The following is a 57,671-nucleotide window of genomic DNA, read 5'->3' as shown; positions in this document are numbered from 1 at the left end:
GTGAGAATGTATTCCTAATCAAGGATGGCGTGTTACATACGCCTGATTTGGCTGGTGGGGCACTTGAGGGAATTACCCGTCAAACCGTGATTACCATTGCCAAAGACCTTGGCTATGAAGTGATCGAGCGCCGTATCACCCGTGATGAGTTCTACATTGCTGATGAAGCATTCTTTACAGGTACAGCAGCGGAAGTGACACCAATTCGTGAATATGATGACCGTGAAATCGGTTGTGGTTCACGTGGTCCGATCACCACTGTGATTCAGAAGACTTTCTTTGATGCGGTTCAAGGTCGTAATGAGAAATATGCAGATTGGCTGACTTATGTGAAGTAAGTCCAAATGTTTGAAAGAGCGAGGCTTAGGCTTCGCTTTTTTATTGCCAAATTGTCAATAGACTGCAATCAAAGCATCATCAATCTTTCATTTAACTGAACTAAGTTGTCTCTAAACTGAATTAAAAAATAGAGCAATAATGAAAATTACGGTGGTTGGAGCAGGCTATGTGGGCCTATCAAATGCATTATTATTTTCAAGACAACACGATGTCACTGTGCTTGATATTGACCAGGCTAGAGTGAAAAATATCAACCAGCGAATTTCACCGATCAGTGATTCCTGTATTCAAAACTATCTATCCGAATCTAACCTTGATGCAACTTGTGATAAAGCGCTGGCTTATCAACATGCCAAGCTGATCATTATCGCAACACCAACCAACTATAATCCTGAAACCAATTATTTTGACACCTCAAGCATAGAAAACGTGATTACTGATATTCAGGCAATTAACCCCAAAGCCTTGATTGTTTTAAAATCGACCATTCCAGTTGGCTATACGGCTGAGCTGTCCAAACGTTTAGGTCTTAAAAACCTGATCTTTTCTCCTGAGTTTCTGAGGGAGGGGCAGGCGCTACAGGATAATTTATATCCATCAAGAATTGTTGTGGGGGAAAAGTCAAAGCGGGCTGAAAAAATAGCCAAGCTTTATCTTAAGGCAAGCATTAAAAAAGATGCGGTGATTCTATGTGTGGATTCGACAGAAGCCGAGGCGATTAAACTATTTTCCAATACTTACTTAGCCATGCGTGTGGCTTTCTTCAATGAACTGGATACCTATTGCTTAAAAAACAGATTAAGTACTTTGGACATTGTTACGGGCGTGGGTTTAGATCAACGTATTGGTGATCACTATAACAATCCATCTTTCGGCTATGGTGGTTATTGTCTGCCAAAAGATACCAAGCAGTTGCTCGCCAATTATCATGAAACACCACAAGAGTTGATTTCAGCCATTATCCGATCCAACCAAACCCGTAAGCAGGCGATTGTGGATGATATTTTAAGACGAGATGTATCCTGTGTTGGCATCTACAGACTCACCATGAAAGCTGATTCCGATAATTTTAGGGAATCTGCGGTACATGATGTTTTGCAGGGACTGGCTGATCAGGGAGTGAAAATTGTTATTTATGAACCAACTCTGGATGTAAGTGAGTATCTAGGTCATCCTGTTGAGTCCAGCCTGCAAAAGTTTAAATCACTGTCTGATCTCATCATTGTCAATCGGATGGTGCCCATGTTCAGTGATGTGATGGAAAAGATTTATACCAGAGACTTGTTTGGGGTGAATTAGCCTAATTTTGTATAAAGATTAAGTTTAGAATTGTCTTTACTTGACGAATTAATAATAAAAAAGTTGATGAGGTCTATGCTAAGATAACTCAACATTCAGTGCATATGATTGAACACTTAATTGCATGTTAAGACGGCAAAGTGGCACATCATATCTCAAGCATTAAGGTTATCAAATGGCAGATATTCAACAAGATTCGGCAACTCATGAAGACAATATTATTTTGTGCATGAAATGGGGAACCAAGTATGGTGCAGAATATGTCAACCGTTTGTATAACATGGTTAAACGCCATGTGACCTTGCCGTTTAAAATGGTCTGTTTGACTGATCGTACTGAGGGAATTGACCCCAATGTACAATGCTTCCCAATCCCGCCTCTAGACTTGCCAGCAGGTGCGCCTGAACGTGGCTGGAACAAGCTTTCAACCTTTGAACCTGATTTATATGGTTTAAAGGGGAATGCACTTTTTCTCGACCTTGATGTTGTGATTATTGATAATATTGACTGCTTCTTTCAAGAAAAAGGCGAGTTCCTGATTATTCATGACTGGAAACGTCCTTGGCGCATTACAGGCAATAGCTCAGTCTATCGTTTTAAATTGGGTGCCTTTCCTGAAATTTTGCCTTATTTTCGTGAGCATTTTGATGAAATCCGTCAAAAGTTCCGTAATGAGCAGGCCTATTTATCATGGTTTGTGCATAAAGAGGGGAAATTAAGCTATTGGAATGATGCTTGGTGTAAGAGCTATAAATATCATTGTCTGCAAAAAATTCCATTGGCGTATTTTAAGCCGCCAGTAAAACCTAAAGATGCCAAAATTATTATTTTCCATGGCGAAATTAATCCACCTGATGCTGTGAATGGCGGTGGTGGTAAGTGGTATCGCTATGTATTGCCTTCTGATTGGATCAAAGAGTCTTGGCAGTAAGTAAGACGACATCATTACAAGAGTTTGATTTATGAAAGATACAATACAACCTATTGATATCGTAATTGCTTGGGTGGATGGAAATGATCCTAAGTTAAAAAACAAGCGTCAACAATTTATAAATCAAACTGCACCGTCAAATGCTTTAGATGCAACGCGTTTTGCGAGTAATGATGAAATTTATTTCTGTATTGCCTCCATACTCAAATTTGTACCGTATTGCGGGAAAATTTATGTAGTCACTGATCAACAAACACCACAATGGCTGGATCAGTTTGAGCAGCAGAATCTCTGTGAGAAAGGCAAGATTAGAGTGGTCGACCACACGGAGTTGTTTAGAGGATACGAATTTGCATTGCCGACGTTTAATTCTTTAAGTATTGAAACGATGCTTTGGAATATACCGAGTATTTCAGATTATTTTATTTATTTAAATGATGATTTCTTCTTTAATCAACCCTCTGATCTACAAGACTTTTTAATTGATAGTCAAATGGTGATGTATGGGCATTGGGAAAGTAATCTAGTAAAAAAAATCAAATATATTGTTAGAAAGTTTGTGCAAAATAAATTTGGAAAACTGGCACAACCCTCATATACAATGGCGCAAATGTTAAGTGCAGATTGTGTTGGCATGTCTCAATATTTTGAGATTCACCATCGTCCGCATATCTTGAGTCGGATACTTCTATGCAATTATTTTGAAAAAAATATGCAACAATTACAGAAGCAAATTAGCTTTAAATTTAGGAATATCGATCAGATATTACCTGTAGGTTTATCTAATCACCTAGCGATTAAAAATGACCAAGCAATTCTCAACGATGATGTTGAAATCGCTTATTTAAAAGATCATCGTGATTTAGAGTCGTTTACTCAGGCTCTATCAAATCCTGATATTAAATTTGGTTGTATCCAAAGTTTGGACCAACTGCAACAGAATGATGAACAGCATATACGCCATGCACTTATTCATAAATTTAAAGATGTTTTGCCTAGTCAGATCCAAGCGACGATAGCAGGATAAGCAAAGGAAGATCGGATGAAAGTTGTTACTTATCTCATAAATCTAGAGGGTAGTGATCAGCGTTTAGCAAATGCGACAGCTCAGTTGCAACAAGCGGGTTGGGCATTTTCTCGTTTCCCTGCTTATGATGGGCGTGGTAAAGCATTATCCGAATTTGAAAATTATGATGATGCAGCAGCCCAAAAAATATTAGGTCGTAGTTTAATTAGTTCTGAGTTGGGGTGCTATCTCAGCCATTATGGTTGTGCTAAAAAATTTTTAGAAACGGATGCGGATTATCTTGTTGTCCTTGAAGATGATATTCAAGTATTACCAAACTTTAAACAAAAGCTTAATTCATTAATCAGCTATCTTGATCAGCATAAAGAACTCGAATGGTATGTGGTGAATCTTGCTGCAAAAAAGAAGAAATTGGCAAAAGACATCGTTCAGATTGATGGTTATACAATCTGGCATGCTTATTACTTTCCCATCCGTGGTGTAGGATTAGTATGGTCAAGAGCAGGTGCTGAGGCATTTGTTGAGCTTGGTAAAACCATGCAAGTGCCAGTCGATATCTTTTTTCAAAGCTGGTTAAGTAAAAATGGCAAAGGATTGGGGGTGTGGCAGCCTTTTGTTCAGCCTGCTGGGATTGATAGTGATATTTTAGGCACTGTGGCAACACAGGGTATTAAGCGCAAAGCACTGGAAAATAGAAGTGCTTCACATGGTTTTAAGAAGCAGAAAAGAATGTGGCGTGACCGTTTTTATGCGATTAGGAATTTACTCTCTTAAACGCTGTAATTATGCGAGTAAAAAGTCCTTTAATGTATTCATTTTATAGCTGAGTATTTAAATGAAAATCTTTAAGAAATTGTTTTATCTAGTGAAATTTCATTTGATGTATTCGTATAAAATTAGGCATAAAAACAAAAAAATTGATAACTATGCTGGGTTACTCACATTTAATCAAACAGAGGAAACTATAGTTTTACCAAAAAAGTTATGGATGTATTGGGAAAACGATATTCCTGAGTTTGTTGAGAAATGCATTGATCGGATGCGTGAGAAGAATCCTGAATATGAGGTTTTTGTACTTAATCCAGAGAATGTTAATCAATATAGTCATATTGATTTTAGCCAACTTAAAGATGCAACGGCCCAGCAAAAAGCTGATTTACTTAGATTTGATCTAATGTACAATCATGGAGGGATTTGGCTGGATGCAAGTATCATCCTATATGACCGTCTCGACTGGATTTCGGAGCTTATGGTTGAAAAAAAGACCGCGAATTTTGCTTATTACCGTCGTAAAAATACTACTAATTTGAATTTCCCTGTGTTAGAAAATTGGTTATTAGCAAGCGTGGGTCATAATATTTTCTTTAAACAATGGTATGAAGAATTATATTTAGCAATTCAACAAACACCTAAAAAGTATATTCAGAATATTAAGGCAACTGAATCAAATACAAAGGACATTTTTCAACAGATCAGTAATTTAGAATATTTGGTGGCATATGTTGCTTGCCAAAAGATTATGAGAAAAAATTTTCCGAGTATTAGCTTGATTGATTGTGATGAAAATGCATTCTATTACCAAGTCAAAAACAGATGGGTTAAAGAAAAAATATTAATTAACATGGCGATTAATTATCCAGCCGATGAACATCCTAAATTGATAAAACTGGCAGGGAAAGAGCGTAACTATTTATGCCAGTTCTATAATAAAGGGATGTATTTTGAAGGGTCTTTAATTGATATTTAATTTAGTTTTATAAGGGCTACTCCCAAATAAATTGTTTTAAGGTCTCGTATTTTGCTTGTTGCTCGAAGTATTCGGCAGAAGCAAGTGAGCCTATGATCGAGATATGTCTACCATCCAGAGAATATGGGATTGTATCTGTAGCCATTTGATCTGATCTAAATAGTTCTTGTTGGGTGAGTAATATTGTATTTGGGTGCTTGCTTACGATCTCGTTAATGATTTTTGTTGCTCGTTTTTGTTCAGTGGCTTTCGGGTTATTCATATAACTTTGTAAGTTCAGATCTCGATGCAACCACATGGCTCTTTTAAAAAGTAGGCTGATGTTTTTATTAAAAGCATAAGGTTCAGACATTACGATGACCTTTTTATGATGTTTTTCAGCGACCTTAAGTAATTCAGAAAAACCATTTTGCTGGTTTTGCTGTACGATGTCAGACCAACGGCCTGCGAATATCAACACATCGTATTGATCTATATGTTTAGATAAATACTCACGATTTAATAAGCACTGTTGATACGCTGTAGATTGTTTGTTCCCTGTAAACTCTTTATTAAGACTTGGATAACACCAGTTTGTCGTAATGGCTTGTATATTTAAGTTCAGCTTCTTTCCAATCTGATCCCAAAACGGGCTATTGTGACCTGCAAATGAATCTCCAAATAACAGTGCCGATTTTGCATTTTTCTGTTCTGAAGCAATTGAGCATTCAAATCCTTGTGAGCCTACTTTGAGATTATGGTTATCTTTAATATTATAAAAACACCACCCATTTTCAACACTTGGCATTTGCATTTTGTCTAGATTAGAGGGAGTGTTAGATTTTTCTCGACTTGCAAGACCATTTTCTTCTATATGTTTATAGATTGGATAAAGTAAGAGTAGGGTGGAAATAAACAATAAATATATATGCCCTTTTTTGAGCTTTTGTAGGGATTTTCGACTACCTTCGATGTATTTATAACTTAACCACCCCAAGAGTAAAGAGAGTCCGAGGGAGAGACTTAAGCTAATAAAATTTAATTTAATAAAAAAATAATTCAATAAGAAAAATACAGGCCAGTGCCATAAATAAATAGAATACGATGCACTACCAATGTTTTGGATGAATTTTGCTTGAGTGAAAATTGAATTTTGACGATTAGCAATTAAGATGAGCATTGTACCCATCACTGGTAATAAGGCTAAAAAGCTTGGCCAAGGTGTATTCTGATCGTATAAAACTAGACTAAGAAGAATAAAGGTAAAACCCAAACCTTCACTGAGTTTTTGTAGTGGGGCAGTGAGTTGTTTATTATTAAAGTAGTAATATACCAAACCTCCAGCAACTAGTTCCCACGTACGCGTTGTCAGCTTAAAGAACCCATACATGGTATCTTTAGCTGTCATTAATGTTGAAAATGATAGGGAAGCAATAAGTATAAGACTTAAAAAAATACCAATATATTTTAATTTTTTATCAAATTTTGCATAAATAAAGAGCAAGAGAGGAAATAAAAGATAAAACTGCCATTCAACCGAAAGAGACCAAGTGTGAAGTAGGGCTTTATCATGTGTATCGGCAGCAAAATAATCACCAGCTTGGCGATAATAAAGATCGTTTGATAGAAAAGTCAGACTGTATCGTGCATCTTTAGCAAAATTCTTAAAGTCTTCTGGAATAAAAATAAACCAACCCAGTATGGTAAGAAATACAATAAGGAATAAAAGTGCTGGAAATATTCGTACAATTCGAGCGAGATAAAAATCTGTAAAAGAAAGCTGCTGCTTATACAGTTTTTCAATGATAATTTTTGTCATCAGATAACCTGAAATGACGAAAAAAATATCAACGCCAAGATAACCAGCCGAAAACCCAAATATTTGGAAATGGAAAAGTACAACTAAAATTACAGCATAAGCTCTTAATCCATTAATATCATTCCTAAAAGTATTGATGCTCATGCAATAAGTTTTCTAAAAAAAGAGTAATTGTATGATTTATTTCATAATGACTGGATAATTAGATTGTATTGATTTTTTTAAAAGATTCTATGGCACTTGTGGGGGAAAGATTATAAACCTGAACTTGGTGCTCTATAAAGAATTCAGCCGCAGCATCAAAAGCGGGAAAAATTAAATGTAGGTATTGATCTAACATTGTTGGCTGTTTGTTTTCTATACTCTCATAAAAACGTGGCTGAGAAAAATTATTCATATCTAATCCAGCGATATAAATTTCTTTAAAACCAATTGCATATGCGACTTGTAATGCCACATATGGTACAGTTAAATAATCAAATACTGCATTGAATATATTCGTTGAAAAGCCAAATTCGCCATATAAGTGAAAATAAGGTTTTTCTAAATCTAGTTTGTGCTTTTTACCCATGAATGGTTCAACAGTTTTATCTTGGAAAATAGTCTCGATGATTTTGATTTCGCACTTAATTTGACTTGGGTCAATTCTTTTTAAAATGATGTCTAAACAACGAGGCGTTGTGAAAAATATACAATCACTGTTAAGAACTTTTAATATTAGATCGAAACGCTTAGTCGTAAAATTAAAATCAATAATTACGTAATATTTAAAGTGAATGTGATCTAGTGAAATAGCACCATTCACACCAATATAGTCATAGTCAGGATTGGTCAGAAAACGTTGATCTATATCTTTGACAGAAGGCCCAGTTGCAACCAATACACAGGTATTTTTTTGACTTTTAAATGGTTTTGTATGATCGGCAATTAATTTTTTATTAAAAAATAATTGCTCTAAGTCGCCTTCGCTATTGCGAACAGTCTTGTAGTATGGCCAATAGCGGCGATTATGTTTATATGCTTTGGAATGGAAAGACTTATAAAGGAACTTGAAAATATTTTGTGTAATACGATTGAAAATCTGTTGCATCGAGTTTACTCAGGTATAAGTTTACCACCATAGGATGGAGGATAGACTAAAATTAATCTCTTAATTATATGATATTTTTTATTATTAGCGCGATTGTGGGAGAGTGAATCTGTATTGAATATTTTAACACTACCTCCCCCATCGTATATTGTTTAAAAGAAGTAGTGTTATTGTAGCTGCGAAAGCATTAATCATCTAAAGAAAATTTCTTTTTTCCTTTAAATACAGACTTAAGCGATTGAACTGAGCGATTAAACCAGTTCGCCTCTGTATCTGGACGGGTTACTTTGTTGCCATGATAGTTGATCTGTGTTGCTTTTGAAAAATTACCGAAAGGAGTGATCGTATAGTTTTCAGGGCGATACCCATTTTCAAGAGCCTCTTGGTAGTATTGATCAAATAATGCGACAAGGTCTTCACGTGGGTGCGGCATGATTTTCCCATCAAACCAATGCTTTTGCCCAGATGCTTCAAGGCGCGGTAAGGCATATTTATGACTAAACTGTGTACCCATATCAGAGTAATGCAAAATTTTAATTTGCTCAATTGGAAGACCTTCACCATCAATATTGTTGTATGAATCTTGATAAGGTTGAACAAGTTCAGGCTTTTCTTTGATGAGCTGCATCAGTTTTTTATGTCCCTCAGGATCTGCTTGTAGTTCTTTTAATGTAGGCAAATGTTGTTTAGCTTTTTCACAGTCCCATACACAGGTGCATAAACGAGCAGTACTCTTTCCACCCTTTGCGATCACGATCGCATCATTACTCAGTGGATGTGACCATAGCTCAGCAATGTCACATAAAACAACGACATCCGCATCCATATAGATGGCACGACCTTGAAAGTTGCATGACTCAGGGATTGCCCAACGGAAACCTGAGAATGGAGTTGCCCATTTTTCTGTATGCCAACCTTCTCGAGTTTCTTGATTACTGTACCATGGACTTTTAGGGTCATGGCTTAATTGCATCCAAACAATTTCAACAGGGTGTTGGGTGTGTTTTCGAATGCTGTAATCTAAAACCATCATTTGTTCTAAATCACAGTTGTTGGGATCACAACCCACAAATACTTTAATTACTTCATTGTTCATATCTGCAATCACTTCATTATTTATAAAATCAATGCAGTAAGTAGAAGATAACATCTAAAAGAACTGCATGATAAATTAAAAACTAACATTGTAAGTCTATCTTTTCAACATGACTAGCATTGATGTGTATTGATGAACAAATCAACGCAGGATTTCGATATTGGTACAAATGTGTTTTACTTTGTTGTTGTATTTACAAGATAGAATATGAATAATACTTAGATTTTAATATCTTAATGCATTGTGGCACGTTGTTGCTAGTGAAGATTATACTATGAAGAATTATGTGATCAGCCTTACTTATGCGGATCAGCGTCGCGATCATATTTTATCGATTTTTCAGAAACAGGCGATAGATTTTTGTTTCTTTGATGCTGTCACGCCTGCCACGATGGAGCAGATTGCAAATGCTTTAGGACTTGATATAACAAAAACAGATCTTGCTAAAAGTGAAGTGGCTTGTCTATTAAGTCATGCTGCATTATGGCAAAAGGCAATCGATGAAAATTTGAGTCATATCGCAATTTTTGAAGACGATATTCATTTAGGAGAAGAAGCTACTATTTTCTTAACTAAAAGTGATTGGATTCCTGAGGGCTGCTCAATTATTAAGTTGGAAGCTTTTTATCCTAAAGTGGGGGTGGAGTCTTCTTTTAGAAGTTTGCCTTCAAAGCGTAAATTATCTTTATTAAAGACCGTACATATGGGGTGTAGTGGCTATATTCTATCGCAGCAAGCAGCTCGTGATTTACTCAATTTATTAGCAACTTATGAACAGTTGATTCCAGTTGATCATATTGTTTTTAAAGACTATATGACAAAGTTCCCTAATCAGATTTTCCAAATGCTACCAGCACTTTGTATTCAAGATCATCTTTTGGGGCAGCATGTTAACTTCCCAAGTTTTTTAGAAAAAGATAGGAACATTCGCAAAGGAGAGTACGAATATCAAATTAAGCCTAAGCTTAACTTTGTTCAAAAAATACAACGAGAGAGACTGAGACTCTCGGCGCAAATAATTAAATTGTTGAAAGAGTTTGTTTTAGTGTTGAAAGGAAAAAGGCTCACAAAAGTTAAGTTTAAATAATCACTTTGAAAAGATAAGATTATTTTTTATATAATTCATCTGAAGCATTCTCGCCCCTAAACCTTTTATATCCCCACATGTACTCTGTAGGAAAGCGGTTGATCATCTGTTCAACTGCTTTATTCAATGCTGTCGTTGCGACTTCAATATTTCGATCATAGAGTTGAAGATCGTTTAGATCGTCACAGTAGACATCAAAACCTTCATCATCTTCGCGACGAAAACAGCTTAGGCCCACTAAACGACACTGGGTTTTTTGTGCCATTTTACTTGCTAATGTGCTCGTAAGGCAGGGAATCCCGAAGAAAGGAACCACAACACCACCTGAAGGTTGGGGCACATGGTCGGGCAAAATTACACTAAATCCACCTTGTTTAAGGTTTTTAAATAAAGCCTTTACACCATTGGCATCAGTTGGAACCAATGTTGCATTGAGTCGCTGACGAGCATGGAGAGCAAAGCTATTAAAGCCACTATCTTTCATCGGTTTGTACATGATGGTGGGGATACCGTATTGGTGTACCCAAGCATTCATCATTTCCCAAGTTCCAAGATGAGGGGTAATAATTAAAGCGCCTTTAGGATCATTGAGTGCATCAGTTAAGACTTCTAAATTATGCACAGTATGAATTTGCTGGATGCTCCACTCAGGAGGCATTGCCCAGCATTTCCCAGATTCGATATAACTGAGACATTGCTTGGTGACGCTTTCCCGAGCCATTTTTTCTTTTTGATCGATCGTTAGCTCTGGATAGGCGAGAGCTAAATTGATTCGAGTTTTCCATAACATACTTTTGTTTGGATTTTGATTGATAAAGTATGCCGCCACTTTTGCAATACTACGTAAAAATGGTAAAGGTAAAACTCGAAGCAAGGTACGATAAAAGGACATGTGAATTAATCTTGCTTATCCGCATTTCCTTTGAGCACCATATAAATCAGTGCTGCAAAGATCAGTAAGGCGCCGGCTAAGCTACTGACACAAAAATATAAGATGCGTTGATAAGTGGTCATATTGAAAAGTTCATTGGCGAGGATGTAACGCATGAAAAACCATTGAGCCAGTGAAAACACAATAATTACAATCGTGTGTCGACGTACATCAGGACGCATTGCCATAAGACTGACCTCTCAATAAAAAGCAGCCTATTATGCCACTAGCAGACATGATCGCAAAGTAAAACTCGAATATAAAAAACCCTGCATTAAGCAGGGTTCCATTGCATCATAAACCTAAAGTTTATTTTTCTTCAGCTTTTGCTTTTTCGCGTAAACGAATACCAAGGTCACGCAATTGATTTGCTTCAACTGGTGCTGGTGCTTGAGTCAATGGACATTCAGCCGTCTTGGTTTTCGGGAATGCAATCACGTCACGAATCGAAGATGCACCTGTCATCAACATAATCAAACGATCAAGACCGAATGCTAAACCACCGTGTGGAGGCGCACCGTAACGTAATGCATTCAATAAGAAGCTGAATTTCTCTTCTGCTTCTTCTTCACCAATACCTAAAGCTTCAAAAATCGCTTTCTGCATCTCTAAGGTATAAATACGCAGTGATCCACCGCCGATCTCAGTACCATTGAGTACCATATCGTATGCAACAGATAATGCCACACCTGGATTTCTCTTCACTTCTTCAACACTTGATTTTGGTAGTGTGAATGGGTGATGCACAGAAGTCCATTTGCCATCATCCGTTTCTTCGAACATTGGGAAATCAACAACCCAAAGTGGTGCCCACTCGCACGTTGCAAGATTCAAGTCATGACCGATTTTCACACGAAGTGCGCCCATCGCGTCATTTACGATCTTCGCTTTGTCTGCACCAAAGAATACGATGTCGCCATTTTCAGCGCCAACACGTTTTAATAAATCGAGTACGATTGGTTCGATGAATTTAACGATTGGAGATTGAAGACCTTCAATGCCTTTTTCAAGTTCATTGACTTTGATATAAGCCAAGCCTTTAGCACCGTAGATGCCTACGAATTTGGTGTATTCGTCAATCGCACTACGTGGTAATGAACCTGCACCAGGAACACGTAACGCAACAATACGACCTTTAGGATCCTTGGCAGGGCCTGCGAATACCTTGAACTCAACGTCCTGCATCAAGTCTGCAACGTCAACAAGTTTCAATGGAATACGCATATCTGGTTTGTCAGATGCATAGTCGCGCATTGCGTCAGCGTAAGTCATACGTTCAAACTTATCGAATTTTACATTCAATAATTCGTTGAACATTTTAACTGTTAAGCCTTCCATTAAATCCATGATGTCATCGTCACTCATGAACGATGTTTCAACGTCGATTTGGGTAAATTCAGGCTGACGATCCGCACGCAAGTCTTCGTCACGGAAGCATTTAGCAATCTGGTAATAACGATCAATACCACCCACCATCAACAACTGCTTAAACAATTGTGGTGATTGTGGCAGTGCATAGAAGCTACCATTTGAAACACGACTGGGTACTAAATAGTCACGTGCGCCCTCAGGAGTTGCACGAGTCAAGATAGGTGTTTCAACGTCTAAGAAACCATGATCTTCAAAGTAGTTACGAATCAAGTTAGTCACTTTAGAGCGGAAGCGTAAGCGATCTAACATTTCAGGACGGCGAATGTCCAGGAAACGGTATTTCAAACGAATTTCTTCAGAAATATTGGTGTTTTCGTCATTCAATGGGAATGGAGGCGTTTCAGAAGCAGCAAGAACTTCGATTTCTTTCGCTAAAACTTCAATCTGACCACTCACCATATTGGCATTTTCAGTACCTTCATAGCGACGACGAACACGACCTGTAATTTTTAAAACAAATTCAGAACGTGCTTTATCCGCAGTAGCAAATGCTTCTGGTGTATCAGGGTCAATTACGACTTGAACTAAGCCATCACGGTCACGCATATCCAGGAAAATCACACCGCCATGATCACGGCGACGATGAACCCATCCGCATAAAGTAACTGTTTGATCGATTTGGGCTTCAGTTAAAGAGCCACAGTAATGAGTGCGCATCATATTGAATTATTTATCCAAACTATATTGGCTGTAGAAGATGCATACGTAAACAGCGCAGCATCAATGGAGCGAAGATTATGCCTTGTTGAACGACTAGTCTCAAGTCTTAATGCTTTGGGGACAATCCTAATTCAATGCTTTGGGTTAAAATTCTGCCATATGGGCTTTTCGATGCAGCCACAAACTCATTAAACAGCAAATACTAAATAGTATGAGTCCATTTTGGGAGAACTGGTTGATGGCTTTGCCAATAAAGAAGTAACGTTCAGTATTCCACAGTTCAGCCGAAATGGTGTGGCTGTATTTCCATACTGCCAACATGCCACCAGTCACTGAAATGGCCATACTCAGCAAGGCAAACAGCTTTATTTTCCCTGAAATAGGCGTGTCCTGTTTGTAGGTTTGATAATAGTTTAGACACATCCACAATAAGAAAGGCAAGCTGAGAATGGATGATGCAATTTGTAGAATAAAATGCAGGGGATAATGAACATTCCCTAGGGAAATATTTTGGGCGAGCGTGTCTTGAAAGGCAAAGGTGCGAAAGTCTAAATGAGTCAATCCATCCCAGATGAGATGTGTTGCTGTTCCTAAAATGATGGCTAAACAACACATCAGTATAAAAGCCACCACTTCATCAAAGGATTTGACCTTTAAAGGGTGCCTGATCCCTAAAAAACGATAAATCACGGGGCGATAGAGTAAATACCACAACAGGCAAAAGCATAAGCCAATCGGAAGATTGGGAAATAAAATCCCTGACCATTGATGGGGTAAGGCAATGGTTTCTGTTGTAAACAAGCGATACAGGTCTGGTGTCATACAGCCGATGGCTAAGGCTGCAATCGGTAAATGACCCCGACTAAGTTTGGATAAGGGTGGAGCAAGCACCGCATGAGAGAGAGTAAAGGGCATAAGCTTGAATCATGAAGAATGCTTAAATCATGGAGTGGCAGTTTAACAAATGAAGTTTGCATGTATGTTTTTTATTGCAAAAATAATGAAATGTTATAATATAACAAAAATAAAGATCGACTGATTTGAGACATGGTATGTCATTTCCTAAAAATATTCTGACCTTATCCATTTTGGCTGTTGCGTCTGTATCTGTATTTGCCGCAGAAAATGAGCAGGCGACAACGCTGGACACCATCCGCATTAAGGCACATCCGCTTGAGCAAACCTCAAAGGACTTTGCAGTTGCAGATACAGTGGTAGACCAAAAACGCTTGGCGCAAGGGGCAGTGACCATTGGCGAGGCATTGAGTGGTGAAACGGGAATTTCCTCCAATCAGTTTGGTGCAGGCTCTAGCCGACCTGTGATTCGTGGGCAAGATGGTCCACGGATAAAAATTCTACAAAATTCTTCTGAAAATATTGATGTATCCACACTTTCCCCAGACCATGCGGTAACGGTTGATCCAGCGCTGGCAAAACAGGTTGAAGTGATTCGTGGGCCATCCACTCTATTATTTGGTGCTGGAACGGTAGGCGGTCTGGTGAATGTCACCGATAGTAAACTTCCAACAGCAATGCCAGAAAAGGGCTATGAGGGTAATGCGACATTGCGTTACAACACAGGTAGTGATGAAAAGCTGGCGACTGCAGGTGTAACGCTGGGCTTGGGTGATCAGGTTGCCTTGCGTGTTGAGGGCTTAAAGCGTGAAGCCAATGACTATATCGCACCAGATTATGTACATGAGGGCGAAAAGGAACGCCGTGTTGACAACACCTTTGCCAAAGGCCAGACCGTAAATTTCGGTTTGTCATGGATTTATGATCGTGGCTTTACGGGGATTTCCTATAGCAACCGTCAGGACCAATATGGCTTGCCAGGACATAGCCATGAATATGAAAGCTGTCATTTACATGGACTCAGCCTGCACTGTGGCGAACATGACCATGATGAAGATGGGCATGACCACGAAGATCACGACCAGGATCATGCACATGAAGCAGGTCCCTGGATTGACCTGAAATCTGAACGTTATGACGTGCGTACCGAACTGGATGAGCCATTTGCGGGCTTTAAAAAATTGCGTGCTCAAGCCAGTTATACCGATTATCAACATGATGAAATCGAGGAAGATACCATTGCGACCCATTTTAAAAACAAGGGTTATGATGGACGTTTAGAGTTGGTACACAACCCACTGGGTGCATGGGAGGGTGTGATTGGTACACAGTACGGACAACAAAAGCTGGAACTGACAGGTGAAGAAGCCTTTTTGGCACCAAACACCACCAAAAAATGGAGTGTGTTCGCTTTGGAACATGCCCAGTTGAATGATGTGCATGTTGAGTTGGCGGCACGCGTAGACCAGCAAAAAATTGATATTGATGATTCAAGCAAAAAAGATTTCGACGGTTCAGCCTTTTCTGTTTCTGGTGCAGCCAACTGGGAGTTTGCGCCAAACTACAAACTTTCTTTGGTCACGTCTCATCAGGAGCGTTTGCCTTTGGCGCAGGAGCTTTATGCAGATGGTGGACATTTCGCCACCAATACCTATGAGCTGGGCAATGACCAACTGAGCAAGGAAAAATCAAATAATGTGGAACTGGGCTTCCATTATGATGACAACACTTTTGACTATCATGTCCACGTGTATCACAACTGGTTTGATGAATATATCTATGCCCAAACCTTAGACCGTTATAAGGACTTCCGTCTAGTGCAATATGCGCAGGACAAAGCTAAGTTCTATGGTGCGGAAGCGGAAGCGGGCTATCAAATTTCACCGATCTATAAGCTCAGTGTGTTTGGTGATTATGTGCGTGGCAAGATCGATAATGACAATGCACCACGTGTGCCAGCAGGACGTTTAGGGACTAAGCTCAATGCTGATTTTGATGATCACTGGAGTGGTTCGGCTGAATACTATCATGTGTTCCAGCAGGACAAGATTGCGGCTTATGAAACAGACAGCCAAAGCTATAACATGCTCAATCTCGGTGTGGCGTACTCAGGTAATTACAGTAATGTCAGCGATTATCGGGTGTTCCTGAATGCCAACAACCTGCTGGATGATCAGGTCTATCAACATGCCTCATTCCTTTCAACCATTCCACAGGTGGGACGTAACTTTAGCGTTGGTGTGAATTTTAGTTTCTAATTTATCACTTAAATCTTATTGAAAAATCAAAGTATAAGCTCTAGCCTTAACCCATTAGGCTAGGGCTTTTTTTGTTTATATGCGTATCTTCCAACGAATCCATCAAAAATTAAACTGGTCAAGTCGACGTTACATGGCAGTCATATTGAGTATTGTGGTGATTGGGTACATTGCTTCGGCAATTTACCACACTGTAAAACCGCTCCCACAAGGGCTGGATTTTACGGGACAACTGCGCCATGCCAATGTGAAATTTCTGGCAGATCAAACCTATATGGATGCGCAGGGTCAGCAACAGGTAGATCAACATATTTTCAGGGAAGTCTTTCAACTGATTGATCAGGCACAGACCACAATTGTGCTGGATATGTTCCTGTTTAATCAGGAAGTTGGAAAATCTAAAGTTAAACAGATTGCTTTAACGCAGCAACTGACTAATGCATTGATCGCAAAGCGTCGTCAAGACCCAAATATTCAGGTGGTTGTCATTACTGATCCAATCAATTCTGTTTATGGTGGGATAGCACCAAAGCATTACCGTCAGCTACGTCAGGCAGGCGTGGATGTGATTGAAACCGATTTAAAACCATTGCGTGCTTCAAATCCACTCTGGTCGGGCTTCTGGTACATTTGCTGCCAGAGTCTGGGCAATAACCCAGAAAAAGGCTGGTTAAGTAATCCTTTCGGCGATGAAAAGATTACTTTGCGCAGTTATCTGGAACTATTTAACTTTAAGGCGAATCACCGTAAAACATTGGTGGTGGATACAGAGCAGGGTTGGAAAAGCTTAGTGACTTCTGCAAATCCACACGATGGCAGCTCACATCATAGTAACGTCGCTCTAGTGGTTGATGGACCAACAGCCATTGATGTGCTTAAAACTGAACAGGCGGTTGCGCAAATGTCGCAGGGTTCTAGTCCTTTTGTAATTATGGGTGGATTCACTGAAGATAAAAGCCTGCCACAGGTGCAGGTGCTGACTGAAAAAGCCATTTATGATGCTGTGTTAAAAATGATTCATGAAGCAAAGGCTAAGGAACATCTGGATATGGCCATGTTCTATCTGTCTGAGCGCAAAATTATTGAGGCATTGAAGCAGGCACAGCAACGTGGTGTGAATATTCGTTTAATGATTGACCCAAACAAGGATGCCTTTGGTCGTCAAAAAAATGGCATTCCAAACCGTCAGGTGGCTTCGGAGCTACATGCCGCAGGCATCCCGATCCGTTGGTGTGATACACATGGCGAACAGTGCCATAGCAAAATGCTGTTCAAATACAATGCCCAGCAAGCTGAGCTAATTTTGGGTTCAGCGAACTTCACTGCACGTAACCTGAAAAATTATAACCTTGAAACTGATATGCGAGTGGTTGGCTCAGCACAGGCGCAGGTGTTTAAAGATGCAGGACAATATTTTGATGCGGCGTGGAGCAATGCCAATGCTCGTCAGGTGACAGTCGATTATTCAAAATATGCAGATGAGTCAAAAGTGAAATACTGGCTATATCGTTTTATGGAATGGTCGGGTTTATCGACTTTCTAAAAAAAAAGAGGCTTTAAGCCTCTTTTTTATTGCGGATTTGGTGGAATCAATTGATCTAAGTCTTTATCAGCCAACGGATCGAGTTCACTAAGATCCGTTTTGATTTTCCACTGGCTTTCATCTTCAACAGGGTTGGGCAAACGTGCTTCAAGCCAATCACAAACGGTATTGGGATCAAATTCAGGATGGTTACATTGAATGACCCAAGCCAGAAACTCTTTGGCTTCACCATTCATATAGGGTGGCGGTGAAACAGGAAAGAACTGGGTTGGCAGGCGTTCATTGGTGGATAAATAATTCAGTATATGCCCAAGTTCCTGAACAGTTTGCCATGCCAAAGGATGCTCAATATCAATATTGAACTTAAACCACCATGCATGTTGACCATCTGTACCATGCGCCAAGATTCTAGATTCCTGTACACTTGGAACCTTACAGAAGAATTGATAGAGACGATCAAAATTCATTTCAGACACTGACATTGCCCCAAAACTGAAAAATGGATTTTAGCATATTCTCAAACTCGACGAAAAATCCCTCCTTATTTCATCCTTGATTTGCCCTGAATGGTAGCGAATGGTAACAGTCATTGCTGACTTTTTGCTCTAAAATAAAGGCTAGGATTTGATGATGGGAGAGGGCAATGTTGCGATCTAAATACGATGTTTATGCTTTTATCAGTGTGTTGAGCTGTCTCCCCGCAATGGTTTACGCCGATAATGCCTGGAGCGGTTATAGTGGGGTGGAGCGCCGCTCCTCGCATCAGGCTTCGCCATCTTATCAGCAGCCTGCACAGAACCCATTTGCCTTTTCAAGTCAGCGTTATACCCCCACTGCGCCACCAAAAGGCTATTATTATCAGCCCTATCAAAATAATATCCACTCTTACCCCAACCATCGACCAAGTGTTCGGATTGAATATTATCCAGATACCCAATATGAGGGTAGTTATCGCCGTGAGGCTTTTGTAGTGGGGAATGAGCTGCCTGGTGAGTTTCGTAGTGACCGTTATGTGGTTCGTGACTGGGACTATTATTCCTTGCGTGAGCCGCCACGTGGTCGACACTGGATCATGGTGGATGGACGTTATCTCTTGGTAACCGATGATAATTTCACCATCGAAATTATTCGCTGATTTCTTGGGTGTTTTTGAAATTGTGCCTTGATAATGACCTCCATAATTTCTTGGATTTCATTACAAAGCTTTGCAATGTCGCTGGATTTATTCATGGTTTCTCCTAGAGTTTTGCTTAATCTGAGTTCAGATCAAAACAGAGGATCAAACAATGAAAAAGACAGTTATTTTGTTGGTATCAAGTTTAATGTTTGGTGCATCTGCTTCAGCAATGGCAGATTCAAATCGTTGGAACAATCATCACGACTATAAAGATCGTTATGAGCAGCGTTACGATCGAAATGACCACCGAAATGATCATAGAGATCCACCGCGATGGTCAAATGCAGAGCGTGGAAACCATTATGGACAACGAATAAACTTTAAACGTGGCGAGCGTTTACCATCGGCATTCCGTAGCAACCGCTATGTGGTGTCAAACTACCGCCTACATCGCTTGTATGAACCACCTCGTGGCTATAACTGGATGCAGGTACAGGGCAAATATGTACTGGTGGATTCAAAATACCGTGTCTATCGGGTTGCATAACATGAGTGATCAAAAGCAGGCATCAAGCCTGCTTTTTTTATTTATGCAAGTTCGTCATCTTGTGGTCGTGGTGTCTTATTTGCAGGAAGTTGTTGTTCCTGCTCTTTGCCTCGGATCACAGAGGGGTAGTTCCATGAAGCAAAACGCACCACTAAAATAGCCAAAGCCAGAATTAAAATAGAACCCGTAATAATCACCTGATCCATTGAGGCCTTATGATTATGCTGAATATCAGCAATCAGTAAACGGGTCAGTGCGGTAATTGCCACGTAAATCAAAAAGCGCACGGGCATGTGATTGGTCTTGAAATAAATCCCAACCATCGCCCCCAGTTCAAGATAGATAAATAACAGCAGAATATCGTCAATGCTTGCATATTGCTTAACGGTCAGGATTTCAATCACCGTATGCACGGCTGACCATGCGATCATACAGCCGATAATAAACAGCGCCAAATAATGAAAGGCTTCGACCGCATAGTGACCTAAACGGTCGAATAGACGTTGTAGGTCTTCAAGTTTCTCTTTTGAACTAGACATGGAAATTTAATGTACTCAACATGATCATAAAAATGGATGCAATTTTTATGCTGATTTTACAACGGTCATAAAAAAACTGCCTAAACCAATTGGTCTAGGCAGTTTGCATAACCAGACTAAAATTAAGCCTGATTAGTGAAGTAATCTTCGCTGAAGTTCATGATCAAGTCAGAACCTGCTTTAATCTTCGCAAGGCGAGAATCAAGTTCTGGCAAAATACGGTCAACAAAGTACTGTGCCAAAGCAAGTTTGTTTTGGTAGAAATCACCAGACTTGTCTTTTGCAGCAGCAGCAATCTTAGCAAACATATAAGCAAAGCTAAGTAGACCAACTGCATGTAGATAATCCACCGCAGCAGCATTCGGGAAATCTACATTTTCAGCTGCTTGCTCAATAATGAACTGAGTAATTGCTTCGATTTCAGTTGCAGCATCTAAGGTTGCATCTTTAATGAAGTTCAAGTCTGTGTCCAGTGCATTGGCAAAGTCACGGATTTCAGCGATATATTCAGCGATGAAAGCACCGCCACACTTAATGGTTTTACGACCAATTAAGTCCTGAGATTGAACGCCGTTTGTCCCTTCATAAATTTGAGAAATACGAAGATCACGGATGCACTGTTCCATACCCCATTCACGAATATAACCGTGACCACCAAATACCATTTGCGCATCTAAAGTTGCTTGGAATGCAGTATCTGTGAGGTAAGCTTTTGCAATTGGTGTTAACAGCGCGACACGGTCATTTGCTTTTTTCACTGCTTCTGCATCAGTAGAGAATTTAGTGATATCAAGCTGTTGACCTACATATACTGCAAATGCACGAGATGCTTCATTATTTGCACGTACATTCAATAACATACGACGAACATCACCATGAACTAAGATGCTATCCGCAGGTTTGCTTGGAGATTTAACACCAGAAGCACTGCGACCTTGTAAACGATCAGTCGCATATTGAGCTGCATTTTGGTAAGCAAATTCAGAAGCGCCAAGACCTTGGATACCCATTGATAAACGTTCATAGTTCATCATCACGAACATGGCTGCAAGACCTTCGTTTTCTTTACCAACCAGATAACCTTTTGCCGCATCAAAATTCATCACGCAGGTTGCAGATGCCTTGATTCCCATTTTATGTTCGATTGAACCAGGACCAACAGGGTTACGCTCACCTAAAGAACCATCTGCATTTACAATGTATTTCGGCACGATGAATAAAGAAATACCGCGTGAACCTGCAGGAGCATCAGGTGTTTTCGCTAAAACTAAGTGAATGATGTTTTCAGCGAGGTCGTGATCACCACCTGTGATGAAAATCTTAGTACCTGTAATGTTATAAGTACCATCTTCGTTGCGTTCAGCTTTAGTTTTAATAATCCCTAAATCTGTACCAGCATGCGGTTCAGTTAAGCACATCGTACCTGACCATTCGCCAGAGTAGATTTTAGGTAAATACGTTTCTTTCTGTTCTTGTGATGCATAACTGCTTAACGCCATGCCTGCACCGACAGACAGTAGTGGATACAACAAGAATGATGGGTTGGTGGCAAAGAGCATTTCATCTGACAATACTGTCAGCATTTTTGGCATGCCTTGACCGCCCCATTCCTCATCAGCACCTAGGCCAATCCAACCACCTTCAGCGTATTGACGGAATGCTTCTTTAAATCCTGCTGGTGTGAATACTTCACCATTAACCCAACGTGCACCTTCTTCATCACCAGTACGGTTTAATGGATGCGTCACGTTTTGGGCAAACTTTGCCATTTCTTCTAAAATTGCTTCGGCGGTTGCAGCATCTACATGAGCAAGATTCTCATTAGACTGCCAGAATTGTTCTGCTTTAAATACATCATTTAAGATGAATTTCATGTCTGCTAAAGGTGCATTGTAAATTGGCATAATCATTCCTTTTTACGCACAGGTCATGTGCAAAGTGATCAAATAAAACGAACAAATAAATTGAATAATGTAAATTTAGCATTGATTAAACAAAAAAAGGACGGTCAAAACTGACCAGTCCTTTTTCTGTGATGAACGTTGCATCTCACTTTAATCTATGATTAGAACGCGAAGTGTTCCGCATCAAGTTCAAACAATGGCGCAACACCAGTTGAAAGTACATCTACATGTGAGCGAACACGTGGCAAAATCTTCTTGAAGTAGAAGCGAGCAGTCGTTACTTTTGCATTGTAGAAGTCAACGTCAGTGGTGCCTTCAGCCAATTTCTCTTGAGCAACAAGTGCCATACGTGCCCATAGGAATGCAAGTGTTACATAACCAGAGAAGTACATGTAGTCAACCGCAGCTGCGCCAACTTCATCAGGGTTTTGCATTGCACGCATACCGATTTGCATCGTGATATCGCCCCATTCTTTGTTTGCAGCAGCCAATGGTGCAAGGAACTCTTGCATTGCAGTATTGTCTTTGTTTGCTTCAACAAATTTATGGATGATCTTGGTGAAGTCTTTCAACATTGCACCTTGAGTTTGCAATACTTTACGACCTAACAAGTCAAGTGCTTGGATTTCAGTTGTACCTTCGTATAAGCAAGCAATACGTGTATCACGTACGATTTGCTCCATACCGTGCTCAGAAATAAAGCCATGACCACCAAATACTTGCACACCGTGGTTTGCAGATTCGTAACCAGTTTCAGTTAAGAATGCTTTAGCAATAGGCGTTAACAAAGATAAGATGTTGTCAGCAAACTTACGCTCTTCTTCAGTTTCGCCTTTTTCAACGATATCTGCATACTGAGCCAATAAGTAAACAAGTGCACGACCACCTTCAGCAAATGCTTTTTGAGTTAAAAGCATGTTACGAACAGCAGGGTGAACAATAATTGGATCTGCTTCTTTTTCAGGCGCTTTAGGACCAGAAAGTGAACGCATTGCTAAACGATCTTTCGCATATGCTAAAGCACCTTGGAAAGAACCTTCAGATGCAGACAAACCTTGAATTGCAGTACCAATACGTGCAGTGTTCATGAACGTAAACATGCAGTTTAGGCCGCGGTTTTCAGGGCCAATTAGGAAGCCTTTCGCGTTATCAAAGTTGATCACACAAGTTGCGTTACCATGGATACCCATTTTGTGTTCGATCGAACCACAACGTACAGCATTGCGCTCGCCAACTGAACCGTCTGCATTTACAAGGAACTTAGGTACGATGAAGAGCGAAATACCTTTAGTGCCTTTAGGTGCACCTGGTAAACGTGCAAGAACAATGTGAACAATATTGTCAGCCATGTCATGTTCACCAGCAGAGATAAAGATTTTCTCGCCAGAAATTGCATAGCTACCATCATCATTTGGTTCTGCTTTAGTACGAATAATACCTAAGTCTGAACCAGCATGAGATTCTGTTAAGCACATTGTACCTGTCCAAACACCTGATACAAGGTTTGGCATATACGTCGCTTTTTGTTCATCAGAACCATGGTGTTCAATTGTACGAACAGCACCATGAGAAAGACCTGGGTACATACCCCAAGACCAGTTTGCTGTACCCACCATCTCAGAAATTGTGATTCCTAGAGAGTTTGGTAATCCCTGACCGCCAAACTCTTCATCAGCAGAAAGAGATGGGAAGCCAAGTTCGATGTATTTTTGATACGCTTCTTTGAAACCAGTAGGAGTCGTTACAACACCATCATTCCAGGTACAACCTTCACGGTCGCCTGATTGGTTGATAGGAGAAAGTTCATTCTCACAGAAATCAGCTGCTGCTTCTAAATATTGATCAACCAATTCGCGGCTTACGGTGCCTTGAAATGCAGGAAGTTTTGCGTAATGTGCTTCAGCATTTAATAATTCGTGCAATACGAACTGCATATCACGTAAGGGTGCTTTGTATTGTGGCATAGCATTTTCCTCAATACTGGTTAAACCAGAGTTATAATCTTAGTCAATGATAAATGTGCCCAATGGCAGCATTTTGTACCGCTAATCGTGCAGCAAGTCATCGTTCGGTACAAGCTTTTACAGGTCATTTCTGAGTGACTGCTAAGTCAAAGTTTGTGGTTCAACCTGTTTAAGCATATAGATTGTAGGTGATTTTTTAGGTTTTAACTCGAACTGCATGTCGAAAATCGTAAGCAGCTGTGTAGACAAAAAAAGGGCGCTTAATGCGCCCTTGAGGAAGAGGAGGGAGAGGTAATTAAGCCTGACGTTTAAAGTTGGCCTGATCTGGGGTAAAGCGCACTTCGCATGTCCCCTCAATGGTACGGTTGTTCCATTGGATGTTGACACGGTCACCAATACGTTTGCCCTGACAGGCTTTCTCGATCTGTGCTCTCTGTAGTCGATGTTCTTCACGCATTTGTTCTCGTTGTTCTTGACGTTGTTCGCGTTTAGCTTGCCATTCTGCACGTTGTTCAGGGGTTGGTGGTTGACGTTGCATTTCGTGGCGGTGGCGATCATGATTCATTCCCTGTTCTGAAGGTGTTACTTGGCAGGCAGCCAAACCTAAAACAGAACCGAGAAGAGTTGTCATTAATACAATTTTTGTCTTGTTCATTATTTTATCCTACGTAGTCAGTTAAGATTCGATTGTTAAAGATTAGATAATAAAGATGAAGAAAGAATGGAGAGTTTTTTTGAACCATGTTGGTTACAATCCATAAATAGAACACTATTGAGATTTCGCTTTTGAATGTTCGTCGCATGCCTTTAGCCATACGTTTATTTTTAACGGTATTACTCACTACCTTAGTGATTGCAACAATCAGTTTAGGGGTATTGCATTGGACCATGCAAAAGAACTTTGCACGTTATGTTGCTGATGTGGAAATGCAAAAATTAGATCGTTTGATTGCGAATCTAGGTAATGTTTATACGGTTTATCATGACTGGGGGAATGCCATTCAGGCGCAGATTTTACAAATTGAAGGGAACGCAGCACCTGATGATTATGATCGCTTGTCTCAGTGGTGGTTGCGCCGTCAGTATGATATTGCCTTACAGCAACGTTATTTTAATGACCATACATTATTATCGCTTTCACCCACTTTAGCTCAAAACAACACCGAATTAAAAAATCGTCAGATTTTTAATGATGAAGAATTAAAGATTCTTAAACAAAATTTACCATCAGAATATCAACCCTTTGAAGGCTTACGTTTTCCTTTGAGTCCGAGCCAATTTCGAGTAAAGAAAGATGCGAAAGATGACGAGCAAGAGAGCAAATCTAGTTCATCATCTGAACACGTTAAAAAGCGTTTTGTATCAATTCCAGATCGTTTAGGTTTAAGTTCAAGACTGTCTTTATATGATGAAAAACACCAATTTATTGTGGGCGAACCTGCAACTGATCAAATAGCCTATCGTCCAATTTTGGTCGATCAAAAAGTTGTGGGTTATCTCGGCTTAAAACCCGTATTGGATCAGGATGATGCATCAAGTATCAATTTCTTTAGTAACCAAAAGCGTTATTTGCTTTTAGTTTATGCCTTAACGGTGCTTTCCAGTTTGGTGGCTGCATTATTGATGGCAACTTATTTTAAAAAGCCAATTCAACGTTTGCTCAATGCGACGTTGGAATTAACGCGTGGAAATTACCAACATCAGGTTATGATTAAGCGAAATGATGAATTGGGAGATTTATCTAATCAACTGAATCATTTGGCTGATATTTTGCATCAGCATGAAGAGTCTCGCCGTCAATGGGTGGCAGATACTTCTCACGAATTAAAAACCCCTTTGGCTGTGTTACAAGCACAGATTGAAGCGATGCAGGATGGAATTCGTAAAGCAACCCCCGAGCACCTTGATGCAATGATGCGTCAAGTGAGTAGTTTAAAGAAGCTAACACAAGATTTGGCGGATTTGGCACAGGCAGATGCACAGCAGTTGAAATGCTATTTTGCTGAAGTCAACCCTTGGGATGTGGTGTTGCAGGAGGTTGACAACTTTAAATCGACTTTTGAGCAGAATCACTTGGAAGTTTCACTGTCAGGTGAGGGTGCGTTGTTATCTTTAGACCGTGACCGCTTTAAACAGATTATCGTCAATTTGTTAGGGAACTGTGTGCGTTACACGGAACAGGGTGGAAAAATACAGATTCACACTCAACAAAATGAGCATGAATGGGTACTGTATGTGGATGATAGCCCATTTGGGGTAAGTGATGAGCAGTTGGCGCGTTTAGGCGAGCGTTTTTATCGTGTGGATGACTCCCGTACCCGTAGCACTGGCGGAACAGGTTTAGGTTTGGCTTTGTCTTGTAAACTTGCGCAGGCTTTAGGTGGTTCACTTGCTTTTAATCATTCACCTTTAGGTGGATTGCGTTGTGTGCTGACTTTCCCAAAACAGATCAAATAACTTTTTAGCTCCTCTTTGCTTGAGGATAATGGATAGGATGAAGACCATGAAACACATTATGTTGGTTGAGGATGAGGTTGAACTGGCAGAGCTGGTTCGGGATTATTTAGAGGCGGCTGGTTTTGAAGTCAGTATGTTTCATGATGGTCAGGATGCTTATACCCAGTTTCAACAACGTAAACCCAGTCTCATGATTTTAGACTTGATGGTTCCTCGTATGGATGGTTTAACCATTTGCCGTAAAGTACGTGAACAGTCTGATTTGCCGATTATCATGGTAACAGCACGGACTGAAGAAATTGATCGTGTTTTAGGCTTAAATATGGGTGCAGATGACTATATTTGTAAACCATTTAGCCCGAAAGAGCTGGTTGCGCGCGTACAGGCAGTGTTGCGCCGTTTGGAGCGTAACGCTGAACCTGAACAAAATGATTTATTCCGTATTGATAAGGCGCAGCAACGCATCTGGTATCAGCAAAAAACACTCACTTTAACACCGACAGAATTCCGTTTATTGGAATTGTTTTTGGAGCATTTAGGGCAGGTGTATTCACGGGCGCAACTATTGGATCATATTAATCCAGATAGCTTTGATGTGGCGGATCGTGTAATTGACAGCCATATTAAAAACCTGCGTCGCAAGATCACTGAGGCGGCTGATACAGGCAATCGCCATGAATGGATTCAGGCAGTGTATGGAGTTGGCTATCGTTTTGAATATCCTGATGAGTAAAAAATATAAGCCCTTTATTAATAAAGGGCTTTCTATTCAATAATCGATTGTCATTAGACCTCTTGCGAAAGTCGTTATTGCAAGTTCATCCGGTTTACCAGTGCGGCAATTAAGTTAATGCGCAAACCGAATCTTTTCCGTCTATTTCGATAGCGTTCACTGAGTATTCTAAATCTTTTCAATTGACTATTAATGTGTTCGATCACAACTCGTATTTTTCCAATCATTTTATTGTAATTTTTCTCAACTTTAAATAATGGGAAATTTTTCTTTTTTTGATTGGAATCAACAATTTAAATCCATCTTGCTCTAATCCGTAATACCCTAAATCGGTCATAACATATTCACAATGTTTGAATTTCTTAACTGTTTTTCTTGCCAATTTAATATCATGCTGACTGCCAGAAGATATATCTACTCCTATGATTTGTTTGCTCTTCGGATGATAGATCACTTGGGCTTTTAGCGTATGTTTCTTCTTTTTACCACTGTAGAACTTACTCTGATTTTTTTTGGGGGCGTTCTATTGAACATTCTGTAGCATCAATAATGACCCAGTTAAATTGTTCGTCTGCTGTTGTAATGCTTCGTTTTGGCAGGGTAAAACGCCTTGATTTCATTAATGCATCTTCAACCTTTTTAATGGTTCGATTCACATTACTTTCAGCGATATGGTAATTTGCAGCCAATTCCAATTGAGTGCTGTAATTCCGTAAGTAATTGAGTGTTAATAATAATTGATCCTCTATAGCTAAAGTATGAGGACGCCCTAATTTCTTTTTAAGTGATTCTGCTTCTTTTAAAACTTCGACCATTTCACTAAAAACTGGTCGAGGTACGCCAACCAAGCGCTTGAATTCAGAATCTGAAAAACGGTTTAATTTCTGATATTTCATGAAATCTATATTGAGGCAGTTTTTACTTTCGCAAGAGGTCTAATATACGCAGAAGCTGCCTTTTAAAATTTATACTGATCTAAATTATCAGTCAGATCAGAATTGGCGTTTAGGTATGAGTTCAATCAGCAATCAATATAATAGTCTTTGGCAATTGAACGCTTATTGGGATACAGGTGTAGAATGGGGAATCCATTTTGAACCTCAGACCCATGCTTTAGGCTTATCAGTACAGCATCAAAATTTTGGCTTGAAATATATTGCAGATGATCTAAATACCAACCAGGCCAAGAGGATGGGCGCTCAATTGTTTGCCCAGTATCAATGGTAGAGACTAAGCAAAATAATAATCCACATCTAAACTCAAACCTAGCATAAACAATTGTCTAATATTGGCTGCGCTGACAGGTCGGTGATGTGGATTTTCAATATGTCCTGTTGCACTGATACCGAGTGAATATTGAGGATTAAAAAAGAGCTGCTGTAAGGTATTTTTATAAGGTCGTAACTGTTCCACTACATCAGCAATATGCTCATTCAGTTTTAATGAATCTCGATCGGCTTTGTTGCAGAAATAGCTAACACTATGATTTTATTATATTTATTTTTATTAAAATTTTAGAAAACCACTTAAAAATCAGTATCTTGCAAAATATTTATGCAACAAAGCCACAGTGAAATAAAAATATTCACTGTAGCTTTGTTGTTGTGACATTATTTTTTACCCTTAACGTTCTTCTCGGGATATTCTTTAAGACGAACAACTCACCTGAGTCGCGATAGCGGCACAAGGGAACTAAAACTGTTTAGAATTAAGATGAACAACTCACCATTATTTCAGGCACATCACTTGGTAAAGGTGCAGTATCTTGTTCAGTTTCCAACTCAGGCTGTTTTTGATAAGGCTGATTCAGTAGCTTAAACAAACGTTCAACCTCACTAAAATCACCACGTTCGGCTAGTTCAATCGCTTTTTGTGCCATGTGGTTGCGTAAAATATAATGAGGATTAGCGCTTTGCATAACTCGATCTAACTCGTCTCTATCTTGAGTTTTGCGAATCTCCTGATATTGATGGAGAAAAGCATCAAACTGACGTAGATCTAAGCAATCATCACGGAGGGTTTTATATTCCTTGTTCTGTAGGCGAATAAAACTTTGCGTATAGTCGAGTTGTTCCGTTTGTAAAATCCGCAAGAATGCAAAACTACAATCTAAACTGTCTTTATGAAAATGGGGGAGTCCCATTTTTTGGCATAAACCCTGACCATAATGTTCTAAAAAGGTCGGTTCAAACTTTTCTAGGCAAGTCGCCAAATCCTGTTTGAAGTGTTCTTTATGCTCAGGCTTAGCTAAAGGAATAAGATTGTTCAACCATGTCCACAAATTCCAGTGCCCAATACTTGGCTGATTTTGGTAAGTATAGCGACCCTGATAATCGGAGTGGTTATTAATCCAGTTCGGGCGGAAACGCTCCATAAAGCCATACGGACCAAAATCTAAGGTTGAGCCTGTAATATTTAAATTGTCGGTATTCATGACTCCATGCGCGAAGCCCACCAATTGCCATTTGGCAATCATAATGGCAGTTCTTTCAACCACCGCCTCAGTGAACGCCAAAATAGGATTCTCTGCTTCTAAACATTCTGGATAATGCCATTCAATACATTTTTGCGTAAATTCAGTTAAAAGTTCAGGTGCATATTGGTTGATCCACTCAAAATGACCGAAACGAATATGACATTCAGATGTGCGTAATAACATTGCACCAAGTTCTAAAGTCTCACGTTGTACACCTTGTGTAGATGTGGTGAAACCAACGGCATGGCTAGATGCTACGCCAAGAGCATTCAGTGCATGTCCAGCTAAGTATTCTCGAATAACTGAACGAAGCACGGCACGACCATCCCCCATACGAGAGTAGGGGGTGGAACCCGCACCCTTAAGATGAAGATCAATAGTTTGTCCCTGCCGATTGAGAATTTGTCCAATCAATAAACCACGCCCATCACCTAATTGACCTGCCCATTGACCAAATTGATGACCTGCATACACCATCGCTAATGGAGTGAATTCAGCAAAGGTTTTTTGCCCACTACAAATCTCAACCCAATTGGCTTTATCCTCTTCATTCCATTGCAATTCATCGGCTAACGCTTCATTAAAGTGACCTGCTTTTGCACCACGTAAAGGACTTGGTTGCTGCTGATGATAGAGTTTTGAATTGAGAGATGAATAGCGAGGATTGAAATGCATAGTTCAATATCATGGCAAGAAGCTGAATGATGACTATAACAAAGATAGGTCTAAAATAGTGAATTGTGGTCATGAACTGAATATTTAAATAGGCATAAAAAATGGTCTCTAAAGAGACCATTTTATTGAGCATTTTTTATTCTGAAACAGGCGCTTTTTTGATGTTACGCATCAAGGTTTCCAAACATTCGCGATGGTGAGCAAGACGATGTTCAAGCAACTGGAAATCGACTTTAAGTTTATGATCCATTTGGTTGATTTTCTCTGCCATTGCTGCTTTTTTGGCTTGAAGTTCTTGTTCTTTCAATTTTGCCCAATCGTTTAATGTGAGTGTAAATGCTTCATATTCCTGCGCAATACGCTGTTTCATCTGAGCAATATCAGTGTTCACATCGTGACCATAAATGGCGAGGTCTTGTTCAGCATATTTAAACTTCATTGCAAGTTCAGCTTTCTGGATATTAAAGCTTGGGATACGGCGTAAATTTTTGGCCAGACCAAGTTTAGAGCTGGTCCAGATCAACCATTTGGTTGGGTCGTATTGCCACCATTTTACCCCGTTACGGTAGTCGTACTGGAAAATATGGTGATAGTTATGATAGCCCTCACCCCAAGTGAGAATTGCTAAGATAAAATTATCACGTGCGGTATTTTCGTCAGTATAAGGGCGTTTACCCCACATATGACATAAAGAGTTAATGAAGAAGGTGACATGATGGCTAAGGAACAAACGAACTAAACCACCTAAAAGTAATACACCCCAGATATCACCAACCAACCAACCAACAGGCAACAAAATACCTGCATGGACAGCAATTACTAACGGAACATAATATTTATCTTGGAACATGACTAATTTGTCATTTAACAAATCAGGTGCATTTTTATAATTTGGTTCGGCAGCAGGGTAGTTACGTAACATCCAACCCATATGTGCATACCAGAATCCATTATTAATCGAATAAGGGTCTTGATCGATATCATCAACATGACGGTGATGGGTACGGTGACCTGAAGCCCAAAATAAGATACTATTTTGAACTGCAAAAGTACCCATAATCATAAGAATGATTTTTAAAGGTAGGGTTGCTTCATAAGCACGGTGTGCCCATAAGCGATGATAGCCAGCAGTGATACCTAAACTGCTTACACCTAGTAAGACAAACATGCTAATCCATGCGCCCATACTAAAGTCATGATAATAGGTATAAATTGGAATCGAAATGAGTGCAACAACTGGTAAAAATACCAATGCGAAAATTGCAATCCAATTAATGGGTGCTTTCTTGAGTGGGGCGGAAGTCATATCCGTCAGCGCTCCTAAAAACCTTGTTTACACAAGATATAAAAACCAAACGAGATAGCAAAACCAATCATGACGATATATTGCTATTTTATGCTCGATATTAGCATGCTCAGATTAGATAACACTAGTATTATTCTACAGTTGTACTGAAAGAACAGTAACAGAATTCGTTTGTTGAATTAATCAATAAATTAAAAGGCGAAATAAATCAATGTCAGAACAAATAAGCGTGAAAAATACAATTTATTCTTTGAATAAGTTTTTTCACAAAACTTTAATATTATCTTGTGCTTTGCTACTTGCGGCATGCCAAAGTCAACCGACACAGATCGCTAAAAATAGCTTACATCCCAAACGTGTAAGTGAATTGCCTCCTATGCAAGTTCGTAAAAGTAGCGATGGTGTGCAGGATATTGAATGGCAAATTATGACCATTCAGAATAGGCGTGCATTGTTTTTTAATCAGTATCCGAGTTTCCTACTTAACTCGGTGACAAAGACAGTCTCTGGTCATACAGGCTGTAACGCTATTTATGGTCGTTATACATATGACTTTGCCCAGCAGAAACTTGATTTTCATGTTATGGCTGGACACGATAGTTGCCCTAAAGCTTTGGCACAGGAAGCGGATTTGATGGATCTCATTCAGCGGGTTGAGCGTTTCCAGTTTGATGGTGCAAATTTATATCTGCTTGATGCTAAAGGGCAGCGTCTGATTCAGGCACAAACTAAAAGATGAATCGTAGAAAAAGGGGTGATGTATTCGCCCCAATCCCATATTTTAATTGTTTATACAGCAATTTTTACAAGGATAATGATCTGAGCATAGTGCTTGGTACATCGGTGATTAAGCCTTGTATTCCTAACTGCTGTAAATATTTTGCCCGTTCCACATCATTCACAGTCCAGACGCTAATATCAAGTTTTGCTTGGTGAGTGAGTTTAATGATTTCATCGGTTGCCAGTTGGTCTTTCCAGCCAATCTGGCAGCATCCATATTGCTGGGCCAGTTCAATCGCATATTCACCAAGTGGAATTTCAACCAGCAAGCCACGTTTAAAATGGCTGTGATGTTGCTGTAAGGCGGTTAAAATCTTCACATCAAAGCTGGTAATGGTTGCGTTCTTTTCAAAGCCCTTGAGTTCATTATGCAGGCTTAAGATCAGGCGTTCAGCCGCTGCTTCATCTGCAACGGCCTTGATTTCAACTTCAATGTGTTCAAACTCGGTTAAACATGCCATCACATCGGTTAAATGTGGGGTGTATTCCTCATTTTCCCAAGCCTGCCATTGATGGCGATGGTCAAACTGCTGTGCTGTGGCTAGATCACAACTTTCAACATGCTGTGAACGGCCTGTGGTACGCTGAAAATTATCATCATGGATGACAATTAACTGACCATCCTGTAGTTGCCGCACGTCAAACTCGACAGCTCGTACCCCTAGATCATGCAAATAACGAAAACCACCCAGCGTATTTTCAGGCGCTTCTCCACGTGCCCCACGATGACCAATAATTCGCATTTATTTTCTACCTAAACCATCTTTATGCTGGATCAATACTGTCATTGATATTCTTCTGCCACAGCACTTCGCTACCACCCTCGGCACGCTGTAAACTGCGTGAAGCCACAAACAACCAGTCTGATAAACGATTGAGTAATTGTAAAGCGGTTGCCTGAATATTTTGATCGCGTGTATGCACCGACATTAGGGCACGCTCAGCACGACGGCAGACAGCACGCGCCTGATGCGCATAACTACAGGCCAAAGTGCCTGATGGGAGGATAAAATCTTTCAGCATTGGCAGACTTTCATTCATACGGTCAATTTCTTTTTCAAGAAATTCAATACAAACGGGTTGGAGTAAATGGTAGTTGGGAATACAGACCTCACCGCCTAAATCGAACAGCCAGTGTTGAATCAGGCTCAGACTTTTGTCCCAGTGGCCTTTATCTGCAATTTGGCTGGCACTGATTTGTGCGCGGAGCACGCCGATGGTCGCGTTCAGTTCATCCACATCACCCAGTGCAGTGATGCGTAAATCGTCCTTGGCAACCCGTGAACCATCTCCTAAACCCGTTGTGCCTGAATCGCCAGTGCGTGTATAAATCTTGCTTAAACGATGTCCCATAGTTCTGTTGCTCTTGTCCTAAAATAAAAAGGGGATAATGCCGGTCAGAACATTATCCCGAAACTGGAGTTAAGAAAATATTTTTATTGTTTTAGCACACGATTAATAACGGAATGTGACACCAGCAGAAGCAAGGCGACCACCGTTGATGTACCAATCATTTGATGGATAAGTATTTAATACCTCACGGTATTCAACATCACCTACGTTTTGAATATTAGTAAATACTTTTACATTTGGATTGATATTCCAATAAGCATTTAAATCTACGGTTGCATAACCAGGTACACGGGTTGTATTGGCTGAATCTGCATAAGATTTAGCACGTGCGATGACTGATGCACTGATACCATAAATTGCATTTTCTAAGCCTGTTGTTATAGTTAAGGTTTGACGCGGGCGATATGCAATTTCTAATTCAGTTGCTTCATTTTCTGTTTTCACATAAGCATACTGTGTTGATAAAAATAAATCATCTTGATGCCATTTTATAGCTGCTTCACCACCTGTGAAATTTGCTTTTGCTACATTCTCATTTTTACCTGCATTATAGGTAATGAGATTTTTGATCTTTGTGTGATAAATAGAAATATTGGTACTGATATTCGGTGTGATATCGTAATCAGAACCAACTTCATAAGAAACGCTTTCTTCTGGAGCAAGATTTTCATTGCCCCCCCATTGTGAATAAAGCTCATTTAAAGTAGGTGCACGGAATGCACTACCAATATTCGCATAAACACTTGCATTAGGTAAGAAATGATAGCGAACAGCAGCTTGACCAACGGTATGATCACCAAAGCGATTATTGTCTTCTAAACGTACACCCGCTTGTGTATCAAAATGTTCATTTTTAAATTGATGTTGGAGGTAATAGCCTGTGCTATCAACACTCTGATCACCTTTTAGAATAGTGTTGGTTTGATAATTGGCATCTGTATATGTTGCACCAACTAAGATATTTTGATTTGGGGTGAATTTCCATTTTAGGTTTAAATCACCTTCATTATTTTCTGTATCATAACGTGAACCATAAGCGGGTACATTCTGCTTATCTTGTGCATTTGAATAACGTGCGTTTACGATTAAGTCAGGCAAAATATTGTAGGCAACTTTCGCATTAATGACGCGGTTTTCAAATTGGCGTTGTGCTGTGTTGGTAATATAGTCATTACTGAAAATACTGGTGCCCTTATTTTCACTAATCGAAACAGAAGCATCTATGGTATTTTCTTGGTAGAAACCGACTTTGGCATGATAGCCTTTTTGATCATAACTGGCTTTTTCATTTTTACCTTGGCTTTCAAAGATGCGTGTACCATCACTTTCTAAGCGTTGCCCACCAATTTGCGCATAAAAACCTTGATTGGTAACTAAGTTGGCATTTGCAATTGTTTTATAAGTATTATTTTCCCCATAAATGCCAGTTAAATCTGCACCTGTTTTTTCAGGTTTTTTTGAAATTAACTGAACAACACCACCAATCGCATCACTACCATACTGAACAGATGCAGGTCCTTTTAAGATTTCAATTTGTTGAACATTAGTTGTATCTAAAAATGCAGGATAGAGTGGACCAAGTTCATTTTGACTGTTTAAGCGAGCACCATCTTTAAGGACTAAAGTATGTACTGATCTGGCACCGCGAAGTGAAATTTCAGAAATTTGTCCTAAGCCACCGCTTTGTTTAATATAAATCGATGGATCTCTTTGAATTATATCAGATATATTTAATAAGGGGTTTTGTTCAATGGTCTTTTGATCAATTACAGTTAAACGTGCAGGAACATTCTTTAACTTTTCTTCAGAACGAGATGCTGTCACAACAATTGTATCGAGCGTTGCTGTTTTTTCTGTTGATTGATCTTGAGCAAAAGTAGTTGAAGAAAACCCCATCGCAATAGCGATAGCACCAACTAAACGTGTCGGTTGAAAAATAGTAGACATGATGTCGCTCCAGACATTCACCCATCGTGAATGTTAATGTGGAAATGAACAACAAGCAGGTCTCCGGACTTCACTATATCATCACAATGATGATGCTATTAATCATCTTCCCACATCGATCCGACGCAGTGATTTGGCGTTGAGCTTGATTAATAATTCGGTGTTACCGTTGCGAGGGCAGTGTTGGATTTTCACCAACTTCCCTATAAGCAAAAGAATTTGCTTTAGACTTGTTGCGATATTGGGCGAAGTATAAAGTGTTAAAGTTTTTTAAACAATCGTATTTCGAAATGAACTTTGCCCCAAGTGAGTCAAATTGCATTACAATGCGATGGTTTCAAAATATTCATTTTAAATTGGACACATCATGCGCCAATCTCAAATGCGAACTCGCGCCAAGATTTGTGGAATAACTCGAGCACAAGATATTCAATCTGTGGTGCAGGCAGGCGCAGATGCAATCGGTTTTGTATTCTTCCCACCAAGCCCGCGCCATGTCAGCATTGAACAAGCGCAAAGCTTGGCAAGCTTAGTACCCGCTTATGTTCAGTTGGTTGGTTTATTTGTGAATGCAAGCGCAGAAGAAATCCAAACAGTGCTTGATTCAGTTCCGCTAGATGTATTACAACTACATGGTGATGAAACACCTGAACAATGCCAACAAATTGCGTTGCATTGCAAACGCCGTTGGTACAAGGCTATTCAAGTTAAACCTGATTTAGATATTTTGACCGAAATTCAGCGCTATCAAGCTGTTGGAGCCAGTGCGGTTCTACTTGATGCGTGGCATCCTGAGCTGAAAGGTGGCACGGGACACAGTTTCGACTGGAACCAATTTCCCCAACTCGATATTCCACTGATTTTGGCAGGCGGATTAACCCCTGAAAATGTGAGTGACGCTATTGATACTACAGCAGCTTTTGCTGTGGATGTCAGCGGAGGCGTAGAGTCCGCAAAAGGTATAAAAGACCAACAACTCATTGAAAAATTTATGCAAGGAGTCCAACGTGGATCAGCAAAACCTTAGTCAACAAAATCAGGCGATTGACTACACCCAGTTTCCAGATGCTCAGGGGCATTTCGGGATTCATGGTGGGCGTTTTGTATCAGAAACGCTGATGGCTGCACTTGAAGACTTGGAAAGTCTTTATGGTCGTATGAAAAATGATGCTCAGTTTCTGGCTGAGTTTGACCGTGATCTTGCGTACTATGTTGGTCGTCCTAGCCCACTTTATCATGCTGAAAGATGGTCACAGCATCTCGGCGGTGCGCAGATTTACCTCAAGCGTGAAGACCTGAACCATACGGGTTCACACAAGGTCAACAACACCATTGGTCAGGCACTCTTGGCAAAGTTGTCTGGTAAAAAACGTATTATTGCTGAAACAGGCGCAGGGCAGCATGGCGTTGCGACCGCAACCATTGCAGCGCGTTTGGGTATGGAATGTGTAGTGTACATGGGTGCTGAAGACGTAAAACGTCAGGCAATGAATGTATATCGCATGCGTTTGCTTGGCGCGACTGTTGTGCCTGTGCAAAGTGGTTCAAAAACATTGAAAGATGCCATGAACGAAGCAATGCGTGACTGGGTCACCAATGTTGATAGCACTTACTATGTGATTGGTACGGTTGCTGGTCCACATCCATATCCGCAGTTGGTGCGTGATTTCCAGTCGATTATTGGCCGTGAAGCGCGCCGCCAGATTCAGGAGCAGGCAGGACGTTTACCTGATGCCTTGGTGGCTTGTGTTGGCGGTGGCTCAAATGCGATGGGTCTGTTCTATCCATTCCTGAATGATCAGGATGTGAAAATGTACGGTGTTGAAGCCGCAGGCTATGGTATTGAAACAGGCAAGCACTCTGCACCATTGAATGCAGGTCATGTGGGTGTATTACATGGTAACCGTACTTACCTCATGTCGGATGAGCAAGGTCAAATTATTGAAACCCATAGTATTTCAGCAGGTTTGGATTATCCAGGTGTTGGTCCAGAGCATAGCTTCTTAAAAGATATGCATCGAGTTAAATATGTGCCAATTAAAGATGATGAAGCACTACAAGGCTTCCGTGATTTAACACAGATTGAAGGGATTATTCCTGCACTTGAAAGTTCACATGCGATGGCCTATGTCAGCAAGCTTGCCCCAACCATGTCGAAAGACCAGATCATTATTGCCACAGTTTCAGGTCGTGGTGATAAAGACTTGATGACTGTCGCGAAAATTGATGGTATTCCGATGGTCGACTTATAAAACTAAAAAATTATATGCTAGGATTAAGGTAAATTTATGTCTAATGACATTATATGGTCATTAGGTTTTTACATGGATGTAATCACATAGGATTACGGGGGATGAAATATTCCTTACCTAGATATATTAGTAAAGCTTTTCTAGTTATTCTGGACTGGGATTTAGTCAAAAAATCCCAATCAATACTGTGGTATGCCAGTTTTACCGCAGTCGTGATCTATTTTATCCAAATAAAATACATGTATCATCCATTGGCAAATACTGAATTGCTTATTCGGTTCCAATGGCTGTTTCCTGGCATCATTATATTAAATATATTTTTTATTTTATTGGGTGATGTGTGCTTAAAAAACAGGAGGGTTTAACTTGGTAAACTATACATACTCATTAGGAGTTTACCATGAGCAAGAAACAGAAGACTTACACCGCAGAATTTAAAGCTGAAGCCATAAAAGCCATTGAAGAGAACCAAGGTAATGTATCGGAATCCGCTAGACAACTTGGCATTTCAATGCAAACCCTTTCGAACTGGAATAACAAAGCAAAGGCTGGAACTTTAGCAGGCACAAAACAGTATTCGCCCGATCTAAACGCCTTACTCGAAGAAAATAAGAAGCTTAAACAACAGCTCAAAACAGCTGAAATGGAACGTGAATTTTTAAAAAAGGCAGCAGCGTACTTTGCCAAAGAAAGTCAGTGAGGTACGCCTATATGAAATCGCAAAGCCACTTATTTCCGATTATTTTAATGGCTCGATTACTTCGTGTATCCGTTTCTCGCTTTTATGATTGGCTAAAGCGAGGCATGAGTAAAAGATCAATTCAGCGAAATCAGCAGACAATTTTGGTCAAAATAGCCCATGAAGAAACCAAACAAAGCTATGGCTATGTTCGATTAACCAAGCATTTACAAGCGCAAGGTATCAAAATAAGTACGTATGCTGTGCGCCAAATAAAAAAATCAAATCAGTTGTATTGTAAGCGCCATAAGCGTTTCAAAAGAACCACGAACAGTGATCACAACCGTTCTATTTATGACAATTTACTCAAGCAACAGTTTTCAATGACGAAGCCTAATCTTGCGTGGTCGAGTGACATTACCTACATTTGGACGGCTGAGGGCTGGTTGTACTTGGCAGCTGTCAAAGATCTTTACACGAAACAGGTTGTTGGCTATAGCTTAAATGAGCGCATGACAGCCAAGCTTGTTTGTGATGCATTGAATATGGCTATTCGCAATCAGAAACCTGCTAAAGATCTCATTGTACATTCAGACAGAGGCAGCCAATATTGCAGTAATGAATATCGAAACTTACTTGAGAAATTTGATTTTCAGGGTTCAATGAGCAAAAAAGGCGACTGCTTTGATAATGCACCGATAGAGAGTTTCTGGGGCATACTCAAAAATGAACTAGTCCATCATCGCAACTACAAAACAAGGGAAGAAGCCAAAGCGGATATTACAAAATATATAGAGTTATTTTATAATCAGCGAAGAATTCAAAAAGGCTTGGATTTTAAGACACCAAATCAAATGGCAGAAGACTTTTATCGGTTAGCTGTCTAGAATCTCCCAAGTGAAAGTCTCCTGTTAATTCAGCACACATCAGGGTTATTTTATTAAAAAAAAGCCAGACCTGCATATTTACTATGTGATGTTTTTATCTGTTTATTATCCATTCTCATTGTTGGGACTGCCAATTGGGGTAGGTTTGCTGAACCTTCTGAATGGTATTATCTTTATGGGGATTGCCTTTACCGCATTATTATTATATCCCCGATTTGTGGTCTATTTTGGTCTGGCCTTTTATGTCTTTGCATACTATATTTTAGCTGGTCTTACGGTGACTGGCTATCTGGATTATGCGCTGGCCTATAAACCTTATACCTTGTTGCATAAGGATGTTCAAAATCCCCAGATTATTTACTCCATGTTTTATACCACCTTATATGCTGCATTCACCATCACCTTGTTTGATATTAGTGTGGAACGTTGGCGGCGCTATAATTCAAAAATAGAAAAACTCAGTTCTACTGATGAGTTAACAGGGCTGTTGAATCGCCGTGGAGTGAATCAAATTATTGATTTACAGATGCAGCAGGCACAAATTACCCATCGAGAAACATCATTGATTATGGTGGATATTGATAATTTTAAAAAGATTAATGATCAATATGGACATCATCAGGGTGATCTGGTGTTGAAACACGTTGCCAGTATATTGCGGAAAAACCTGCGAACCAGTGATGTGATTGGGCGCTATGGAGGTGAGGAATTTGTGATTCTGCTGCCATTTACCTCGATTGAAAATGCGGTGCTGGTGGCAGAGACATGCCGTAAGGCATTGGAGCAAACGGCAATTGAAGTTAAGGAAAATGAACCACTCTCTATCAAGGCCTGTTTTGGGGTGAGCAGTACGGCTTTTAGTGGCTTTGATTATACAGGCTTGTTTGAACAGGCGGATAAGGCGATGTACCAAGCCAAGCATAATGGTAAGAATCAGGTAAGAACGGCTTTAACGTTATAGTTTATTTGGGGGAAATTTTGTGAAATTAATACAGGAAAATGGTCAGCCTCGTTATGGGCGTTTTGACCAGATACCCTCACGAATCAATCTGGACGATTATATCTATAAAACCCCTTATGGGCAGGTGTTGAAAGGCTGGCGCAAGCAGCTTAAATATAAAAAATTTAGATTTTGTGGCTTGCAGCATGAACACTACAGTATTGGTGTGGCGATTGTCGATTTATCATGGGCGGGGCATGGCTTTTTCTATGTTTATGACCATCTTTCAGGAAAGGTGATTGAATGGAATGCGATCCAGCCACTGGCGTTGAAAACCCATCTGGATGAACAACCGTTATTTAGTCAAAGTTATTTTAAGAAATCTGCCTATCAATTCGATATGCAGCATGCCAATGGTGTGCGTTATATCCAAGCAACAAAACATGGCGAAGTACAACTAAAAGCACGTATTTTCTGTGCAGGTACGGATGCACTCAGTTTATGTAGCCCAACAGGAATTAATGGCTGGACCTATACCCAGAAACAAACTACTCTGGCTGTGGAGGGTTTCTTTATCAACCCAGAGCGGCAGAAAGTTGACTTTAATGCGCAAAGCCTAGCTGCACTGGATGATACCTGTGGTTTTCTACGCCCTGAAACAGCATGGTTTTGGTTGTCGTGTCAATTTCGAGATGCAAATGATCGCCGTATTGGCTTGAATCTCGCATCAGGTGTGAATGAAAGTTTTGGTAATGAAAATGCGTTATGGGTCGATGGTCGTTTATATCCTTTAACCGATATTTTATTTGAGCAACAAAATGAAAACTGTTGGTCAATTCGTTCCTTAGATGAGCGATTGAATTTACTAGTTGAAACAGGTTGGTGCCGTTTTGAAAATATTAACCTGCGTTTAATTGGTAGCCAGTTTAATCAGTGGCAGGCCAAAATCAGTGGCACAATTGAACATGAAAATGTTGAACTGGTGATTTTGAACAATGAATATGGATTATTAGAACAGCATTACGCAAAATGGTAATCCTCATCAAAAAAATCCCTCTTTTTAAAGAGGGATGACGGGAGTTTTATAGACCAGCTTGCCAAAAAGCCTCGCCCGCAGCGATTGGGTCATTGGTTTTAGCCAATGTATCAATCCAGACATCATACTGGCGAATAATCGGATGTTGGTTTGGATGAAAATCTTTTTTAAACCAGTCGCTATACTGTTCTCTTTTTGCCGTCAAAATACCTCTGCGCCCAAAGAACCACGGCAAGCCCTTGCGTGCCATATCCAGACGCTGCCTAAAGCTAAAACCATCAGTCTTAAGCATGACATCGGTACGGTAAAGTGTGAAGCCAAACATTAACAAGGTCGTAATGACAAGGGCGGAACGGCGAGTCAATTCTGGTACTTCACCGACCTGTTGCATGACATCAAAAGCCACATCACGATGTTCCATTTCCTCAATTGCATGCCATGCGAACAGCGCGCGAACAAAAGGATCAGCCTCTGCCAATGTTTCTTTCTTACTATAGAATGTATCTGCCATCAGGGCGGTTAAATGTTCAGCCGCGGCCGTCATGGCAATATTGTATTGTGGTGAGCGATTCTTCAACTCAAATCTAAATATTTTTTTCAAACGGTTGGTGAACTGATCCACAGGCATGCCTTGTTCTTTCATGATCTGGTTCATTTTGTCATGGGCAATGCCGTGCTGGGCTTCTTGACGAATAAAGTCTGCCACACGTTCCTGTAGCTCAGGATCATTGATCTTGTCGCGGAATAAACGTACACATTCAATGAAGTAGCGTTCGCCATCAGGAAATGTCAGGCTTAATGCATCAAATATGCGGGTACGGAATGGATCGCCACCAAACCAGAAACGTGGAGCCTCATTGAGGTGAAAGTCTAGGTTTGTTCTTACAATTGGATCAGCCTGATAGGAAACATGTGCATTCATTTTTGCTATTCCTTGTCTTTTGCATAAACTCAGTATGGAAAAAGTCCGATGAAATGTTTTGACAGTTACAGCCAAGTTTTATACAAATAACGACAGATCAGGATGAGATCGGCATATGTCAGTTAAAATTATTATTGGATACCTACGGTTGTTGAATCGTGTCCTACAGCAGGAACACATTGATTTGTCTAAAGTTGTTGCACCTGAACTTTGGCAAGCTTTTCATGCCTGTTTAGAAAATCCAGATGAGCATGATTTTGATGTCGAACGTTATGCATTGCTTTTGCAATCTGCACAAGCTTATTTCCCTCGACCGATTACATTAGTATTGGCTGAACATGCCAATTTGCAAGATTTGGGTTTAATGGGATATTTGGCTTCAACCAGTTTAGATCTGCAACAGGCGTTACAGCTTTTACAACGTTATTATTCTTTAGTCTTTAAACAGACCAATTTAGAACAACTGAATGTTCAGCAGTTTTCTGATTATATTCAAATTGTTTGGAGTGCGTCTTATAGTGATTATCGGGAAATGTATGAGCTAAATTTGGCGTTGATTTTTAAAATTGCCCAGTCAATTGTGCAAGATGCTTTAATGCCACCGCAAATGATTCAATTTGGTTATGCGCCGAATACTGCGTTATATCATTTTGAAAAATTTTATGGCTGTGCCATTCAGGTACAGGCTGGACAATATACAATTCGTTTTTCCAATCAGATTTTGCAGGCGAAAAGTATTGCCGCGGATCAACAGTTGAATCATGTGCTCTCTCATCAGGCTCAGCAATCGTTAAATAGCATGAGTTCTTTTGAGGCACAGCAACAACAATTTCGGCAGAAAATCCAGAGCTATATTGAGCAGGGCTTGTTGCAGCAAGAGGAAGTTTTACAGAGTTATGTCGCCAAACGTTTGTACTGCTCTGAACGTACCTTGCAGCGTCAGCTCAAGAGCTATCAATTGAACTTTCAGGATATTCTGGATCAATACCGTCTGGAGCAAAGCAAGCTTTATCTGCAACAGGGCAAATCATTGTCAGAAATTGCCGAGCGTTTAAACTATGCGGATCAGAGTGCCTTTGGACGTGCTTTTAAACGCTGGACAGGTGTCACACCGAAACAGTTTTTAAAATTGTAATGTATAGAAATTAGGAAGCTTTGATCATTGAGAAAAAAACAAAAATAGAGATAAATGTATGCGGGCTGTTGTAAGTAGCAACATTCGCTGTTGAATCGCGCCAAACCCTGTTCAATGAACAAAAAATAGCGGTACAATGCAGTGTTTCTGTATGACTACAAACAACTCCTCAATTTATATAAATCAAGGAAAGCATAATCCCATGTCACGTCTTGCCACTCGTTTTGAACAGCTTAAATCTCAGCAACGTAAAGCGCTTGTTTCTTATGTTATGGCAGGTGACCCGCATCCACAAGTCACTGTTCCATTGCTGCACCAGATGGTTGAGGCGGGTGTTGATGTCATTGAGCTGGGGCTGCCGTTCTCAGACCCAATGGCGGATGGCCCTGTAATTGCCTTAGCTGCTGAGCGTGCTCTGGCAGGTGGAACCAATACCCTTAATGCACTGGATATGGTCAAGGCCTTTCGTGAGCAGGATCAAACCACGCCAGTGGTGTTGATGGGATATTTAAACCCCGTTGAGGTGATTGGCTATGAAAAGTTCGTTGCCTATGCCAAAGACTGTGGTGTGGATGGCGTGCTTCTGGTGGACTTACCACCTGAAGCATCTCAGCAATTAGGTGAAGTTCTTAAAAAAAATGGAATGGATCAGATTTTCCTGCTTGCGCCAACCTCAACTGATCAGCGTATTCAGCATGTGGTCAATCAGGCAAGTGGCTTTGTTTACTACGTGTCACTTAAAGGCGTGACAGGTGCGGCAACACTGGATACTGCTGAAGCAGCAGCACGTATTGCAAAAATCAAGTCTAAGACCAGTGTGCCAGTCGGTGTCGGTTTCGGAATCAGTGATGCAGCGTCTGCAAAAGCGATGGGACAGGTTGCCGATGCCGTGATTGTGGGAAGTGCTTTCGTTAAATCTTTTGCGACATTGCCAGCGGATGAGGCTGTGCAACAGACGGTGAATAAAGTGAAGGAGCTTCGAGCCGCGCTCGATGAGTTAGTATGAGTCAAGAACGATTGAGTCCAGAATCAGCAACAGGGAAAGTGCTTGGTCCCACAACACCCTGGACAGAACGTCAAGTGCCAGGGATTCAGGTTGCGGATGAACAGCAGACCTTTAAGTCAACTTTTACCGAGCCAACCATTGAATGTCCTGAATGTCATGCCTTGGTGACGCGTACAGCCATGTCATTCAACGCCTATGTGTGTCCGCAATGCGATGAACATTTGCGTATGAAAGCACGTGATCGCCTGACCTGGTTCTTTGATCAGGTCAACTCAGAACTGGGTCAGGAATTTAGTGCCAAAGACCCACTAAAGTTTGTGGATAGCAAGCCTTATCCAGAACGTATGCGGGAGGCGCAGGATAAAACAGGTGAATCAGAAGCACTGGTGGTGATGCAGGGCTCGCTCAAAGGCTTGGATTTGGTGGCATGCGCCTTTGAGTTTGATTTCATGGGCGGTTCAATGGGTACTGTGGTCGGTGACCGCTTTGTACAGGCAGCTGAACGGGCAATCCAGCTACACCAGCCTTTGGTGTGTTTTGCGGCTTCAGGCGGCGCACGTATGCAGGAAGGCATGCTGTCTCTGATGCAAATGGCACGTACTTCTGCGGCAATCCAGAAAATGAAAGAAGCACGTGTGCCTTATCTGGTGGTATTGACCCATCCAGTTTATGGGGGTGTAACCGCTTCCTTGGCAATGCTGGGGGATGTTCATCTGGCTGAACCGAAAGCCATGATTGGTTTCGCGGGTAAACGGGTGATTGAGCAAACGGTACGTGAAAAACTGGAAGAGCCATTCCAGCGTGCGGAATATCTGCTTGATCATGGTGTGGTCGATCAGATTGTTCATCGTCATGCGTTACGTGATACTGTATATAGACTAGTGGCTAAATTGATGAACTTACCTTGAAACTAGACGCTCCCCATTCAACAGACACACTCACAACATGGCTCGATTATTGGGGCCATGTTCATGTTACAGGCATTGATTTAGGGCTGGAGCGGGTGATTCCCGTTGCTGAAAGGCTGGGCGTGATGCAGCCAAAAGCCAAGGTGTTTACAGTTGCGGGCACCAATGGTAAAGGCTCAACCACAACCACATTGGCGACGATTCTAAACGCACAGGGTTACAAGGTTGGGCTATATCAGTCACCCCATATTTATCGTTTTAATGAACGGGTAAAGCTGGCGGGTCATGAGGTGGATGACCAGAGTTTGGTTGATGCCTTTGTGTGTGTTGATCAGGCGCGTCGTGAGTGTGGTCTAAGTCTTTCTTTCTTTGAAGCAACCACTTTGGCTGCTTTTCTTATTTTTAAACTAAAACAATGTGATGTCTGGGTACTTGAGGTTGGGCTGGGTGGTCGCCTTGATGTGGTCAACGTGATTGATCCTGATATAGCTGTGATCACCAATATTGGTCTGGATCATGTGGACTGGCTGGGTGATACCATTGAAAAAATTGCCTTTGAAAAGGCGGGTATTATCCGTCCAGACATTCCCGTTGTTTTTGCAGGGCAACAGCAACTTCCACAGGCCATTCAGCATAAGGTGGATGAAACAAACGCCAGCCTGTCTACACTGAATCGGGATTATTTCTATCAACTGAATAATGATGGACAGAGCTGGTCATTTGCATCGTCTGGCACAACCTTAAAGCTTCCCGTGGGACAGTTGGCCTTGGACAACATCTCCACTGCCGTGGCCGCGGTACTGGTGAGTGGGATTGAAATTTCACAGCAGGCCATTGCAACAGGTATTCAGCAGGCACGTTTGCAGGGGCGTTTTGAAATTCGCCAGATAAAGGATAAAACCGTTATTTTTGATGCAGGACATAACCCACACGGTGTCGAATTTTTATTGAATCAGTTGCGAAAATTCTTAAAATACAATAAACAGTACACAGAAGTTGTCGCAGTGTTTTCGATGCTGGCAGATAAGGACATCGCGTCTGTCACCGATTTACTAAAAACAACAGTAAAAGACTGGTTTATTGCTACTTTAGATGTGCCGAGGGCCGCAGCAATGCGACAGTTGCATGAGGCATTGCAGGGCCAGCAGGTCCATGAGTTTGGCAGTATACAGCAAGCATTTGAAACTGTGCTGAAACAATGTCATAACAATCAGCTAATTTTAGTCTGTGGTTCGTTTCATACCTTGGAAGCGATCTGGGAGTATTTAGAACAATGTCAATGAATAACAAGCAACGCTGGATGGGTGGCGTTGTTCTACTTGGAGGGGGTGTTTTGTTGGCAGCATTACTTTTCAAGGGTAATGAAGAAATAGAGCAGGATAAGACCCAGACTACAGTTACTCACCCTATTCCCAAAACCGAAACCCAGCCTAAAATAGCCCAGCCAGCGCAGGAGGGGGAGATGGTCTCCTTGCAGCCTCTGGCCGTGGATGTTGAAACTGAAAAACGTTTGCTGGATGAACAGAAACGTGCACGTGAAAAGGCGGTTGCTGAACAGGAGGCCCGTGCTGCCGAGTTCCTGAAAATGCAGCAGGAGGCTGAGGCTGCGGCTGCACGTAAAGCTGCTGAAGAGTACGCTGCAATCAATGCCCGTAGAACTGCTGCGCAGGAAAGTTCAGATAATATTCCACCAGAACTGGTTGAGGACGACCAGGCTAAGGCTCAACGATTTGCTGAAGAAAAACGTAAGCTGGAAGAAAAGAAGAAAGCCGAACAGCAGAAAGTAGAGCAGCAGAAAACTGACGCTGAAAAGAAGCTAGCTGAAGACAAGCGTAAGGCGGAAGCAGATAAGAAAGCTGAGGAAGGCAAGCGTAAGGCTGAGGCCGACAAGAAAGCGATCGAAGAAAAGAAACGTAAAGCTGAGGACGATGCCAGGAAAGTAGCTGAAGATAAGCGTAAAGCTGAAGCAGAGAAGAAAGCAGCGGCTGAAGAAAAACGCAAGGCTGAAGCGGATAAAAAAGCTGAGGAAGACAAGCGCAAGGCTGAAGCCGACAAGAAAGCAGCGGCTGAAGAAAAGAAACGTAAAACTGAGGAAGATGCCAAGAAAAAGGCTGAGGCTGAAAAAGCCCGTCAGCTTCTGGAAAATGGTGACAAAAACTGGATGGTACAGGTGGCGCTGGCAGCGAATCAGGCCAACGCCGATACAGTGGTGTCCAAGTTGCGCGCCAAAGGTTATAAGGTCACCACCAGCCCGACTTCCAAGGGAATTCGGATTATGGTGGGGCCATCCAAAGATCGTGAGACTGCTGATGCCGCACGTAAAAAAATTACCTCTGATGAAAGTTTAAATATGAAATCAGCGTGGGTGATTGATTGGGTTCCACTTGATCAGCGATAACAAAAGATAAACGACTAGATCAAAGCTGGAAAGCGTCTGGTTTTGACCTTGTTACAAGTGTTCTATTTCTGCGGGCAGTGAGTACAATATGAGTAGCGGCTTTAAGATATTAGAACACTTTATATTTTCAGAGGATTCGAGTGTTAGTGCGCTTTCTGGCGCGGCTTGTGTGGGAGATGATCTCTACTTGGTTGGAGATGATGTGGGGTACTTACTCAAAACCGATCGAAAAAATAACATCAATCGTGCGACTAATTTTGAAAAAATTCCATTATTTGAACATTCTGAATATACGACTCTGAGGATGTTTAGTAAAAAAACTAAACCAGACTTTGAAGCGCTTAGCTGTATTCGCTTCGATGGACAACCTCAGTTACTAGTGATGGGTTCAGGTTCTACAGAAAATCGAAAAAAAGCATTATTGTATAATCCAGTTAATAATCAGGTTCATGTTTTACTTGATACCTCGGATTATGATTTTTTAGAACATTGTTTGGCGTTGACTGGTGGCGCTGATCTCAATATAGAAGCAGTTTGTTCAGATCAAAACAATTTATACATCTTTCAACGTGGCAATATTAATCGTTTTCATGGTGTTTTAGTCTTTGATTTAATAAAACTTCAAAATGGAAAATCATTAGAAAGTTCGCTGAAAAATTCATTTAATCTGACATTACCAGAGCTTGAAGGGGCAGCAAGTGGTATTTCTGATGCTTATTTTCTGGTGGAGAAAAATCTAATTATCGCCACCGCTGCGGTTGAGCAAACATTAAACACTTATGATGATGGCGCAGTGCTAGGCAGTTTTATTTTAATTTTCTCACCAGAGGGTAAAATTTTATATACACATTTGATTCAGGATTCGAAAGAACAAACTCTTGCTATTAAAGTAGAAGGAATTACATGGCTAGAGTCGACATCTGATGGTGAGGTATTTTTATTGGTCACGGATAGCGATGGTGGTGATTCTGAAGTTTTTAAACTATTACTTAGTAACTCTGTTTTTGCCAATTCTTCAAGTTAGTTCGTATTTCTTAGCTTACCATTCAACTTATAAAATTAGGTTTTTTAAAGCCCAATAAAAAATGCATAAAATCCAAAATTAAAGAAACAAATCTTACACCCCCAACATCTATCTCTCTAAAAATTGGATTTAATCTAAAGTGCATCTCGCAATCTAAATAGGTGCTGGATTTGAAAGTTGTTGTTGAATCCATTTTACATTTTCAGGGGTGAAAAGATGGTCAATATTTTTCCAAATGATATGATAGCCGTATCCTCCTTGTTTCATTTCTTTAACCGCATCTTCAATTGCCCAATGCTCAAAAATAATTCGATACATTGCAATTGTGGCACCAGTTCGATCTGAGCCATGATAGCAATGCACTAAGATTTTCTGGTTTTGTTGTTTAGCAGTTTGAATAACACGCATTGCTTCTAACAAGTCTTTACGATTGATTGCCCAAGTATTGATTGGAATGTGTACCAGATTAAAAGGCTGATCTCTTAAAACCTTGGCATCTTCATTTCTTGCGCGCAGGTTGAGGACAGTGCCAATTTGATGTTTTTTCAGGAAAGGGATTAACTGGTTGCTGGGTTGTTCACTGCGAAAAACATCAGGACTGATCTGGTAAAAATTATGTGTATCTGAAATCAGTGCTCCCCAATGCTGGGGCCTTTGATGCTCCTCCAGACTTGAATGTTTCATACAACCACCCAAGCTTAGGGATGATATGAAAATAATAGTAATCAGTATCTTATGCATATTATTGGTAACGATTGAATTCAACTGGGTCATGTGAACAAATTAACTCAATACTCGGTTCATGTTGAGCCAGATATTGTAAGTGCTTCAGATTGTGTAAACGTTGTTGGTTATCCTCAGCCAGTAATCGTTCTGTAAGGTCCAATGCTCTTAACCTGTTTTTAGGGTTGAGTTCCAAATGGGAAAAATAGGCATCTCCACAGAACAAAATCCAGCCATCCTGTTTTTTGACTGCAATCGCACTATGTCCAAGCGTATGACCGACCAGGGGAACCATCAGGATTTCATCCTGAAATAAAGGTAATCCCTTGACTTTTTGCAGATTAAACCATGCTTCACCATTTGTATGTTCAGCAAAATTCCAGTAACGGTGATATTTAAACTGTTCTGTTTTGTAACGATTTTTCCCTTTGAGTGATAAAGATTGAGTGGCATTAAATTCAGATGCCAATACATGCACGGTTGCATTTGGAAAATCCGAAATTCCGCCTGCATGGTCAAAGTCAAGATGTGAAACAAAAATGTGTTTTACATCATCCAGACTATAACCAAGCCGTTGAATCTGGTGGAAAGCACTCAAATGAATATCGGGCACAATCGCGCCGAATTTGGTCAGCAATGAGCCTAGACGTTGTTGAGTATGTAAATAATCTTGTGTACCCAAACCTGTATCAATCAGGACCAGCCCCCGATCAGTCTCAACCAGTAGACAGTGGCAGACTAAATGGGCTTTCCAGCCTTTTTGTCCAAACATAGGGGCGCAAACAGGGCAGAAGCTGCCACAAGTGAGATGATGGATATTGTAGATCATGGTGATTTTTCATTCTGTATTAGAAAGTTATTTTTATAACTGAATGACTTAGAGGCCACAATCTTTTTTGTAAAAAAGAAGTTAAGCTTATTCTGTATTTATATAGGCTTTAGCAAACGCTACGATAACTTCCCGAACGATCTTTTTTTGTGGTGTTGGAAGTGCTAGAAATGCTTCAAAAATCTCTTTATCTTTATAGCCGATCTCTTCTTGCCAATTAATTTCTCGTTGTTCAATTGCTTTTTGCATATCTTTATCAAATGCTAATTCTTCAGGTGGAACATTTAGCCATTTAGCTAATGTAAGTAGTTTGTCTGCTGAGGGAATAGCTGTACCAATTAACCATTTACGTACACCCTGCAATGTTACAGGTTCACCAAAATGACGCAAGTTGAATTCCCTTTCCAAAATGGCAGGTTTAGGTTGATAGCCTTGAGCTTGCATAGCTGCAATCAGGCGTTGGGCAAATAATAGCTTTTCACTAGTCATGCCTCTAAGAATAAAGTGATAACTAAACTATAGTTTAACGGCTTTACTGTTGGTTCACCTTTAAACTAAACTATGGTTTAGTAATTAATGTAACTTTAGAAAATGGCAAAAACACTTTTGGAACAACTGCCCGAAATTGTGGCAAAGGGACGCAAACAGGCGGAACAAATCTTAGAAAGTCTTGAGGGCAAGCATCGGGTAAGTTTACAAACTCGTGAATGGGTATTGCCTGCTAAAGACACCGCAATAGATGATTGGATTTATAACCAACAACGCCAACAGCACACAGAGCAAAAAGATTGGGTTAATCGTTTGGTGTATGGTGATAATTTGCTAGCCATGGCGGCACTTTTGGCAGGTGATGAACAAACGCCAAGCCTACGAGGAAAAGTTGATTTAATTTATATTGACCCACCTTTTGATTCTAAAGCGGATTATCGAACCAAAGTGGTTTTGCCCGATGTGGAGGTGGAACAACGTCCCACTGTATTTGAGCAATTTGCCTATTCGGATATGTGGCATAACGGCACAGCTTCGTATTTGGAAATGATTGTTCCACGTTTGATTTTAATGCGTGAGTTGCTTAGTGATACAGGCTCAATTTATGTACATTTGGATTGGCATGTGGGGCATTACGTTAAAATTGTGATGGATGAAATTTTTGGGAAGAAAAATTTTAGAAATGAAATTGTATGGTGTTATCGTGGTGGTGGCGTACCTAAAAATGATTATGCACCTAAACATGATATAATACTAAGATATTCCAAATCTGATAATTATTATTTTAATGTGGATGATGTCAGAATACCTTATTCAGATGATGTAATTAATTCATCACCATCTAGGTATGAAAAATCTTATCGTAGCAATGGCGTATATAGTGGATATGCACCTAATGAAAATGGCAAACATCCTGAAGATTGGTGGGAAATACAGCCTATTATGCCTTCAGATAAAAAGGAAAGGTTAGGTTATCCAACACAGAAACCTGAGAAACTTTTAGAGAGAATTATTAAAGGTTCTAGTAAAAAAGATGATTTAATCTTTGACTGTAATGGGGGAAGTGCTACAACCGCAGCCGTAGCCGAACGCTTAGGCAGACGTTGGATTACTTCTGATATAGGCAAACCTGCTTGTATGATTATGCGAAAGCGTTTAATCGACCAAAATGCAAAACCATTTTTATATCAGGCGATTGGCGATTATCAAATTGAAGCTGCCAAAAATACCTTAGGGCGTAAATTCCGTATTGGGGATTTAGCCCAAATCGTGGTGCAGCTATACGGTGCTTTACCATTAGCTCCCGAAGATAATCCAAATCGAAATTTAGGAAGAATTGGCAAAATTTTAGTTTTAGCCGATAGCCCAAGCAAAATGACAGGACTTGCCACCTTAAATAAAGCGATTGCCTTACGAGATAATTTAATGGGTGGTTGGGATAAAGTTACGGTTTTAGGTTGGAATTTTGAGCCTGCGATTGCCCAGTATATTACCGCTTTAAATGATGAACGTTTAGAAGTTTTAGTGATTCCACCTGATTTACTGGATAGATTAAAGAAAAAAGGCAGTTTGGAAAAACTTAAAAATAGCGTACGTTTTGCCAGTTTACAATATCTGACGGTGAAACCAATTCAACGTAAAATATTGGCAGAGAATGAACGTTTAACCATACAACTGGATAACTATGTTTTATTGTCCCCCGAAGCGATTAATTTAGATGAAAATAATCGCATCAAATTATTAAACGTCATGAATAAAGAACCATTGGCTTTAATTGAATATTGGGCGATTGACCCCGATTATGATGGTCAAGTATTCCGTTCAATTTGGCAAGATTATCGAGGCAATACCGCGAATGATGGCGACCCATTACGAGTAATTACCCAAACTACTTTAGATATTCCCTATAAACAAGGTAAACGTAAAGTTTGTATCCGTGCGGTTGATGTTTTTGGTTTTGAAGCGGAAGTGGTACAGGAGTTGGCAGAATGAAAAATCAGGACAATCAACTCATTTTAGCCGAAAAACTCACCAAAATCGTTGAACAGGTTTGTATTGGTTTAGAGCAAGGTGTGGCAGATATTCTCGATATGGTGACACCGATGACCGCCGAATTATTAAAATTTTGGTTTCATCAAGATTATTGTGCGGCTAGACGTTTTAATTTTCATCAAGGACAGAAACAGGCGATTTTAAATAGCATTTATGCTCATGAAGTATTACAAGTCAGAAGTTTACAAGACTTATATCAACAAGTTGTTCCTGATGATTTATTAACAGGAAGTCGTTTACACGAAATAAGTCAGATTAAACACCAACACCCCAAATATTGCCTAAAAATGGCAACAGGCACAGGAAAAACATGGGTATTACAAGCCCTGATGGTTTGGCAATTACTCAATAAAAACGAATATCCCGAAGATAAACGCTTTACCCGATATTTTATGATTGTTGCCCCTGGACTCATCGTTTATGACCGTTTATTAGATGCCTTTTGTGGCAAAATTAAAAATGGTGAACGTGATTTTAATAGTTCTGATGTAGCGTTATATGCCGAATTATTTAGCCCTGAACAATATCAGGATAAAATTTTTAGCTTTATTAAAAATAATGTCTGCGATAAAGAAAATATCGGTTTAAAAGCGGTGGGCGGTGGGTTATTAGCCATTAGCAACTGGCATTTATTAATGGATAATGTTGAAATTATTGAGGAAGAAGAACTTACCGCACAAGGTGCAGATATTGACCCTGTGCAACTGATTCAAAGCCTTTTACCTTTAACCCCTGCCAAAACCACAGGCAATAGTTTAGACACTTTAGACAAGCGGTTTGCTCGTGGGAATGTGTTGGATTATTTGGCTGATTTACCCGAACTGATGGTTTTTAATGATGAAGCCCATCATATTCATGAAATAAAATCAGGTGGTGAAGCCACAGAAGTAGAATGGCAAAAAAGTTTAACTACAATTGCCGCTAAAAAAGGTCGGCAGTTTGTCCAAGTAGATTTTTCAGCCACGCCATATAATGATATTGGTAGTGGTAAGAATAAGAAAAAACAATTTTTCCCGCATATTATTGTCGATTTCGATTTAAAAATGGCAATGAAAGCAGGGTTGGTTAAGTCGTTAGCTTTAGATAAGCGCAAGGAAATTGGCGCGTTACCGCTAGAGTTTAAAGCTGAGCGCGATGATTCAGGTAATCCGATTTTGTCCGAAGGACAACGGATAATGCTACGAGCAGGATTAGCCAAATTACGCAAACTGGAACAGGACTTTGCCCAGATTGACCCTAATCGCCACCCTAAAATGCTTGTAATGTGTGAAGATACTACGGTATCGCCTTTGGTCACACAATTTTTACAAGATGAGGGACTGGCAGAAGATGAAGTGATGTCGGTTGATTCAGGTAAAAAAGCCGAATTGGGACAAAAAGACTGGGAAGTGGTGCGAGAACGCCTATTTGATGTGGATAAACATGCTAAACCTCGTGTCATTGTCAGCGTTTTGATGCTAAGAGAGGGTTTTGATGTTAGTAATATTTGTGTGATTGTACCGTTACGCAGTTCACAAGCACAGATTTTACTTGAGCAAACTATTGGGCGTGGTTTGCGTTTAATGTGGCGTGATGCTGAATATAGCGAATTGAAAAAAGAAAATCGACAACGTATTAACCAAAAACAAGAACCGAATAACATGCTGGATATTTTATCTATTGTAGAACACCCTGTTTTTCAGGATTTTTATAATGATTTAATGCAAGATGGTTTAGTCGGAGAAATTACCGAAGATAGTGACGGTACAAGTAGTGTCGGGGATTTAATTTCTGTTGGATTGGTGGAAAATTATCAGGATTATGATTTTGCTATCCCTTTTATTTTGCAGGAACAAGATGAATATATTAGTCATCAATTAGAAGTTAAACAGCTTGCCAGTTTTAAAGCCATGCCAATTAAGCAGCTTAAAGACATGCTTGGTAAAGGTGATATATTCGTATCACAGGATTTACTTGCCAGTACCTTATTTGGGGATTATCGGGTCGATGGTTCTATCATGAATGTTGCAGGCTATAATGATTATTTAAGCCGTTTAACTCGGCGAATTGGACAAGCATTAAACTATTCTGTCAATAAAGGTAATCGGGTTTCACATCATGCAGCAAACCCATATTTACAAACAGGTACGGTATATTTAACAGCTTGGATTGACCAATATATTCGGGAGCAACTGTTTAGTATCCCATTTGAACCTTTGGATGATGAAAATTGGCGGATTTTACTGCTTGATCCTGTAATGCAGCATATTGTACGGATATTTTCTGAAGCCTTAGTCCAAGCAGAAGATACAGAAATTACAGGCGAAATACAGATAAATTACCGTCATTTGTCCGAAGTGGAAAAATTGCCGATGCGAGAGGGCAGTTCGCTTGAAGTACAGAAATGTATTTATCAGCGTTTATCTTATCCGACTCGTAGTGGTGGCTTGGAAAAAGCCTTTATTGAAGCGGCATTAATAGATTCAAATATCCAAGCCTTTTGTAAAGTCAGTGAGAATCGCCATCATTTTGTCCATTTACGTTATATCAATACTGATGGTATGCCTGCATTTTATTCACCTGATTTTTTAGTGCGAACAGATAAAGACATCTATTTAGTCGAAACCAAAGCACAGCAACAGGTCAATCATCCGAATGTTCAACGTAAACTCAAAGCTGCTGTGCAATGGTGTGAACGAATTAATCATTTATCGGCTGATTATCGAGAAGAACGACAATGGCATTATGTGTTATTAGGCGAATCAACTTTTTACGAGTGGTTGGGTAAAAATGCACGATTATCGGAAGTTTTACATTTCGCCAAAGTCCGAACGCAAACTAATACAGAACAATTAAAATTGGTCTAAATCTTTTAAATGTGTCCAATAGCTGTAGGCATTGGACACATTATTTTTTTACTCAGGCTGTGGTGTCAGTCTTAAATAAGGTTTCACTGCTGTATAACCTTTAGGAAAGCGTTGCTTGATTTCCTCTTCATCTTTCAGGGATGGCACAATCACCACATCCTCACCCTGTTGCCAATTGGCAGGTGTTGCCACTTTATGCTTGTCAGTCAGTTGCAGTGAATCCACCACACGCAACACTTCATTAAAGTTGCGACCTGTTGAGGCAGGGTAGGTGATGATCAGGCGAACTTTCTTGTTCGGGTCAATAATCACCAGGGAACGTACCGTTAAGGTTTCGCTGGCATTTGGATGGATAAAACCATAAAGCTCAGACACCTTGCGGTCTTTATCTGCAATAATCGGGAAATTCACTGTAGTGTTCTGGGTCTCGTTAATGTCCTGAATCCAGCCCTTATGTGATTCAACATCATCCACAGACAGTGCAATTGCCCTGACGCCACGTTTTGCAAACTCATCTTTCAGCTTGGCGGTATAACCCAACTCAGTAGTACAGACAGGTGTGTAGTCTGCTGGGTGTGAAAACAGGATTCCCCAGTCATCCCCTAGAAACTCATAAAAATCAATAATGCCCTCGCTTGATTCTTGTTGGAAATTTGGGGCTATATCACCTAAACGTAAGCTCATTCTTGGTCTCCTCATTCTGCTTATCTGATGCTGTGTCTTCTTACTATGCGCCAATTTATATATGAATCAAATCATTGTTTTTTTATTTGATTATAAGTTTTTCATATATAGGTGAGGTGTTGAGGATAAAAAAATGATCAGAATTTCATAGGCAAATCGATGTAACTTAAATGCAAATTTGCTACATTAACGCTCTTTGGTTATGCCTGTCAGAATCGCCTCGCAGATTTTTTTACCTGTTTGGATGCAAAGCACTTGTAGTTCTTATTTCTGGCTCCATAATAACAACCAAGAAAAAATTAACCGACCTAGAGTTTGTTGATCTTTACGACAAACCCTATAACAAACAGGATTAGAGAGTTTATTCATGTTGGCAAGTCTGATCGGAGGTATCTTCGGTACAAAAAATGAGCGTGAGCTCAAACGCATGCGTAAAATTGTTGAACAAATCAATGCGCTGGAACCGACGATATCTGCTCTTAGCGATGCAGACCTCTCTGCAAAAACTCCAGAATTCAAACAACGTTTTCAGAACGGTGAAAGTTTAGATAAATTATTGCCTGAAGCCTTTGCGGTGTGCCGTGAGGCGGCAAAGCGTGTCATGGGCATGCGCCATTATGATGTGCAGTTGATTGGTGGTATCACCCTGCACGAAGGCAAGATTGCCGAAATGCGTACAGGTGAAGGTAAAACCCTGATGGGTACACTGGCCTGTTACCTCAATGCCTTGAGTGGTCAGGGTGTTCACGTCATTACCGTGAACGACTACTTGGCACAACGTGATGCTGAGTTAAACCGTCCTTTATTCGAATTTTTAGGTTTAAGCATTGGGGTAATTTACTCCATGCAAATGCCTGCCGAAAAGGCGCAGGCCTATAATTCAGACATTACCTACGGGACCAACAACGAATTTGGTTTTGACTATCTTCGTGACAACATGGTGTTTTCTCTTCAGGAGAAAAAACAACGTG

The 57,671-nt window shown here is 40.3% G+C and carries 52 protein-coding genes, 1 pseudogene and 1 riboswitch (2 of these 54 only partly in view); of the genes and pseudogenes, 29 read left to right on the top strand and 24 right to left on the bottom strand.

Annotation, left to right across the window (positions count from 1 at the left end; all coding sequences use genetic code 11):
• From F973_RS12290 to F973_RS12265, 6 genes are all read left to right on the top strand, one after another.
• A protein-coding gene (locus F973_RS12290; protein WP_004675528.1) for a branched-chain amino acid transaminase crosses the window boundary here: on the top strand, positions 1–338 show its end. The gene continues 589 nt to the left of window position 1, outside the view; only the last 338 of its 927 coding nucleotides appear in the window; its start codon lies beyond the left edge, outside the window; the stop codon is at positions 336–338.
• A 139-nt stretch (positions 339–477) separates the two neighbouring features.
• Positions 478–1,638 carry a nucleotide sugar dehydrogenase gene (locus F973_RS12285; RefSeq protein WP_004762069.1) on the top strand — a complete coding sequence of 387 codons (1,161 nt, stop codon included), beginning with the start codon at positions 478–480 and terminating at the stop codon, positions 1,636–1,638.
• A 175-nt stretch (positions 1,639–1,813) separates the two neighbouring features.
• Complete coding sequence (locus F973_RS12280; protein ID WP_004762068.1) at positions 1,814–2,569, top strand: hypothetical protein; 756 nt, start codon at positions 1,814–1,816, stop codon at positions 2,567–2,569.
• Between the two features lie 31 nt (positions 2,570–2,600).
• On the top strand, positions 2,601–3,596 hold the full coding sequence (locus F973_RS12275) for a Stealth CR1 domain-containing protein (RefSeq protein ID WP_004675536.1): 996 nt from the start codon (positions 2,601–2,603) through the stop codon (positions 3,594–3,596).
• A 15-nt stretch (positions 3,597–3,611) separates the two neighbouring features.
• A complete protein-coding gene (locus tag F973_RS12270) occupies positions 3,612–4,370 on the top strand; it encodes a glycosyltransferase family 25 protein (protein ID WP_004675538.1) in 759 nt (252 codons plus the stop codon).
• Positions 4,371–4,431: 61 nt separating this feature from the next.
• Entirely contained in the window at positions 4,432–5,343 is a 912-nt protein-coding gene (locus F973_RS12265; protein WP_004675540.1) for a capsular polysaccharide synthesis protein, read from the top strand.
• Between the two features lie 16 nt (positions 5,344–5,359).
• On the opposite strand, the gene F973_RS12260 is transcribed toward F973_RS12265, so the two are convergent.
• The 3 genes from F973_RS12260 to F973_RS12250 form a co-directional block, all read right to left on the bottom strand.
• On the bottom strand, positions 5,360–7,285 hold the full coding sequence (locus F973_RS12260) for an acyltransferase family protein (protein WP_004762066.1): 1,926 nt from the start codon (positions 7,283–7,285) through the stop codon (positions 5,360–5,362).
• Between the two features lie 58 nt (positions 7,286–7,343).
• On the bottom strand, positions 7,344–8,231 hold the full coding sequence (locus F973_RS12255; RefSeq protein ID WP_004675546.1) for a hypothetical protein: 888 nt from the start codon (positions 8,229–8,231) through the stop codon (positions 7,344–7,346).
• 187 nt (positions 8,232–8,418) lie between these two features.
• Positions 8,419–9,327, bottom strand: a complete 909-nt coding sequence (locus F973_RS12250; protein ID WP_171055814.1) for a glycosyltransferase family protein — start codon at positions 9,325–9,327, stop codon at positions 8,419–8,421.
• A 274-nt stretch (positions 9,328–9,601) separates the two neighbouring features.
• Between F973_RS12250 and F973_RS12245 the strand changes: the two genes are divergently transcribed.
• Positions 9,602–10,414: a glycosyltransferase family 25 protein gene (locus F973_RS12245; protein WP_004762064.1), complete on the top strand. Its 813-nt coding sequence runs from the start codon at positions 9,602–9,604 to the stop codon at positions 10,412–10,414.
• 19 nt (positions 10,415–10,433) lie between these two features.
• On the opposite strand, the gene F973_RS12240 is transcribed toward F973_RS12245, so the two are convergent.
• The 4 genes from F973_RS12240 to F973_RS12225 all read right to left on the bottom strand — a co-directional run bounded on the left by F973_RS12240 (position 10,434) and on the right by F973_RS12225 (position 14,351).
• Positions 10,434–11,306 carry a lysophospholipid acyltransferase family protein gene (locus tag F973_RS12240; protein ID WP_004762063.1) on the bottom strand — a complete coding sequence of 291 codons (873 nt, stop codon included), beginning with the start codon at positions 11,304–11,306 and terminating at the stop codon, positions 10,434–10,436.
• Between the two features lie 5 nt (positions 11,307–11,311).
• Positions 11,312–11,533 (bottom strand): hypothetical protein, encoded by a 222-nt coding sequence (locus F973_RS12235; protein ID WP_004762062.1) that lies wholly within the window; start codon positions 11,531–11,533, stop codon positions 11,312–11,314.
• Positions 11,534–11,654: 121 nt separating this feature from the next.
• Complete coding sequence (aspS, locus tag F973_RS12230) at positions 11,655–13,436, bottom strand: aspartate--tRNA ligase (protein WP_004762060.1); 1,782 nt, start codon at positions 13,434–13,436, stop codon at positions 11,655–11,657.
• A gap of 144 nt (positions 13,437–13,580) precedes the next feature.
• Positions 13,581–14,351 carry a DUF4184 family protein gene (locus F973_RS12225; RefSeq protein WP_004762058.1) on the bottom strand — a complete coding sequence of 257 codons (771 nt, stop codon included), beginning with the start codon at positions 14,349–14,351 and terminating at the stop codon, positions 13,581–13,583.
• 137 nt (positions 14,352–14,488) lie between these two features.
• Here F973_RS12225 and znuD point away from each other — a divergent pair, with 137 nt between their 5' ends.
• Both znuD and F973_RS12215 read left to right on the top strand, forming a co-directional pair.
• The gene (znuD, locus tag F973_RS12220) at positions 14,489–16,549 is read left to right on the top strand and encodes a zinc piracy TonB-dependent receptor ZnuD (RefSeq protein ID WP_004762057.1); all 2,061 of its coding nucleotides are present in this window, start codon (positions 14,489–14,491) and stop codon (positions 16,547–16,549) included.
• Positions 16,550–16,628: 79 nt separating this feature from the next.
• Positions 16,629–18,092 carry a phospholipase D family protein gene (locus tag F973_RS12215; protein WP_155756470.1) on the top strand — a complete coding sequence of 488 codons (1,464 nt, stop codon included), beginning with the start codon at positions 16,629–16,631 and terminating at the stop codon, positions 18,090–18,092.
• 26 nt (positions 18,093–18,118) lie between these two features.
• Here the strand turns inward: F973_RS12215 and F973_RS12210 are convergent, their stop codons facing one another.
• Positions 18,119–18,568: a hypothetical protein gene (locus F973_RS12210; protein ID WP_171062070.1), complete on the bottom strand. Its 450-nt coding sequence runs from the start codon at positions 18,566–18,568 to the stop codon at positions 18,119–18,121.
• 167 nt (positions 18,569–18,735) lie between these two features.
• Here F973_RS12210 and F973_RS12205 point away from each other — a divergent pair, with 167 nt between their 5' ends.
• Together F973_RS12205 and F973_RS12200 are read left to right on the top strand one after the other, a co-directional pair.
• Positions 18,736–19,227 carry an RcnB family protein gene (locus F973_RS12205; RefSeq protein ID WP_004762054.1) on the top strand — a complete coding sequence of 164 codons (492 nt, stop codon included), beginning with the start codon at positions 18,736–18,738 and terminating at the stop codon, positions 19,225–19,227.
• Positions 19,228–19,378: 151 nt separating this feature from the next.
• On the top strand, positions 19,379–19,756 hold the full coding sequence (locus F973_RS12200) for an RcnB family protein (RefSeq protein WP_004762052.1): 378 nt from the start codon (positions 19,379–19,381) through the stop codon (positions 19,754–19,756).
• A 41-nt stretch (positions 19,757–19,797) separates the two neighbouring features.
• On the opposite strand, the gene F973_RS12195 is transcribed toward F973_RS12200, so the two are convergent.
• From F973_RS12195 to F973_RS12180, 4 genes are all read right to left on the bottom strand, one after another.
• The gene (locus F973_RS12195; protein ID WP_004762051.1) at positions 19,798–20,295 is read right to left on the bottom strand and encodes a phosphate-starvation-inducible protein PsiE; all 498 of its coding nucleotides are present in this window, start codon (positions 20,293–20,295) and stop codon (positions 19,798–19,800) included.
• Positions 20,296–20,417: 122 nt separating this feature from the next.
• Positions 20,418–22,199: an acyl-CoA dehydrogenase C-terminal domain-containing protein gene (locus F973_RS12190; RefSeq protein ID WP_004762050.1), complete on the bottom strand. Its 1,782-nt coding sequence runs from the start codon at positions 22,197–22,199 to the stop codon at positions 20,418–20,420.
• Between the two features lie 161 nt (positions 22,200–22,360).
• On the bottom strand, positions 22,361–24,163 hold the full coding sequence (locus tag F973_RS12185; protein ID WP_004762048.1) for an acyl-CoA dehydrogenase C-terminal domain-containing protein: 1,803 nt from the start codon (positions 24,161–24,163) through the stop codon (positions 22,361–22,363).
• Between the two features lie 295 nt (positions 24,164–24,458).
• Complete coding sequence (locus F973_RS12180; RefSeq protein WP_004762045.1) at positions 24,459–24,818, bottom strand: hypothetical protein; 360 nt, start codon at positions 24,816–24,818, stop codon at positions 24,459–24,461.
• A 131-nt stretch (positions 24,819–24,949) separates the two neighbouring features.
• Here F973_RS12180 and baeS point away from each other — a divergent pair, with 131 nt between their 5' ends.
• Together baeS and F973_RS12170 are read left to right on the top strand one after the other, a co-directional pair.
• A complete protein-coding gene (baeS, locus tag F973_RS12175; protein WP_034432655.1) occupies positions 24,950–26,620 on the top strand; it encodes a sensor histidine kinase efflux regulator BaeS in 1,671 nt (556 codons plus the stop codon).
• A 46-nt stretch (positions 26,621–26,666) separates the two neighbouring features.
• A complete protein-coding gene (locus tag F973_RS12170; RefSeq protein ID WP_004762042.1) occupies positions 26,667–27,353 on the top strand; it encodes a response regulator in 687 nt (228 codons plus the stop codon).
• A 74-nt stretch (positions 27,354–27,427) separates the two neighbouring features.
• Here F973_RS12170 and F973_RS14820 read toward each other — a convergent pair.
• Positions 27,428–28,249 (bottom strand): annotated as a pseudogene (locus tag F973_RS14820) (IS5 family transposase).
• Positions 28,250–28,364: 115 nt separating this feature from the next.
• Here F973_RS14820 and F973_RS12160 point away from each other — a divergent pair.
• The gene (locus F973_RS12160; RefSeq protein ID WP_004683113.1) at positions 28,365–28,580 is read left to right on the top strand and encodes a hypothetical protein; all 216 of its coding nucleotides are present in this window, start codon (positions 28,365–28,367) and stop codon (positions 28,578–28,580) included.
• A 3-nt stretch (positions 28,581–28,583) separates the two neighbouring features.
• Here the strand turns inward: F973_RS12160 and F973_RS12155 are convergent, their stop codons facing one another.
• The 3 genes from F973_RS12155 to F973_RS12145 all read right to left on the bottom strand — a co-directional run bounded on the left by F973_RS12155 (position 28,584) and on the right by F973_RS12145 (position 31,810).
• Positions 28,584–28,766: a hypothetical protein gene (locus tag F973_RS12155; protein ID WP_034432649.1), complete on the bottom strand. Its 183-nt coding sequence runs from the start codon at positions 28,764–28,766 to the stop codon at positions 28,584–28,586.
• 295 nt (positions 28,767–29,061) lie between these two features.
• Positions 29,062–30,504 carry a protein adenylyltransferase SelO gene (locus F973_RS12150; RefSeq protein WP_004762038.1) on the bottom strand — a complete coding sequence of 481 codons (1,443 nt, stop codon included), beginning with the start codon at positions 30,502–30,504 and terminating at the stop codon, positions 29,062–29,064.
• 136 nt (positions 30,505–30,640) lie between these two features.
• Positions 30,641–31,810 (bottom strand): acyl-CoA desaturase, encoded by a 1,170-nt coding sequence (locus F973_RS12145; protein WP_004762036.1) that lies wholly within the window; start codon positions 31,808–31,810, stop codon positions 30,641–30,643.
• Between the two features lie 211 nt (positions 31,811–32,021).
• Here F973_RS12145 and F973_RS12140 point away from each other — a divergent pair, with 211 nt between their 5' ends.
• Positions 32,022–32,549, top strand: a complete 528-nt coding sequence (locus F973_RS12140) for an META domain-containing protein (RefSeq protein WP_004762035.1) — start codon at positions 32,022–32,024, stop codon at positions 32,547–32,549.
• A 64-nt stretch (positions 32,550–32,613) separates the two neighbouring features.
• On the opposite strand, the gene F973_RS12135 is transcribed toward F973_RS12140, so the two are convergent.
• The 3 genes from F973_RS12135 to F973_RS12125 form a co-directional block, all read right to left on the bottom strand.
• Entirely contained in the window at positions 32,614–33,333 is a 720-nt protein-coding gene (locus tag F973_RS12135) for a glycerophosphodiester phosphodiesterase (protein ID WP_004762033.1), read from the bottom strand.
• Between the two features lie 22 nt (positions 33,334–33,355).
• Complete coding sequence (locus F973_RS12130) at positions 33,356–33,943, bottom strand: cob(I)yrinic acid a,c-diamide adenosyltransferase (RefSeq protein WP_004762031.1); 588 nt, start codon at positions 33,941–33,943, stop codon at positions 33,356–33,358.
• A gap of 102 nt (positions 33,944–34,045) precedes the next feature.
• The gene (locus F973_RS12125) at positions 34,046–35,890 is read right to left on the bottom strand and encodes a TonB-dependent receptor plug domain-containing protein (RefSeq protein ID WP_004762030.1); all 1,845 of its coding nucleotides are present in this window, start codon (positions 35,888–35,890) and stop codon (positions 34,046–34,048) included.
• A 36-nt stretch (positions 35,891–35,926) separates the two neighbouring features.
• A riboswitch (cobalamin riboswitch) is annotated at positions 35,927–36,139 on the bottom strand.
• A 118-nt stretch (positions 36,140–36,257) separates the two neighbouring features.
• Here F973_RS12125 and F973_RS12120 point away from each other — a divergent pair.
• The 5 genes from F973_RS12120 to F973_RS12090 all read left to right on the top strand — a co-directional run bounded on the left by F973_RS12120 (position 36,258) and on the right by F973_RS12090 (position 41,684).
• Positions 36,258–36,917: a phosphoribosylanthranilate isomerase gene (locus F973_RS12120; RefSeq protein WP_004762029.1), complete on the top strand. Its 660-nt coding sequence runs from the start codon at positions 36,258–36,260 to the stop codon at positions 36,915–36,917.
• Positions 36,898–38,142, top strand: coding sequence for a tryptophan synthase subunit beta (gene trpB, locus F973_RS12115; RefSeq protein WP_004762028.1), 1,245 nt, complete (start codon positions 36,898–36,900; stop codon positions 38,140–38,142). Before F973_RS12120 ends, trpB begins: the two co-directional genes overlap by 20 nt.
• Positions 38,143–38,542: 400 nt before the next feature.
• Positions 38,543–39,708 (top strand): IS3 family transposase gene (locus tag F973_RS12100; RefSeq protein WP_155756441.1). Its coding sequence is split into 2 segments (ribosomal slippage): positions 38,543–38,801 and positions 38,801–39,708, totalling 1,167 coding nucleotides; the frame shifts between segments, so codons are not numbered across the junction.
• 88 nt (positions 39,709–39,796) lie between these two features.
• The gene (locus F973_RS12095) at positions 39,797–40,669 is read left to right on the top strand and encodes a GGDEF domain-containing protein (RefSeq protein ID WP_004762025.1); all 873 of its coding nucleotides are present in this window, start codon (positions 39,797–39,799) and stop codon (positions 40,667–40,669) included.
• A gap of 19 nt (positions 40,670–40,688) precedes the next feature.
• Positions 40,689–41,684: a DUF2804 domain-containing protein gene (locus F973_RS12090; protein WP_004762024.1), complete on the top strand. Its 996-nt coding sequence runs from the start codon at positions 40,689–40,691 to the stop codon at positions 41,682–41,684.
• 46 nt (positions 41,685–41,730) lie between these two features.
• On the opposite strand, the gene F973_RS12085 is transcribed toward F973_RS12090, so the two are convergent.
• A complete protein-coding gene (locus tag F973_RS12085) occupies positions 41,731–42,606 on the bottom strand; it encodes a metal-dependent hydrolase (RefSeq protein WP_004762023.1) in 876 nt (291 codons plus the stop codon).
• Between the two features lie 115 nt (positions 42,607–42,721).
• On the opposite strand from F973_RS12085, the gene F973_RS12080 reads away from it, so the two are divergent.
• The 6 genes from F973_RS12080 (at position 42,722) to F973_RS12055 (ending at position 49,077) form a co-directional block, all read left to right on the top strand.
• On the top strand, positions 42,722–43,741 hold the full coding sequence (locus F973_RS12080) for an AraC family transcriptional regulator (RefSeq protein WP_004762021.1): 1,020 nt from the start codon (positions 42,722–42,724) through the stop codon (positions 43,739–43,741).
• A 202-nt stretch (positions 43,742–43,943) separates the two neighbouring features.
• Positions 43,944–44,747 carry a tryptophan synthase subunit alpha gene (gene trpA / locus F973_RS12075; protein ID WP_004762020.1) on the top strand — a complete coding sequence of 268 codons (804 nt, stop codon included), beginning with the start codon at positions 43,944–43,946 and terminating at the stop codon, positions 44,745–44,747.
• Positions 44,744–45,655: an acetyl-CoA carboxylase, carboxyltransferase subunit beta gene (gene accD / locus F973_RS12070; protein ID WP_004762017.1), complete on the top strand. Its 912-nt coding sequence runs from the start codon at positions 44,744–44,746 to the stop codon at positions 45,653–45,655. Before trpA ends, accD begins: the two co-directional genes overlap by 4 nt.
• Complete coding sequence (gene folC, locus F973_RS12065) at positions 45,652–46,938, top strand: bifunctional tetrahydrofolate synthase/dihydrofolate synthase (protein WP_004762015.1); 1,287 nt, start codon at positions 45,652–45,654, stop codon at positions 46,936–46,938. Before accD ends, folC begins: the two co-directional genes overlap by 4 nt.
• On the top strand, positions 46,929–48,053 hold the full coding sequence (locus tag F973_RS12060) for an SPOR domain-containing protein (protein WP_004762014.1): 1,125 nt from the start codon (positions 46,929–46,931) through the stop codon (positions 48,051–48,053). Before folC ends, F973_RS12060 begins: the two co-directional genes overlap by 10 nt.
• Before the next feature lie 88 nt (positions 48,054–48,141).
• Positions 48,142–49,077, top strand: a complete 936-nt coding sequence (locus tag F973_RS12055) for a DUF6929 family protein (protein ID WP_004675615.1) — start codon at positions 48,142–48,144, stop codon at positions 49,075–49,077.
• A gap of 153 nt (positions 49,078–49,230) precedes the next feature.
• On the opposite strand, the gene F973_RS12050 is transcribed toward F973_RS12055, so the two are convergent.
• The 3 genes from F973_RS12050 to F973_RS12040 all read right to left on the bottom strand — a co-directional run bounded on the left by F973_RS12050 (position 49,231) and on the right by F973_RS12040 (position 51,118).
• A complete protein-coding gene (locus F973_RS12050; RefSeq protein ID WP_171062336.1) occupies positions 49,231–49,818 on the bottom strand; it encodes a dual specificity protein phosphatase family protein in 588 nt (195 codons plus the stop codon).
• A 1-nt stretch (position 49,819) separates the two neighbouring features.
• Complete coding sequence (locus F973_RS12045; protein ID WP_004762010.1) at positions 49,820–50,629, bottom strand: MBL fold metallo-hydrolase; 810 nt, start codon at positions 50,627–50,629, stop codon at positions 49,820–49,822.
• 87 nt (positions 50,630–50,716) lie between these two features.
• Positions 50,717–51,118: a helix-turn-helix domain-containing protein gene (locus tag F973_RS12040; RefSeq protein ID WP_004762009.1), complete on the bottom strand. Its 402-nt coding sequence runs from the start codon at positions 51,116–51,118 to the stop codon at positions 50,717–50,719.
• Between the two features lie 102 nt (positions 51,119–51,220).
• Between F973_RS12040 and F973_RS12035 the strand changes: the two genes are divergently transcribed.
• Entirely contained in the window at positions 51,221–53,110 is a 1,890-nt protein-coding gene (locus F973_RS12035; RefSeq protein WP_004762008.1) for a DNA methyltransferase, read from the top strand.
• A complete protein-coding gene (locus F973_RS12030) occupies positions 53,107–56,016 on the top strand; it encodes a DEAD/DEAH box helicase family protein (protein WP_004762007.1) in 2,910 nt (969 codons plus the stop codon). Before F973_RS12035 ends, F973_RS12030 begins: the two co-directional genes overlap by 4 nt.
• A gap of 48 nt (positions 56,017–56,064) precedes the next feature.
• Here F973_RS12030 and F973_RS12025 read toward each other — a convergent pair whose 3' ends face one another.
• The gene (locus tag F973_RS12025; RefSeq protein ID WP_004675621.1) at positions 56,065–56,700 is read right to left on the bottom strand and encodes a peroxiredoxin; all 636 of its coding nucleotides are present in this window, start codon (positions 56,698–56,700) and stop codon (positions 56,065–56,067) included.
• A gap of 367 nt (positions 56,701–57,067) precedes the next feature.
• Between F973_RS12025 and secA the strand changes: the two genes are divergently transcribed.
• Positions 57,068–57,671, top strand: the beginning of a protein-coding gene (gene secA / locus F973_RS12020) for a preprotein translocase subunit SecA (RefSeq protein ID WP_004762006.1). Its footprint extends 2,132 nt past the window's final position; 604 of the gene's 2,736 nt are visible here — the first part of the coding sequence; its start codon is at positions 57,068–57,070; its stop codon lies off the right edge, out of view.

It is taken from the genome of Acinetobacter sp. CIP 102129 (genome assembly GCF_000368305.1).
GTDB lineage: Bacteria > Pseudomonadota > Gammaproteobacteria > Pseudomonadales > Moraxellaceae > Acinetobacter > Acinetobacter parvus.
The sequence above is the reverse complement of the archived record's forward strand: the minus strand, read 5'-3'. Positions and strand labels throughout refer to the sequence as shown.

Bases quoted from the DNA above. Each gene is read 5' to 3' on its own strand.
- F973_RS12285 (WP_004762069.1), top strand. From the start codon at position 478: ATGAAAATTACGGTGGTTGGAGCAGGCTATGTGGGCCTATCAAATGCA.
- F973_RS12280 (WP_004762068.1), top strand. From the start codon at position 1,814: ATGGCAGATATTCAACAAGATTCGGCAACTCATGAAGACAATATTATT.
- F973_RS12275 (WP_004675536.1), top strand. From the start codon at position 2,601: ATGAAAGATACAATACAACCTATTGATATCGTAATTGCTTGGGTGGAT.
- F973_RS12270 (WP_004675538.1), top strand. From the start codon at position 3,612: ATGAAAGTTGTTACTTATCTCATAAATCTAGAGGGTAGTGATCAGCGT.
- F973_RS12265 (WP_004675540.1), top strand. From the start codon at position 4,432: ATGAAAATCTTTAAGAAATTGTTTTATCTAGTGAAATTTCATTTGATG.
- F973_RS12260 (WP_004762066.1), bottom strand. From the start codon at position 7,285: ATGAGCATCAATACTTTTAGGAATGATATTAATGGATTAAGAGCTTAT.
- F973_RS12255 (WP_004675546.1), bottom strand. From the start codon at position 8,231: ATGCAACAGATTTTCAATCGTATTACACAAAATATTTTCAAGTTCCTT.
- F973_RS12250 (WP_171055814.1), bottom strand. From the start codon at position 9,327: ATGAACAATGAAGTAATTAAAGTATTTGTGGGTTGTGATCCCAACAAC.
- F973_RS12245 (WP_004762064.1), top strand. From the start codon at position 9,602: ATGAAGAATTATGTGATCAGCCTTACTTATGCGGATCAGCGTCGCGAT.
- F973_RS12240 (WP_004762063.1), bottom strand. From the start codon at position 11,306: ATGTCCTTTTATCGTACCTTGCTTCGAGTTTTACCTTTACCATTTTTA.
- F973_RS12235 (WP_004762062.1), bottom strand. From the start codon at position 11,533: ATGGCAATGCGTCCTGATGTACGTCGACACACGATTGTAATTATTGTG.
- aspS (WP_004762060.1), bottom strand. From the start codon at position 13,436: ATGATGCGCACTCATTACTGTGGCTCTTTAACTGAAGCCCAAATCGAT.
- F973_RS12225 (WP_004762058.1), bottom strand. From the start codon at position 14,351: ATGCCCTTTACTCTCTCTCATGCGGTGCTTGCTCCACCCTTATCCAAA.
- znuD (WP_004762057.1), top strand. From the start codon at position 14,489: ATGTCATTTCCTAAAAATATTCTGACCTTATCCATTTTGGCTGTTGCG.
- F973_RS12215 (WP_155756470.1), top strand. From the start codon at position 16,629: ATGCGTATCTTCCAACGAATCCATCAAAAATTAAACTGGTCAAGTCGA.
- F973_RS12205 (WP_004762054.1), top strand. From the start codon at position 18,736: ATGTTGCGATCTAAATACGATGTTTATGCTTTTATCAGTGTGTTGAGC.
- F973_RS12200 (WP_004762052.1), top strand. From the start codon at position 19,379: ATGAAAAAGACAGTTATTTTGTTGGTATCAAGTTTAATGTTTGGTGCA.
- F973_RS12195 (WP_004762051.1), bottom strand. From the start codon at position 20,295: ATGTCTAGTTCAAAAGAGAAACTTGAAGACCTACAACGTCTATTCGAC.
- F973_RS12190 (WP_004762050.1), bottom strand. From the start codon at position 22,199: ATGCCAATTTACAATGCACCTTTAGCAGACATGAAATTCATCTTAAAT.
- F973_RS12185 (WP_004762048.1), bottom strand. From the start codon at position 24,163: ATGCCACAATACAAAGCACCCTTACGTGATATGCAGTTCGTATTGCAC.
- F973_RS12180 (WP_004762045.1), bottom strand. From the start codon at position 24,818: ATGAACAAGACAAAAATTGTATTAATGACAACTCTTCTCGGTTCTGTT.
- F973_RS12170 (WP_004762042.1), top strand. From the start codon at position 26,667: ATGAAACACATTATGTTGGTTGAGGATGAGGTTGAACTGGCAGAGCTG.
- F973_RS12160 (WP_004683113.1), top strand. From the start codon at position 28,365: ATGAGTTCAATCAGCAATCAATATAATAGTCTTTGGCAATTGAACGCT.
- F973_RS12150 (WP_004762038.1), bottom strand. From the start codon at position 30,504: ATGCATTTCAATCCTCGCTATTCATCTCTCAATTCAAAACTCTATCAT.
- F973_RS12145 (WP_004762036.1), bottom strand. From the start codon at position 31,810: ATGACTTCCGCCCCACTCAAGAAAGCACCCATTAATTGGATTGCAATT.
- F973_RS12140 (WP_004762035.1), top strand. From the start codon at position 32,022: ATGTCAGAACAAATAAGCGTGAAAAATACAATTTATTCTTTGAATAAG.
- F973_RS12135 (WP_004762033.1), bottom strand. From the start codon at position 33,333: ATGCGAATTATTGGTCATCGTGGGGCACGTGGAGAAGCGCCTGAAAAT.
- F973_RS12130 (WP_004762031.1), bottom strand. From the start codon at position 33,943: ATGGGACATCGTTTAAGCAAGATTTATACACGCACTGGCGATTCAGGC.
- F973_RS12125 (WP_004762030.1), bottom strand. From the start codon at position 35,890: ATGTCTACTATTTTTCAACCGACACGTTTAGTTGGTGCTATCGCTATT.
- F973_RS12120 (WP_004762029.1), top strand. From the start codon at position 36,258: ATGCGCCAATCTCAAATGCGAACTCGCGCCAAGATTTGTGGAATAACT.
- F973_RS12095 (WP_004762025.1), top strand. From the start codon at position 39,797: ATGTTTTTATCTGTTTATTATCCATTCTCATTGTTGGGACTGCCAATT.
- F973_RS12085 (WP_004762023.1), bottom strand. From the start codon at position 42,606: ATGAATGCACATGTTTCCTATCAGGCTGATCCAATTGTAAGAACAAAC.
- F973_RS12080 (WP_004762021.1), top strand. From the start codon at position 42,722: ATGTCAGTTAAAATTATTATTGGATACCTACGGTTGTTGAATCGTGTC.
- trpA (WP_004762020.1), top strand. From the start codon at position 43,944: ATGTCACGTCTTGCCACTCGTTTTGAACAGCTTAAATCTCAGCAACGT.
- accD (WP_004762017.1), top strand. From the start codon at position 44,744: ATGAGTCAAGAACGATTGAGTCCAGAATCAGCAACAGGGAAAGTGCTT.
- F973_RS12060 (WP_004762014.1), top strand. From the start codon at position 46,929: ATGTCAATGAATAACAAGCAACGCTGGATGGGTGGCGTTGTTCTACTT.
- F973_RS12055 (WP_004675615.1), top strand. From the start codon at position 48,142: ATGAGTAGCGGCTTTAAGATATTAGAACACTTTATATTTTCAGAGGAT.
- F973_RS12050 (WP_171062336.1), bottom strand. From the start codon at position 49,818: ATGCATAAGATACTGATTACTATTATTTTCATATCATCCCTAAGCTTG.
- F973_RS12045 (WP_004762010.1), bottom strand. From the start codon at position 50,629: ATGATCTACAATATCCATCATCTCACTTGTGGCAGCTTCTGCCCTGTT.
- F973_RS12040 (WP_004762009.1), bottom strand. From the start codon at position 51,118: ATGACTAGTGAAAAGCTATTATTTGCCCAACGCCTGATTGCAGCTATG.
- F973_RS12035 (WP_004762008.1), top strand. From the start codon at position 51,221: ATGGCAAAAACACTTTTGGAACAACTGCCCGAAATTGTGGCAAAGGGA.
- F973_RS12030 (WP_004762007.1), top strand. From the start codon at position 53,107: ATGAAAAATCAGGACAATCAACTCATTTTAGCCGAAAAACTCACCAAA.
- F973_RS12025 (WP_004675621.1), bottom strand. From the start codon at position 56,700: ATGAGCTTACGTTTAGGTGATATAGCCCCAAATTTCCAACAAGAATCA.